At 37.9% G+C, this 45,458-nt stretch carries 44 protein-coding genes, 20 tRNA genes, 1 rRNA gene, 1 pseudogene and 2 riboswitches; of the genes and pseudogenes, 17 read left to right on the top strand and 49 right to left on the bottom strand.

Going from position 1 to position 45,458, the window contains the following annotated elements:
- Positions 1 to 46: 46 nt before the first annotated feature.
- Positions 47 to 823, bottom strand: coding sequence for an alpha/beta fold hydrolase (locus AC1UFB_RS08755; protein ID WP_482588982.1), 777 nt, complete (start codon positions 821 to 823; stop codon positions 47 to 49).
- A gap of 104 nt (positions 824 to 927) precedes the next feature.
- Here AC1UFB_RS08755 and AC1UFB_RS08750 point away from each other — a divergent pair, with 104 nt between their 5' ends.
- From AC1UFB_RS08750 to AC1UFB_RS08735, 4 genes and pseudogenes are all read left to right on the top strand, one after another.
- Positions 928 to 1,449, top strand: a complete 522-nt coding sequence (locus AC1UFB_RS08750) for a gamma carbonic anhydrase (protein ID WP_025909518.1) — start codon at positions 928 to 930, stop codon at positions 1,447 to 1,449.
- 237 nt (positions 1,450 to 1,686) lie between these two features.
- A complete protein-coding gene (locus AC1UFB_RS08745; RefSeq protein WP_100346696.1) occupies positions 1,687 to 2,217 on the top strand; it encodes a phosphatase PAP2 family protein in 531 nt (176 codons plus the stop codon).
- A gap of 20 nt (positions 2,218 to 2,237) precedes the next feature.
- Positions 2,238 to 2,876 (top strand): glycosyltransferase, encoded by a 639-nt coding sequence (locus AC1UFB_RS08740; RefSeq protein WP_326046529.1) that lies wholly within the window; start codon positions 2,238 to 2,240, stop codon positions 2,874 to 2,876.
- A 50-nt stretch (positions 2,877 to 2,926) separates the two neighbouring features.
- Positions 2,927 to 3,385, top strand: a pseudogene (locus tag AC1UFB_RS08735) (glycosyltransferase); the annotation flags it as partial.
- 324 nt (positions 3,386 to 3,709) lie between these two features.
- On the opposite strand, the gene metK reads toward AC1UFB_RS08735, so the two are convergent.
- Positions 3,710 to 4,912 (bottom strand): methionine adenosyltransferase, encoded by a 1,203-nt coding sequence (metK, locus tag AC1UFB_RS08730; protein WP_025909521.1) that lies wholly within the window; start codon positions 4,910 to 4,912, stop codon positions 3,710 to 3,712.
- 134 nt (positions 4,913 to 5,046) lie between these two features.
- Positions 5,047 to 5,164, bottom strand: a riboswitch (SAM riboswitch).
- Positions 5,165 to 5,437: 273 nt separating this feature from the next.
- Here metK and pckA point away from each other — a divergent pair.
- Positions 5,438 to 7,030 carry a phosphoenolpyruvate carboxykinase (ATP) gene (pckA, locus tag AC1UFB_RS08725; protein WP_025909522.1) on the top strand — a complete coding sequence of 531 codons (1,593 nt, stop codon included), beginning with the start codon at positions 5,438 to 5,440 and terminating at the stop codon, positions 7,028 to 7,030.
- A 31-nt stretch (positions 7,031 to 7,061) separates the two neighbouring features.
- On the opposite strand, the gene AC1UFB_RS08720 is transcribed toward pckA, so the two are convergent.
- Together AC1UFB_RS08720 and AC1UFB_RS08715 are read right to left on the bottom strand one after the other, a co-directional pair.
- Positions 7,062 to 7,304 carry a DUF2584 domain-containing protein gene (locus tag AC1UFB_RS08720; RefSeq protein WP_025911924.1) on the bottom strand — a complete coding sequence of 81 codons (243 nt, stop codon included), beginning with the start codon at positions 7,302 to 7,304 and terminating at the stop codon, positions 7,062 to 7,064.
- Between the two features lie 61 nt (positions 7,305 to 7,365).
- Positions 7,366 to 8,148 (bottom strand): alpha/beta hydrolase family protein, encoded by a 783-nt coding sequence (locus AC1UFB_RS08715; protein WP_025911923.1) that lies wholly within the window; start codon positions 8,146 to 8,148, stop codon positions 7,366 to 7,368.
- A 175-nt stretch (positions 8,149 to 8,323) separates the two neighbouring features.
- Here AC1UFB_RS08715 and AC1UFB_RS08710 point away from each other — a divergent pair, with 175 nt between their 5' ends.
- Genes AC1UFB_RS08710 through AC1UFB_RS08700 form a run of 3 tightly spaced genes read left to right on the top strand, consistent with a single transcriptional unit; the run spans position 8,324 to position 10,885 of the window.
- Complete coding sequence (locus AC1UFB_RS08710; protein WP_025911922.1) at positions 8,324 to 9,322, top strand: ABC transporter substrate-binding protein; 999 nt, start codon at positions 8,324 to 8,326, stop codon at positions 9,320 to 9,322.
- A 2-nt stretch (positions 9,323 to 9,324) separates the two neighbouring features.
- Positions 9,325 to 10,104 carry an ABC transporter ATP-binding protein gene (locus AC1UFB_RS08705; protein ID WP_025911921.1) on the top strand — a complete coding sequence of 260 codons (780 nt, stop codon included), beginning with the start codon at positions 9,325 to 9,327 and terminating at the stop codon, positions 10,102 to 10,104.
- Positions 10,082 to 10,885 carry an ABC transporter permease gene (locus AC1UFB_RS08700; RefSeq protein WP_025911920.1) on the top strand — a complete coding sequence of 268 codons (804 nt, stop codon included), beginning with the start codon at positions 10,082 to 10,084 and terminating at the stop codon, positions 10,883 to 10,885. Before AC1UFB_RS08705 ends, AC1UFB_RS08700 begins: the two co-directional genes overlap by 23 nt.
- A 47-nt stretch (positions 10,886 to 10,932) precedes the next feature.
- On the opposite strand, the gene ytkD is transcribed toward AC1UFB_RS08700, so the two are convergent.
- The 4 genes from ytkD to AC1UFB_RS08680 all read right to left on the bottom strand — a co-directional run bounded on the left by ytkD (position 10,933) and on the right by AC1UFB_RS08680 (position 12,915).
- A complete protein-coding gene (gene ytkD, locus AC1UFB_RS08695) occupies positions 10,933 to 11,406 on the bottom strand; it encodes an RNA deprotection pyrophosphohydrolase (protein ID WP_025911919.1) in 474 nt (157 codons plus the stop codon).
- 160 nt (positions 11,407 to 11,566) lie between these two features.
- On the bottom strand, positions 11,567 to 11,875 hold the full coding sequence (locus tag AC1UFB_RS08690; RefSeq protein ID WP_025911916.1) for a hypothetical protein: 309 nt from the start codon (positions 11,873 to 11,875) through the stop codon (positions 11,567 to 11,569).
- A gap of 69 nt (positions 11,876 to 11,944) precedes the next feature.
- Entirely contained in the window at positions 11,945 to 12,343 is a 399-nt protein-coding gene (locus AC1UFB_RS08685) for a phage holin family protein (protein WP_328101180.1), read from the bottom strand.
- A gap of 131 nt (positions 12,344 to 12,474) precedes the next feature.
- Positions 12,475 to 12,915, bottom strand: a complete 441-nt coding sequence (locus AC1UFB_RS08680; RefSeq protein ID WP_100346693.1) for a Dps family protein — start codon at positions 12,913 to 12,915, stop codon at positions 12,475 to 12,477.
- Between the two features lie 181 nt (positions 12,916 to 13,096).
- On the opposite strand from AC1UFB_RS08680, the gene AC1UFB_RS08675 reads away from it, so the two are divergent.
- Positions 13,097 to 13,354, top strand: a complete 258-nt coding sequence (locus AC1UFB_RS08675) for a hypothetical protein (RefSeq protein ID WP_198511860.1) — start codon at positions 13,097 to 13,099, stop codon at positions 13,352 to 13,354.
- A 93-nt stretch (positions 13,355 to 13,447) separates the two neighbouring features.
- Here the strand turns inward: AC1UFB_RS08675 and AC1UFB_RS08670 are convergent, their stop codons facing one another.
- Positions 13,448 to 13,921 (bottom strand): S-ribosylhomocysteine lyase, encoded by a 474-nt coding sequence (locus tag AC1UFB_RS08670; protein ID WP_025911910.1) that lies wholly within the window; start codon positions 13,919 to 13,921, stop codon positions 13,448 to 13,450.
- Between the two features lie 167 nt (positions 13,922 to 14,088).
- Between AC1UFB_RS08670 and yidD the strand changes: the two genes are divergently transcribed.
- On the top strand, positions 14,089 to 14,310 hold the full coding sequence (yidD, locus tag AC1UFB_RS08665) for a membrane protein insertion efficiency factor YidD (protein WP_035321473.1): 222 nt from the start codon (positions 14,089 to 14,091) through the stop codon (positions 14,308 to 14,310).
- Here yidD and AC1UFB_RS08660 read toward each other — a convergent pair.
- A complete protein-coding gene (locus AC1UFB_RS08660) occupies positions 14,307 to 14,891 on the bottom strand; it encodes a beta-class carbonic anhydrase (RefSeq protein ID WP_328101179.1) in 585 nt (194 codons plus the stop codon). The genes yidD and AC1UFB_RS08660 overlap by 4 nt on opposite strands.
- A gap of 124 nt (positions 14,892 to 15,015) precedes the next feature.
- Between AC1UFB_RS08660 and AC1UFB_RS08655 the strand changes: the two genes are divergently transcribed.
- Positions 15,016 to 16,203 (top strand): GTP-binding protein, encoded by a 1,188-nt coding sequence (locus AC1UFB_RS08655; RefSeq protein ID WP_100346691.1) that lies wholly within the window; start codon positions 15,016 to 15,018, stop codon positions 16,201 to 16,203.
- A gap of 85 nt (positions 16,204 to 16,288) precedes the next feature.
- The gene (locus AC1UFB_RS08650; RefSeq protein WP_482588975.1) at positions 16,289 to 17,227 is read left to right on the top strand and encodes a metal ABC transporter substrate-binding protein; all 939 of its coding nucleotides are present in this window, start codon (positions 16,289 to 16,291) and stop codon (positions 17,225 to 17,227) included.
- A gap of 32 nt (positions 17,228 to 17,259) precedes the next feature.
- On the opposite strand, the gene AC1UFB_RS08645 is transcribed toward AC1UFB_RS08650, so the two are convergent.
- A complete protein-coding gene (locus tag AC1UFB_RS08645; RefSeq protein ID WP_025911905.1) occupies positions 17,260 to 17,511 on the bottom strand; it encodes a type B 50S ribosomal protein L31 in 252 nt (83 codons plus the stop codon).
- 154 nt (positions 17,512 to 17,665) lie between these two features.
- Between AC1UFB_RS08645 and AC1UFB_RS08640 the strand changes: the two genes are divergently transcribed.
- Together AC1UFB_RS08640 and AC1UFB_RS08635 are read left to right on the top strand one after the other, a co-directional pair.
- Entirely contained in the window at positions 17,666 to 18,994 is a 1,329-nt protein-coding gene (locus AC1UFB_RS08640) for a cytochrome ubiquinol oxidase subunit I (protein ID WP_061784914.1), read from the top strand.
- A 17-nt stretch (positions 18,995 to 19,011) separates the two neighbouring features.
- Complete coding sequence (locus tag AC1UFB_RS08635) at positions 19,012 to 20,049, top strand: cytochrome d ubiquinol oxidase subunit II (protein WP_025911903.1); 1,038 nt, start codon at positions 19,012 to 19,014, stop codon at positions 20,047 to 20,049.
- A gap of 151 nt (positions 20,050 to 20,200) precedes the next feature.
- Here AC1UFB_RS08635 and AC1UFB_RS08630 read toward each other — a convergent pair whose 3' ends face one another.
- Positions 20,201 to 20,968, bottom strand: coding sequence for a hypothetical protein (locus tag AC1UFB_RS08630; protein WP_328101177.1), 768 nt, complete (start codon positions 20,966 to 20,968; stop codon positions 20,201 to 20,203).
- Positions 20,969 to 21,009: 41 nt separating this feature from the next.
- Entirely contained in the window at positions 21,010 to 21,291 is a 282-nt protein-coding gene (locus AC1UFB_RS08625; protein ID WP_025911901.1) for a DUF2325 domain-containing protein, read from the bottom strand.
- A gap of 212 nt (positions 21,292 to 21,503) precedes the next feature.
- Between AC1UFB_RS08625 and AC1UFB_RS08620 the strand changes: the two genes are divergently transcribed.
- Complete coding sequence (locus AC1UFB_RS08620) at positions 21,504 to 21,662, top strand: DUF1540 domain-containing protein (RefSeq protein WP_064484027.1); 159 nt, start codon at positions 21,504 to 21,506, stop codon at positions 21,660 to 21,662.
- Positions 21,663 to 21,762: 100 nt separating this feature from the next.
- On the top strand, positions 21,763 to 21,966 hold the full coding sequence (locus AC1UFB_RS08615; RefSeq protein ID WP_025911900.1) for a hypothetical protein: 204 nt from the start codon (positions 21,763 to 21,765) through the stop codon (positions 21,964 to 21,966).
- A 33-nt stretch (positions 21,967 to 21,999) separates the two neighbouring features.
- On the opposite strand, the gene AC1UFB_RS08610 is transcribed toward AC1UFB_RS08615, so the two are convergent.
- The 9 genes from AC1UFB_RS08610 to AC1UFB_RS08570 form a co-directional block, all read right to left on the bottom strand.
- Positions 22,000 to 23,046 (bottom strand): ribonucleotide-diphosphate reductase subunit beta, encoded by a 1,047-nt coding sequence (locus AC1UFB_RS08610; protein ID WP_025911899.1) that lies wholly within the window; start codon positions 23,044 to 23,046, stop codon positions 22,000 to 22,002.
- Positions 23,047 to 23,063: 17 nt separating this feature from the next.
- Entirely contained in the window at positions 23,064 to 25,259 is a 2,196-nt protein-coding gene (locus AC1UFB_RS08605) for a ribonucleoside-diphosphate reductase subunit alpha (protein ID WP_231882734.1), read from the bottom strand.
- 182 nt (positions 25,260 to 25,441) lie between these two features.
- Positions 25,442 to 25,627, bottom strand: a riboswitch (cobalamin riboswitch).
- A 377-nt stretch (positions 25,628 to 26,004) separates the two neighbouring features.
- Positions 26,005 to 26,220, bottom strand: a complete 216-nt coding sequence (locus AC1UFB_RS08600; RefSeq protein WP_482588971.1) for a hypothetical protein — start codon at positions 26,218 to 26,220, stop codon at positions 26,005 to 26,007.
- 114 nt (positions 26,221 to 26,334) lie between these two features.
- Entirely contained in the window at positions 26,335 to 27,441 is a 1,107-nt protein-coding gene (gene menC / locus AC1UFB_RS08595) for an o-succinylbenzoate synthase (protein ID WP_482588970.1), read from the bottom strand.
- On the bottom strand, positions 27,438 to 28,907 hold the full coding sequence (locus AC1UFB_RS08590) for an o-succinylbenzoate--CoA ligase (RefSeq protein ID WP_100346686.1): 1,470 nt from the start codon (positions 28,905 to 28,907) through the stop codon (positions 27,438 to 27,440). The genes menC and AC1UFB_RS08590 overlap by 4 nt, the downstream gene beginning before the upstream one ends.
- A gap of 62 nt (positions 28,908 to 28,969) precedes the next feature.
- On the bottom strand, positions 28,970 to 29,788 hold the full coding sequence (gene menB / locus AC1UFB_RS08585; protein WP_025911893.1) for a 1,4-dihydroxy-2-naphthoyl-CoA synthase: 819 nt from the start codon (positions 29,786 to 29,788) through the stop codon (positions 28,970 to 28,972).
- On the bottom strand, positions 29,785 to 30,609 hold the full coding sequence (menH, locus tag AC1UFB_RS08580) for a 2-succinyl-6-hydroxy-2,4-cyclohexadiene-1-carboxylate synthase (RefSeq protein ID WP_061784910.1): 825 nt from the start codon (positions 30,607 to 30,609) through the stop codon (positions 29,785 to 29,787). The genes menB and menH overlap by 4 nt, the downstream gene beginning before the upstream one ends.
- Positions 30,610 to 30,612: 3 nt before the next feature.
- A complete protein-coding gene (gene menD, locus AC1UFB_RS08575) occupies positions 30,613 to 32,361 on the bottom strand; it encodes a 2-succinyl-5-enolpyruvyl-6-hydroxy-3-cyclohexene-1-carboxylic-acid synthase (protein ID WP_328101398.1) in 1,749 nt (582 codons plus the stop codon).
- Positions 32,348 to 33,769: an isochorismate synthase gene (locus AC1UFB_RS08570; RefSeq protein ID WP_328101399.1), complete on the bottom strand. Its 1,422-nt coding sequence runs from the start codon at positions 33,767 to 33,769 to the stop codon at positions 32,348 to 32,350. The genes menD and AC1UFB_RS08570 overlap by 14 nt, the downstream gene beginning before the upstream one ends.
- A 368-nt stretch (positions 33,770 to 34,137) precedes the next feature.
- Here AC1UFB_RS08570 and AC1UFB_RS08565 point away from each other — a divergent pair, with 368 nt between their 5' ends.
- Positions 34,138 to 34,881, top strand: a complete 744-nt coding sequence (locus tag AC1UFB_RS08565; RefSeq protein ID WP_100346684.1) for a TraR/DksA C4-type zinc finger protein — start codon at positions 34,138 to 34,140, stop codon at positions 34,879 to 34,881.
- Between the two features lie 141 nt (positions 34,882 to 35,022).
- On the opposite strand, the gene AC1UFB_RS08560 is transcribed toward AC1UFB_RS08565, so the two are convergent.
- The 27 genes from AC1UFB_RS08560 to rrf form a co-directional block, all read right to left on the bottom strand.
- Positions 35,023 to 35,166, bottom strand: coding sequence for a hypothetical protein (locus tag AC1UFB_RS08560; RefSeq protein WP_156413441.1), 144 nt, complete (start codon positions 35,164 to 35,166; stop codon positions 35,023 to 35,025).
- Between the two features lie 114 nt (positions 35,167 to 35,280).
- Positions 35,281 to 37,692 (bottom strand): glycogen/starch/alpha-glucan phosphorylase, encoded by a 2,412-nt coding sequence (locus AC1UFB_RS08555; protein ID WP_061784906.1) that lies wholly within the window; start codon positions 37,690 to 37,692, stop codon positions 35,281 to 35,283.
- A gap of 13 nt (positions 37,693 to 37,705) precedes the next feature.
- Positions 37,706 to 39,136, bottom strand: a complete 1,431-nt coding sequence (glgA, locus tag AC1UFB_RS08550; RefSeq protein ID WP_100346683.1) for a glycogen synthase GlgA — start codon at positions 39,134 to 39,136, stop codon at positions 37,706 to 37,708.
- Positions 39,133 to 40,158: a GlgC family sugar phosphate nucleotidyltransferase gene (locus AC1UFB_RS08545; RefSeq protein ID WP_100346682.1), complete on the bottom strand. Its 1,026-nt coding sequence runs from the start codon at positions 40,156 to 40,158 to the stop codon at positions 39,133 to 39,135. The genes glgA and AC1UFB_RS08545 overlap by 4 nt, the downstream gene beginning before the upstream one ends.
- A gap of 31 nt (positions 40,159 to 40,189) precedes the next feature.
- Entirely contained in the window at positions 40,190 to 41,332 is a 1,143-nt protein-coding gene (locus AC1UFB_RS08540) for a glucose-1-phosphate adenylyltransferase (protein ID WP_100346681.1), read from the bottom strand.
- Complete coding sequence (gene glgB, locus AC1UFB_RS08535) at positions 41,283 to 43,217, bottom strand: 1,4-alpha-glucan branching enzyme (RefSeq protein ID WP_328101761.1); 1,935 nt, start codon at positions 43,215 to 43,217, stop codon at positions 41,283 to 41,285. Before glgB ends, AC1UFB_RS08540 begins: the two co-directional genes overlap by 50 nt.
- 196 nt (positions 43,218 to 43,413) lie before the next feature.
- Positions 43,414 to 43,485: transfer RNA gene (locus AC1UFB_RS08530), tRNA-Glu, on the bottom strand.
- A gap of 15 nt (positions 43,486 to 43,500) precedes the next feature.
- Positions 43,501 to 43,591, bottom strand: a tRNA-Ser gene (locus tag AC1UFB_RS08525).
- 7 nt (positions 43,592 to 43,598) lie between these two features.
- A tRNA-Asn gene (locus AC1UFB_RS08520) sits at positions 43,599 to 43,673 on the bottom strand.
- Between the two features lie 8 nt (positions 43,674 to 43,681).
- Positions 43,682 to 43,758, bottom strand: a tRNA-Ile gene (locus AC1UFB_RS08515).
- A gap of 4 nt (positions 43,759 to 43,762) precedes the next feature.
- Positions 43,763 to 43,836, bottom strand: a tRNA-Gly gene (locus AC1UFB_RS08510).
- Between the two features lie 9 nt (positions 43,837 to 43,845).
- Positions 43,846 to 43,921 (bottom strand) — tRNA-His (locus AC1UFB_RS08505).
- A gap of 11 nt (positions 43,922 to 43,932) precedes the next feature.
- A tRNA-Phe gene (locus tag AC1UFB_RS08500) sits at positions 43,933 to 44,005 on the bottom strand.
- Between the two features lie 9 nt (positions 44,006 to 44,014).
- Positions 44,015 to 44,090: transfer RNA gene (locus tag AC1UFB_RS08495), tRNA-Asp, on the bottom strand.
- 4 nt (positions 44,091 to 44,094) lie between these two features.
- A tRNA-Met gene (locus tag AC1UFB_RS08490) sits at positions 44,095 to 44,171 on the bottom strand.
- A gap of 20 nt (positions 44,172 to 44,191) precedes the next feature.
- A tRNA-Ser gene (locus AC1UFB_RS08485) sits at positions 44,192 to 44,284 on the bottom strand.
- Between the two features lie 12 nt (positions 44,285 to 44,296).
- Positions 44,297 to 44,373: transfer RNA gene (locus AC1UFB_RS08480), tRNA-Met, on the bottom strand.
- Between the two features lie 23 nt (positions 44,374 to 44,396).
- Positions 44,397 to 44,472, bottom strand: a tRNA-Ala gene (locus tag AC1UFB_RS08475).
- A gap of 5 nt (positions 44,473 to 44,477) precedes the next feature.
- A tRNA-Pro gene (locus AC1UFB_RS08470) sits at positions 44,478 to 44,554 on the bottom strand.
- A 4-nt stretch (positions 44,555 to 44,558) separates the two neighbouring features.
- Positions 44,559 to 44,635 (bottom strand) — tRNA-Arg (locus tag AC1UFB_RS08465).
- A gap of 9 nt (positions 44,636 to 44,644) precedes the next feature.
- A tRNA-Leu gene (locus tag AC1UFB_RS08460) sits at positions 44,645 to 44,733 on the bottom strand.
- 12 nt (positions 44,734 to 44,745) lie between these two features.
- Positions 44,746 to 44,820: transfer RNA gene (locus AC1UFB_RS08455), tRNA-Gly, on the bottom strand.
- Between the two features lie 16 nt (positions 44,821 to 44,836).
- Positions 44,837 to 44,922 (bottom strand) — tRNA-Leu (locus AC1UFB_RS08450).
- 16 nt (positions 44,923 to 44,938) lie between these two features.
- Positions 44,939 to 45,014 (bottom strand) — tRNA-Lys (locus AC1UFB_RS08445).
- Positions 45,015 to 45,019: 5 nt separating this feature from the next.
- Positions 45,020 to 45,095: transfer RNA gene (locus AC1UFB_RS08440), tRNA-Thr, on the bottom strand.
- A gap of 10 nt (positions 45,096 to 45,105) precedes the next feature.
- Positions 45,106 to 45,181: transfer RNA gene (locus AC1UFB_RS08435), tRNA-Val, on the bottom strand.
- A 12-nt stretch (positions 45,182 to 45,193) separates the two neighbouring features.
- Positions 45,194 to 45,309, bottom strand: a 5S ribosomal RNA gene (gene rrf / locus AC1UFB_RS08430).
- Between the last annotated feature and the right edge of the window lie 149 nt (positions 45,310 to 45,458).

The raw sequence follows: 45,458 nt of genomic DNA, 5'->3' as shown, positions 1-45,458 counted from the left end.
ACATTCTACAAGATAGGTGCCCTTTTTTGTATGCTTTTTTTGGATTTTATTGGTTAATCAACACGCATGTATTTGCATATGTGAAAACATAGTCTCGTTCAGGTTCATTAAAAATTTCATGGTAAAGCTGAGGCCACTCTTTATAGATTTTTTCGCTTAGATCTACTTCGTCAAACCATTGCTTTACAATTAATTTTTCAATAATTTTATCCTCTCCCGCTTGCATAACAAGAAGTGGAACATCAGGCATCTTTTCAATATCACGAAATGCCATATTGATCGCTTCTACAAGCTCGCGATACCACCTAACGGAAACTTTTGTCACATACAATGAATCATTTTGGTCTTCGTCTCTTACTTCTGGATTTCTCGTTGCTTTCTCTACAGTTAAGCCTAAGTCAAACAGTTTCGTTGGCATTACTTTATTTAACCCTTTAGATAAAACGTCTAAATAAGCCGGAACTTGTTCTTTAAGTCCTAGACATGGCGATGATAAAATCGCTCCCCATATTGGTAAGTTCTTCAACTGGAGCGTTCGAATAACGGCAAGCCCACCCATGCTATGACCTAATAAAAAAATAGGCAAATCATAAGTTTGTGCTTCTTTGACCCAGTTTTCAATTTCATGTACATATTCGTCAAATGATAAGATATGTCCTCTTCTTCTTGTTGTTAGACCTTGTCCAGGAAGATCCCCCATCACAACATTCATGCCGACTGAACGCCACATTTCAACTAGCCAGCGGTACCGTCCTTGATGCTCAGCTGCGCCGTGAACAATGACTACCACACCTTTTGGATTTTCTGTTTCCCACTTACGCATTTGAGTTACTCCCTTTCATTTGCTATTTACCTGTTTAAAAAAACTATGTACACTTACATTAGAAGATTATTACTCTTTTTTCAACTAATAAAGGAGATGAACGCATGATTTATCCTTATAAAGGAAAAACACCAGCTATTTCACCCACATGCTATATCGCTGATTACGTAACGATTACAGGTGATGTCACGATTGGCGATGAAAGTAGCATTTGGTTTAATACTGTTATTCGCGGAGATGTTTCACCGACTATTATTGGAAAGCGTGTCAATATTCAAGAACAATCTACACTTCATCAAAGCCCTAATTTGCCGCTTATCATTGAAGATGATGTAACAATCGGCCATCAAGTTATTTTACATAGCGCACTTATTCGCAAAAATGCGCTGGTTGGAATGGGCTCAATTATTTTAGATGGAGCAGAAATTGGAGAAGGTGCATTTATCGGAGCCGGTAGCTTGGTCCCACCCGGTAAAAAAATCCCACCTCATACACTTGCACTAGGTCGCCCTGCTAAAGTTGTCCGTGAATTAACAGATGAAGATGTAAAAGATATGAACCGAATTCGCACGCAGTATGTTGAAAAAGGACAATATTATAAATCAATTAACCCGATTAACAGCTAATGCAACAAGCAGTGGTCAATGCACTGCTTGTTTTTTTGTGTAGCAGCCTTACTTAGTATGCACTAAATAAATCCACACATTCTTTACACAATATTAGCACTAGCTCTACAAATATTTCTTACAATATAACATAGCGACTATACATTCGTTGAGAAACAAAAACATATAATTTTTTAACGTTTCATCGTCACCGATTACTTTAGCTATGAACATAATGGGCTTAAAGGAGGTTGCTATATGCGAACAAAACTAATTCGTCAAGTTTATGATTGGGAGTGCCACTTATTTCAAATTGTGAATAAACATTTCGACTTCAAGCCTCTCAACACTTTTTTTCGTACGATTACACATATCGGTGGTGCAACTTCAATGATTGGCCTAGCGCTACTCCTCATGCTATGTATTGATCGTGCATCTTTACCGCTTGCTTACGCATGCGCTTTATCTCTAGCAATCAGCCATATCCCTGTGGCGATTACCAAAAAAATTTATCCAAGAAAACGTCCTTACCTTCAATTAAAAGAAACAAAAGTATTGGATAATCCTTTACAAGATCATTCATTTCCATCTGGACATACAACAGCCATTTTTTCGTTTCTAGCACCTATCATGATTGCGGTACCTGTTTCAATTTTATTTTTATTTCCACTTGCTTTTTTAGTAGGAGTTTCGCGGATTTATTTAGGACTCCATTACCCTACTGACGTATTTGCAGGCATGTTGTTAGGTATACTCTCTGGAATTATCGGTCTACAGTTGTTCTACTAAATCAAAATGGAGGTGGTAGGATGAGGATTACATTGATATCAGATACGTTTTCTCCTGAGATCAACGGAGTCGCAAAAACATTAAAGCGCTTTACTTATTATTTATCTCGTCAACGAATTGACTATGAGGTTTTTGCACCTGAATCATCGTCCCGCACATTTAGTCCATTATCCATTAATCATTCATTAAGTATACCATTCTTTCTTTATCCACAATGTCGGTTTGCCTTACCGAATGTTATAAAGATGAAGAAAAAAATAAAGGAGTTCAATCCTACAATCATGCACGTTGCTACTCCTTTTTCAATGGGACTTAGTGGCATTCATGTGGCTAAAAAGCTTAGTATTCCTTTAGTTGGTTCTCATCATACTGACTTTGAACACTATCTTCCAAGCTACAAGTTAGGACACTTATCTCCTCTTCTGTGGAGATATATGAAATGGTTTTACGAACCGTTTGAAGAGATTTTTGTTCCCTCTCTTGAAACAAAAAAGCAGCTCTTAAATCAAGGCTTTAAATCTATATCTATCTGGTCTAGAGGAGTCGATCATCATTTATTTCATCCCTACTACGATAAATTTGATATCCGCATAAAATACAATATAAAAAAGCCTTATATCTTAACATATGTTGGACGTTTATCTCCTGAAAAAACGTAGCATTTTTATTAAAGCTATCTCGCTTACTTCCCGACCATTTACGCCACCAAGTACAGTGGCTTATTGTTGGAGGTGGGCCTAGCAAGGAGGCGCTGCAGCAAGAAGCGGGTGAATCCATTACATTCATCGACTTCTTAGAACATGAGCATTTAGCTAAACTATATGCAGCTTCCGACCTATTCATATTTCCTTCTGAAACGGAGACCTTTGGTAACGTTGTATTAGAAGCATTGTCCTGCGGTACGCCTGTCATTGCTGCTAATGCAGGGGGAGTAAAACATATTGTTAGCAATGAGAAGAATGGCTACCTCTGCACCCCGAATTCACTTGAAGAATTTATTGAATCCATTTGTACTTTGTTAGAGTCCTCCCAGCTTCGACTAAGGTTTGGAGACGCTGCTCGTCGCTATGCTCTTACGCAATCTTGGGATTCTATTTTTGACCAATTACTGCTTCGCTATGAAGCAGTCACTACTAAATCAAACAATGGGTTAGAATTTGTTCAATAAAAAAGAGTTTGGGACATAACAAAATGATTGCTTCTAAGAGACGAACAATAGCTGTTCCAATCTTTTTGGTTTGTCCCAACACGTTCGTTCTATTGCGCTACGGCCACTCGCTTTCCGCGGGGAGGAACCTGAGCTTCCTCGCTGCGCTGCGGGATCTCAGTTTTCCCTCTCTTTCCCGCAGGAGTCGAGTGTCCTACGCTCCATTCCACCCTGTTTCCAACATTGTTTTCACAATCAACAAAAAACCTGAACGATTAAAAGTGAGAAACTCTCAATCGTTCAGGTTTATCATTGGCTGAATTACTTATGTCCCAGCCTCTTTTTTTATTTAGCTAAAGCTTCAGTTTTTAAAGCTTCTGCTTTATCAGTGAACTCCCAAGGAAGCTCAACATCAGTACGACCAAAGTGACCGTATGCTGCTGTTTGCTTATAAATTGGGCGTCTTAAATCAAGCATTTTAATGATACCAGCTGGACGAAGATCAAAGTTGTTACGTACTACTTCAACTAATACTTCTTCAGTTACTTTACCTGTTCCAAATGTATCAATAGAGATTGAAACTGGCTGAGCTACACCAATGGCATATGCAAGCTGAACTTCACAACGATCAGCTAATCCTGCAGCTACAATATTTTTCGCAACGTAGCGTGCTGCATATGCTGCTGAGCGGTCAACTTTTGTTGCATCTTTACCAGAGAATGCGCCACCACCGTGACGAGCATATCCACCATAAGTATCAACGATAATTTTACGACCTGTTAATCCTGCATCACCTTGAGGACCACCAATTACAAAACGTCCTGTTGGGTTAATGAAGTACTTCGTGTTCTCATCGATTAATTCTTGTGGAACAACTGGATTGATTACATATTCTTTTAAGTTACGTTGAATTTGCTCTAACGTTACTTCTGGATGATGCTGAGTTGAGATAACGATTGTATCAACACGAACTGGTTGATTGTTTTCATCATATTCAACCGTTACTTGCGTTTTACCATCTGGACGAAGGTAAGGTAAAATTTCTTCTTTACGCACTTCTGTTAAGCGACGCGCTAACTTATGAGCTAAAGAAATTGGTAACGGCATTAATTCTTTTGTTTCATTACAAGCGTAGCCAAACATTAAACCTTGGTCACCAGCTCCGATTGCTTCAATTTCTTCATCAGACATTGAACCTTCACGAGCTTCTAACGCTTGGTCTACACCAGCAGCGATATCTGGAGATTGCTCACCGATTGCTGTGATTACTCCACAAGTATCCGCATCAAAACCATATTTTGCACGCGTATAACCAATTTCTTTGATTGTATCACGTACTGTTTTTTGAATATCTACATAAGTAGATGTTGTGATTTCACCACTTACTAATACTAAACCAGTTGTTACGCTTGTTTCACAAGCAACACGAGCATTTGGATCTTCAGCTAAAATAGCATCAAGAATTGAGTCAGAAATTTGGTCACAAATTTTATCTGGATGTCCCTCTGTAACAGATTCTGACGTAAACAGACGACGTTGTGTTGACATCGGTTTTCCTCCTTTAAATATGATACATTGTGATACGGTACTCATTCCCTTATTGTGGTTCATTTACATTTTTTCAATATAAAAAACCTTTCCTTGTATCGAGGAAAGGTATCAAGTTCTGCATAAGCCTTTCACTCTTATCGATCAAGGTTTATTCCCTTGCATCAGGTTAGCACCTTATCACCTCTATGGAAATGGGTGATGGTTGCTGGGTTTCATAGGGCCTGTCCCTCCACCAGCTCGGGATAAGAGAGTATCCGTTCAAGGACATATCATACAGGAAAATGCTCTGTTATGTCAATAACATTCCTATGAAAATCACTTAAAGGTTGTATTTTCCTCCCCTATTATTTACAGAAACCTTTCACTAGTAAGATCATCTCACAAAAACGTTTTATGCTCTCTAAAACAAAAAATTTTCGCAACATTTTAACATTTTCATTCGAATAGTATAGACTATTTAAAGTAATGTGTTATACTAATTGTACATTTAAACATCATTTTAAAAAAAGGAAGGTAGTGCACATGAGTACTGTTAATATGTCTATTGAATTAGCCAATCTCCTGGAATCTGAAAAAGTGAATCACCAACTATCTGTTTCTCAATTAGTCGAAAAGATTTTAGAGCGACAAGAAGGCGTATTGACTTCTACAGGTGCTATTCAAGTTGAAACAGGAAAATATACGGGGCGTTCCCCACACGATAAATTCATTGTAAGCGATTCCTTAACATCTCATACTGTTGAATGGGGAGATGTGAATCAACCGTTTTCATCTGAACGATTTGACGCGCTTTATAAAAAAGTATTAGAACATTTAAAAGAACAAAATGAGCTATTTGTGTTTAACGGCTATGCGGGCGCCGATGATAAATATCAGCTTCCAATCCAAGTCGTAAATGAATACGCATGGCATAATTTGTTTGCTCACCAACTATTTATTCGTCCAGAAGACACGAAGCTAAAAAGTGATGCTGAATCATTCTCAATTGTATCTGCTCCTACTTTTAAAGCTGTTCCAGACATTGATGGGACAAATTCAGAGACATTTATTATTATTTCATTTGAACGAAGAGTTGTATTAATTGGTGGAACGGAATATGCAGGCGAAATGAAAAAATCTATTTTCTCAGTAATGAATTTCCTACTTCCTCAAAATAACATACTTCCTATGCACTGCTCAGCTAATGTTGGCAAAGAAGGTGATGTTGCACTATTCTTTGGACTATCTGGCACCGGAAAAACAACATTATCAGCTGACGCTACCAGAAGACTAATTGGTGACGATGAGCACGGTTGGTCTAGTACAGGCGTATTTAACATTGAAGGCGGTTGTTATGCAAAATGCATTCAACTATCAAAAGAAAAAGAGCCTCAAATTTTTAATGCCATTCGATTTGGAACAGTTTTAGAAAATGTTGTGATTAACTCGAATACTAGAATTGCAGACTATAATGATAATAGCTTAACAGAAAACACTCGTGCTGCTTATCCAATTCAAGCAATTGATAACACAATCTTACCGAGCGTTGCAGGACATCCTACGGCAATTGTTTTCTTAACAGCAGACGCATTTGGAGTTTTACCTCCAATTAGCAAACTAACAAAAGAACAAGCAATGTATCATTTCTTAAGTGGGTATACAAGTAAACTTGCGGGAACAGAGCGCGGAATTACTGCGCCACAGGCGACGTTCTCTACTTGTTTTGGTGAACCATTCTTACCTCTTCCACCTACAGCCTATGCTAAAATGCTAGGTAAAAAAATTGATGAGCATAACGTAAATGTTTATCTTGTGAATACGGGATGGACTGGTGGAGAGTATGGTGTTGGAGAGCGAATGAAGCTAGTTTACACACGCGCAATGGTTCAAGCAGCGTTAGAAGGAGAACTCATTAGCGTAGATACAGTTCAAGATCCTATCTTTGGACTTGAGATTCCTGCACATGTTCCTGGTGTCCCTGATGAAGTACTTCAACCAGTAAAAGCATGGAAGAATGCAAATTTATATGAAGAAAAAGCTCATCAATTAGCACAAAAGTTCACAAAGAACTTTGAGCGCTTTGCAAATGTAGCTCCAGAAATTTCACAAATGGGCGGACCGATTATTTCAAAATAATGAAAAGCCGGAATTTTAATTCCGGCTTTTTTTAGTTTGTGGAGTGTAGCTTTATTAACTCGTATGTGACAACGGTTTTATTTTGCTCTAACTCAAGCTTTTTAATAATACCTGTCCCAACGCGTTCACCATTCTTCGTTTTATGAATACTAAGCGGAACCTCAAGAGGGTATAAGCGGTAGCCTTTTTTTTCAATTTGAAATACATTATCTACTACTCGCTTCTCATTTCCTTTTGTAACAATCATCGTATTTAATTCTAGTGGCATTCCCATCCTTCTTACCTCCCTTTCTTTTCCTCTATTGTACAATGCTTTTTCTATGCTGGCATATCTTTTATTTTGTTTTCATCCATTCAGTTAAATTTTTCACTGTCTCTCGGTTTTGCTTCGGAGGAAACGCATGAGGAAATCCATCAAAGTACCAGCTTTCCACGGGCTTCCCATGTTCACTCAGCATTTTCTCTAATTGATATGCATGCTCAATTGACACGTTTGCATCTTCTTTTCCATGTATTAACAATGTCGGTATACTTAGCTTATATGCCTGAGTTAGCGGTGAACGCCATTCATACCTGTCTGGATATTTCGAAGGTGTCCCACCAATGACCCTTTTCATCATACGCCTTAAATCTGTTCGCTCTTCATAGGTAAGAATCATATCCGTTACCCCTCCCCATAAAACAAGCGAACGTGCTGAACTTTTTTCAATGGCAGTAAACAAAGCCATTACGCCTCCTCGTGAAAAACCAAATACATGGATTCGGTCTTGATGAACTCGAGGGTAATTGACAAGTAAGTCATAAGCTGCAAAAGCATCGTAACGATCATCTCCCCCAAAATCTTCGTTTCCTTCTCCACCTTGATTCCCTCGATAAAATGGAGCCATTACAATGAATCCTTGAGATGCGAATTGAATTAGCCTCCCTGGTCTCACAGTACCTACATTTTTTATGCCACCTCTTAAATATAAAAATCCATCATATGTACCTTCTTCTTTTGGTTCCGCTAACATCCCCTTAATTTTTAAACCTTGACACATATACGTCACAATTGACAACGAAATGCGTGGATTGGGAGATGGAAAAGGATATTGACTAATAATAGTTCCGTCCTTCATAAAAAACCCTCCTTATCATTCAATCGTTTTTAACCAGACGTTCACACTATTTTATCCATTATCATATATTATTGTAGAAAAAGTCACGCTATCAATCCTACTCCACATATTGGCCTATTACTATGTTTCATCATAATTGATTTACAATCTTATTTTAACGTTAGGAGGAAATACCATGCGAAAAATAAAATGGCTGCTGTCCATCATCACTATTTGTATTTTAACCTTCACTTTAATGAGCTGTGGTAAACAAAGCTCAATTGAAACTGTTCGCGTAGGAGAAGTAACAAGATCCATCTTTTATGCTCCCCAATATGTAGCTATATCAAAAGGTTTTTTTGAGAAAGAAGGACTAAACGTAGAATTAAAAACTACTTGGGGCGGAGACAAAACGATGACTTCCCTTTTATCCGATGGCATAGATGTTGCATTAGTTGGTTCAGAAACTTCAATCTATGTCGCTGCACAAGGTTCTGATGATCCCATTATTAACTTTGCGCAACTAACGCAAACGGATGGCACATTTCTAGTAGCACGTGAAAAAGTTGATAACTTCTCATGGGACCAGTTAAAAGGAAAAACATTCTTAGGACAGCGTAAGGGTGGCATGCCACAAATGGTTGGAGAGTACGTCTTAAAAGAACATAATATTGACCCTAAAAACGATCTAACACTTATTCAAAATATTGATTTTGCTAACGTTTCAAGTGCTTTTGCATCTGGAACTGGCGACTATGTCCAACTATTTGAGCCAACGGCCAGTATTTTTGAAAAAGAAGGAAAAGGTTACATTGTTGCTTCTTTTGGTGAAGAGTCAGGAAAGGTTCCATATACAACATTCATGTCAAAAAACAGCTTTTTAAAAGAAAATCCTGAAACTGCTGAGAAATTTACAAGAGCTATCTATAATGCACAGCAGTGGGTTGATACGCACAGTGCAAAAGAAGTTGCTGAAGCAATCGCTCCTTATTTTGACGACACATCAATCGATACAATTGAAACCGTTGTTGAGAGATATAAAACCCAAGATTCATTTGCTACTAACCCAGTGTTAGATAAAGAAGAGTGGGAAAACCTTCAACGCATTATGGATGAAGCTGGTGAACTACCTAAGCGTATTGATCACAAAACATTAGTCAACACAAAAATTGCAACTGACGTCATGGAGCAGTAACCATGTCAGGCTTACAAATCACAAACGTCCACCACGTATATGTCACAATGAAATCAGCCACCACAGCTTTAGAAAATATCAACCTTTCAATTAAAGAAGGAGAATTTATTTCTTTTCTAGGACCTAGCGGATGTGGAAAGACGACGCTTCTTTCGATTTTGGCTGGGTTAATTAAACCAACTTCAGGTGAAGTAAACATTAAGAATAAACTTGTTCAAGAGCCTACAGCAGAAGTTGGTTATATGCTTCAACAAGACTACTTATTTCCCTGGAAGACGATAAAAGACAACATCCTTCTTGGACTAACAATCCAGCGTAACCTTACAAAGGAACATGAGCAGCGAGCATTAATGCTCTTAGAAGGAATGGGATTGAAAAGCGTTTCAGATTTTTTTCCACATCAATTATCTGGAGGTATGCGTCAACGTGTGGCGCTCGTTAGAACACTCGCTACGAATCCTAGTATTTTACTTTTAGATGAACCCTTTTCAGCTCTAGACTTTCAAACGAAATTAAAGTTAGAAGAGCTTGTATCAAAAACCTTAATGACTTATGAAAAAACGGCGGTACTCGTTACGCATGATATTGGAGAAGCAATTGCCATGAGCAATCGAATCGTTTTATTTTCAGCCAACCCAGGAAGAATTGCTCGAATTTTCACCGTACCACCTATCCTTCAGACTCTGTCTCCTTTTGAAGCTAGACAACACTCTGTATACAACGACCTGTTCATGGAGATTTGGAAGGAGTTGGATCACCTTGAATCAGCCTCACAATCCTGATGTTTTACATCAGCAATACAAATCCGCAGTAAATAGCGAAAAGCGAATCATTCGTTTGGTTCAATTATTTATCTTCTTATCTTTTTTTGGGATATGGCAACTGGCATCTTCGCTCAAGTGGATTGACCCTCTTATTTTCAGCTCTCCACTCCGAGTGTGGAATTTGTTTATTGAAAAAACAGGGGATGGTTCATTATTAGAACACATTGGCTTTACGTTGTTTGAAACAGTACTTGGATTTATTATTGGAACGCTGTGTGGTATCATTTTAGCAACTTTGCTATGGTATTCAAATCGTTTAGCAAAGGTTTTGGATCCCTATTTAGTTATCTTAAATGCTATGCCAAAGGTAGCTCTAGGCCCGATTTTGATTGTAGCCATTGGACCTGGTTTCTTTTCCATTTTAACAATGGGCGCAATCATTTCTGTCATCATCACTGCTATTGTTGTCTATACAGCTTTTAAAGAAGTCGATCCAAACTATGTGAAATTACTGCAAAGCTTTGGTGCTACTAAGCATGATTGTTTTAAACAAGCAATTTTGCCTTCTACAATGCCAGCGATTATTTCAACCTTTAAGGTGAATGTTGGCTTATCATGGGTTGGCGTAATTGTGGGAGAATTTTTGGTTTCGTCTAAAGGGCTTGGATATATGATTATCTATGGCTTCCAAGTATTTAACTTTACCCTTGTTATTTTAAGCTTGTTGCTCATTGCTGTATTTGCAACTGGGATGTACCAAGCAATTTCCTATCTAGAAAAACGACTAACGCGTCATTAATATTAATACTAAAAAGCCCTGCTATGATAACAGGGCTTCTTTGCTTCTTACAAAAATGTGCGCTTTACATGCTTCATCACGTACTGTAAAACATTATCTTTCATAATAAAACTGTATTTCGCATTTTTTTGAATTCCTTGTTCTGGAATTTCTCGAATAACAACCGGTCCTTTTGTTTCCATATAGTCATCTTTTGGGACTAACTTTGAGACATTCGCAAAATAAATGTTTTTTATAATTGTTTTTCCTTTACTAACTACTTTATATTGACCAATATACGAAAGATTTTCTACTTCTCCACCTGTTTCTTCAAATACTTCTCGAACTGCCGCTTCCTCCGGTGTTTCCTCTAGCTCCACTTTACCTCCCGGAAACTCCAACCCCCGCTTAGAATGATTAGTTAGCAACCATTGTCCTTCGTATCGACAAACAACCCAAACGTGACGAGGAGTTTTTGAAAACGGACTGCGCTCAAACGATAAAAAAACCTGATTGTGGTATGCGTCCTTAAATGTGTACATCGTCTACTCAAACTCCATTTGATTTTTTCCTTATTTTATCACACATTTAAGTACTATCTCTTAGCTTTTCGAATAGAAATAACGGATTTTCTACCAATATTCTCGATAAAAGCCCTTAATAATCATTAATAGTAGCACTACTTTTACATTTTTATTATTTTTATGAAGGTAGAATTCCTATTGTGCGAATATGAGCCTTTGCATTCTCATCTCCTAGCTCATACAACATTTGATATAGCTGAGTATTCATATCATCATAAGCATCATTTGGACGATCATGATGATATTCTAGATAAGGAATATGCGCTCGAAGGAAACCTTGCCAATCATCTGAATAACGTTGATCTAAACGCTCTCGCAGTTGCTCTACTTCCAAATCGGTCGCACTTATTTTAAAATTCCATTCCGATGCCGTACTCACTTGAGAAATCTCACCCGAACCGAGGGATACATAATACGTTTTTTTCATTGAAAGATATTCAGCTCCTTTATACTGACTTACCTTTCTTATTTGTATAATGGTTTCCTTTTATACTGATCATTTAATTTGATTTTTTAATTTCTCAATTGCCTGCTTAATAACGGCGGGCACAGGAAGACCTACTCGACCAGCGTTCTCCGTAATAGAAATCATCTCATTTAAAATATAGAATAATATCGTTATATCTCTGATAAAATGATTGTCCGGCCAAAATACTTGGTCCATGAAGTTAGCCATCGTAACAAGAGCAAAAATAAAAACCTTTTTGGCAATGCCCCGAAAGCCTACCTTACTAGATAAACTCTTATCAATAAACGCTGCAACTGTTCCAGTGACATAATCAACTGCTACCAGTGCTACTAAAGCCATCAATAAATAATTCCATTCCCCTACTAAGAAAAAGATAAATGAACCTAAACTAGATAAAGATAACAAGGATAGTTTGTACATATTCATTTTTCATCCTCTCAACTATTTACATAGTGGTACATACTATCATATGCAAAATAGTGAGAAGTGTTCTTCATACATGCTATCGTTTGTACACTTTTATGGAATAAAAAAACTTGCGAGAAGCTCGCAAGTTTTTATTTTCCTAAGAAAGAGTTTAACATCCACATATGCTTTTCCAGACTTTGATGAATAGCAAGAAGCGTGTCACCTGTTGTCTCATCATCCACTTCGCCAGCTACATCCATACCTTGTTTTAACTCTGTTGTTAGCATTGTGAAGTCTTTTACTAATTCAGATACCATGTCTTTTGCTGTTTCATTTCCATGTGCTTCTTCAATTGAACTCATTTCTAAAATTTCTTTCATTGTAGCAACTGGGCTACCACCTAGAGCTAATAAACGTTCTGCTAAGTCATCAATTACTGTTGCCGTTTCTGTATAAAGCTCTTCGAATTTTTCATGCAACGTAAAGAACTGTTCGCCTTTTACATACCAATGATAATTATGTAACTTGATATACATCACGCTAAAATTTGCTACTTGCTTATTTACGATTGTTGTTAACTCTTTAGACATAATACCCACTCCTTAATGATTTCTACTTCAATTATCTCTAGTATAGTAGTACCCCTTTTTCCTTGATTAAAACATTTTTTTAGAAGTTTTTCGTACTCTTCCGCTATTGACGATGAACCTTTTTTTATTATCATTTTCACAAAAAAAACGAAATGATTACGATTTAAAGAGGTGGATACATTTGATTTACGATTGGATACGTGTCTTCTTAGCAACTGGCTTTGTTCAAACATTACCTGAAAAGCAGTGGCTGACACCCTTGATTCATGAGCATAAGTTACATTGCAGTGAGTATGGCTGTCCTATTGTTTCTCACTCACTACAATGGGGACCTAATCTATATGTTACAGGGGCCTTAGCTGAACTAGAAGTAGGACCGATCGCTAGAAATATTTCTGGTGCTAGACAAGCTGCACAGCTCATTGTGAATAGTTTATAAAAATGGTCTAACACTAAACTTTTTAAAATACGTAGGTCGGCATTATGGTTAAACTAAAAAAACTCTAGCTGTCAAAGCTAGAGTTTTTTTAGTTTAACCGAATACCTTTGCTAAATCTTCTTTATCTTGATTCAACCAGAATTGCATTAAGCGCTTTGCTCCTTCTAAATCATGAAGCTTTGCTTGACCGCACTGCTTTTCGTTTGCAGCTGGAATTTCTGTGATTGTAATTGCATCTTTTAGTGTGTCTTCTAAAAGATCAATAATTTCTTCTACTTTTGGTTCTCCGCTGACAACAAGATAATATCCTGTCTGACAGCCCATAGGAGAAATATCAATAATATCAAAATGATCATATTTCTCTACGTGAGTACGGATGTTAAAAGCTAATAAATGCTCTAATGTATGAATAACATCAGGCTTCATCGCTTGCTTGTTGGGCTGGCAAAAACGAATATCAAATTTATTAACAACGCCGTCACTACCTACCTTGTGTACACCACAATGTCTTACATAAGGGGCTTTTACAGCGTTATGATCTAATTCAAAACTTTCTACTGATGGCATGCTATCACTCCTTTTTTATTCTTACTTTTTATCATACACTTAATTCCGATTTTTTTCATCAATTTAATATACTATATACCTGGTATTTGCATCCTGTGCTTTTTTTTCGATATATTTATAGAAAAGAATCTGTTTAGAAAGATGTGATATCAGTGCTTGCTAAAATCATGCTGAGTATTATAAAAGTATATCAAAAAGTTATTTCGCCACTCACACCCCCTACGTGTCGATTCTATCCAACATGTTCTCATTATGGGGTTGAAGCGATTAAGCGGTTTGGAGCTTTTAAAGGCGGGTGGTTAACGATAAAGCGAATTTCCAAGTGTCATCCTTTTTACCCAGGAGGTATGGATCCCGTGCCCGAAAAAGAAACTGCAAAAAAAGATTAGCTATTTTGCTTTTCTTTAACATACTCGTATCCATCTATAATAACGTCTAACTTTCCTGTGCCTGGATCAATAACAAGACCATGTACAGGAATATGCTTTGCAAATAAAGGATGGTTACGAATTGTAGACGTCGTATGTTGCACCGTTTCTTCAACCGAATCGAATCCTTTTAACCAGCTTTTTAAATCAATTCCTGACTTTTCAATTGTATCGATTACTTCTTCTGAAATCCCTTGCTCTTTTACAGCTTCTAAAAATGAAATCGGCTCTAATTTTCCTGCACCACAATCATGGTGGCCAATTACATATACTTCATCTGCTTGAAGTGCATATACAGCTACTAAAATGCTTCTCATGACACTTCCAAAAGGATGAGATACAAGTGCCCCTGCATTTTTCACAATTTTCACATCGCCGTTACGTAAGTTCATTGATTGAGGAAGTAATTCCACTAATCTTGTGTCCATACAAGATAAAATAACCATCTTTTTATCCGGCAGCTTGCTTGTCTCATATTTGCGATATTCATTATTTTCCACAAACTTCTCATTGTAAGTTAAAATCTCATTTAATAGACTCATGTTTCCTACTTCCTTTCCTATGTAAAAAATTTTTTAATCGTTCCCCTTGTATTATACTAAAAATTCTTATATGATGTAACAGCATAAATCGTAACTATTCTTATTTAAAGAAAGGAAGAACAAAATGAAACAAGTACCTGTTACAGTATTAAGTGGTTACCTAGGTTCAGGTAAAACAACTTTATTGAATTATATTTTAAAAAATAGAGACGGGCTTAAAGTAGCCGTCATCGTCAATGATATGAGCGAAGTAAATATTGACGCCGACTTAGTAAAACAAGGTGGCTTTTCTCGTACTGAAGAAACATTAGTTGAAATGCAAAACGGATGCATTTGCTGTACGCTACGAGACGATTTAATGAAAGAAGTTGAACGTCTCGTTGATAAAGGAAATATCGATTACATCGTCATCGAATCTTCAGGAATTAGTGAACCCATTCCAGTTGCCCAAACGTTTACGTATATCGATGAAGAGCTTGGCATTGATTTAACAAAAAAATGTTCTCTGGATACGATGGTCACAGTAGTAGATGGAAATCGTTTTTGGGAGGATTTCTCATCCGGTGAAAGCTTGTTAGATCGTAAAGAAGGTAACGATGAACATGATACGCGTGAAGTTGTTGACTTACTCATTGACCAAATTGAGTTTGCAAATGTCATTCTGCTGAACAAAGTCGACTTACTGACAGAAGAAGACGCAAAAGAGCTGGAGTTAGTCTTAAAGAAGCTGAACCCTGAAGTTAAGATTATCCAAACAATTAAAAGTGTGATTGACCTAAAAGAAATTCTAAATACTGGTCTATTCGACTTTGAAAAAGCGAGTCAAGGAGCAGGTTGGATCAAGGAGCTAAATACAGATCACCACACTCCAGAAACAGAAGAATTCAGCATTTCTTCTTTTGTTTATAGACGAAAGCGTCCATTTCATCCAGAACGGTTAATGACATGGCTTGAAAATTGGCCAGTTGATATTGTCCGAGCAAAAGGCTTTTTCTGGTTAGCTTCACGGAATGATATGGCAGGGCTGCTTTCACAAGCTGGAACATCGATTATGATCCAAGGTGCAGGCGAATGGGTAGCTGCATATTCAGAAGCTGAAAAGCAACAGACATTAAGAGAAGAGCCCGAGCTTCTCGAAAAATGGGACGATACATTTGGTGACCGCATGAACGAGCTAGTTTTTATTGGATTGGAAATGAATGAAGAAGAAGTCATTTCTACGCTTGATCACTGCTTGCTTACTGATGCAGAAATGCAGCAAGATTGGTCGACTTTCTGTGATCCTCTACCTAAATTCACGGTCCAGTCATAAATTTATAGTTTCCAAATCGTAACTATTACGATATAATAACATAGGTCATTGTTCGTAACTAGTAATCGAAAGGAGAATTATATATATGAAAGTTAAAGCTACATTTATGGCATTAGCATTAGGTACAGCAGCATTTTTAGCTGGATGCGGTGCTGACAATTCAGATGAACAAGCAAGCAGTAAAGACGATAAATTAACGGTTTATACAACTATTTTTCCACTGCAAGATTTCACTAAGAAAATTGGTGGAGATGAAGTAAATGTTGAGAGTGTACTTCCTCCTGGAGTAGATGCTCACTCTTACGAACCAACAACAAAGGATATGGTAGAAATCGCTAAAGGTGATGCTTTCATTTATTCCGGCATTGGATTAGAAGGCTTTGCTGATAAAGCGCAAGATACCTTAAAAAATGAAGATGTGGCTATGGTAGAAGCAGCTAAAGGTATTGAGTTAGCTGAAAGTACGCATTCTGATGAAGATGAACATGCTCATGGTCACGGAGATACGGACCCACACATCTGGTTAGACCCGGTCTTATCAATTCAATTAGCTGAAAACATTAAGAATGAATTAATAGAACTAAAACCAGAAGCAAAAGAAGAGTTTGAAAAAAATTATGAAAACTTAAAGGCTCAGCTAGAGGAACTTGATCAAAAGCTAGAAACAACTATTTCTGAAGGAAAGCACAAAGAAATTTTAGTTTCCCACGCTGCATATGGATACTGGGAAAAACGTTATGGCTTAACTCAAATTAGTGTGGCCGGCTTATCTCCAACAAATGAGCCGTCACAAAAGCAGCTACAGTCTATTATTAAAGAAGCAAATGAGCATAACATTAAATACTTTATTTTCGATCAAAACTTAGAGCCTAAAGTATCTAAGCTTGTTCAAAAAGAAGTAGGTGCAGAAGCGCTTACCCTTCATAACCTGGAGTCTGCAACAAAAGATGATGTAGCAAACAAGGAAGATTACTTCTCAATTATGGATAAAAACATTGAAACAATTCAAAAAGCGTTAAACTAAATACAAACAAAAATAACTAGCCCATTAGCTAGTTATTTTTGTTTCATATTGTATTTTTGCATGAAGCGCTCTGCACGTCCGCCTTTATCAGCAAACTTCTGTCTACCAGTATAAAATGGGTGTGTATCAGAACTTACCTCCACTTTAATTAATGGATATGTTTGACCATCTTCCCATTCCGTTGTCTCTGAAGAGTGCATTGTAGAACCTGATAGAAATTTAAATCCGCTATTTGTATCCATAAACACTACTTTTCGGTAGTCTGGATGAATATTTGGTTTCATCTTATAATCCTCTCCTTTAATAAGATATACATCTATTATATCGTAATGATTCTTATTTTCAATTATTCTGTTTCAAAAATTTATTGATGAATAAATTGTGGTAAAAAGTGGACAATAAGGCTTATCAATACTTGATTGGAAAGGTTGTATTTCAATGGAACATTTAGTAACTGCTCGTTCGATGTTTGGTATGACCATGGGAGTTCACATTATTTTTGCTACGTTAGGCGTGGGAATTCCTTTAATGATTTTATTAGCAGAACTTCTCTATCAGCGCACAAAAGACAAAGATTATGAGCTAATGGCAAAGCGTTGGACAAAAGGCGCAGCAATTTTACTAGGCGTTGCTATCCCAACAGGAACTATTGCTGGAGTACAGCTAGCCTTACTATGGCCAGGTTTCATGGAAGTTGTTGGGAAAGTTATGTCATTACCTTTTCAAATTGAAATCTATGCTTTTTTTATTGAAGCACTCTTTTTGTCTATCTACGTGTATGCAGCTGATCGAATTTCGCGAACAATGCGAATTGTAAGCCTTATACTTGTAGCTATTGGAGCTGTAGCTTCAGCTGTGTTGATTACAAACGTCCATGCGTTTGAAGGAACTCCGGCCGGCTTTCGAATTGTAAATGGCGAAATTACAGATGTCGATCCGTGGGGAGCTTTCTTTAACCCAAGTTTTATTACAACAGCTGGACACGTTGCTGTATCTGCTTATGCGACGGGTGCCTTCGTTATTGCATCCATCGCTGCATTTAAGATGCTTCGCTCTCGTAAAGAGCCTAGACTTTATCGTTTTCACCAAAAAGCACTAATGATGGGGCTAATCGTTGGAGGGATATTTTCATTTTTAACAGCTCTAAATGGGCATGAATCTGCGCAGCTTCTTTATGAATATCAGCCAGAAAAGCTTGCAGGAGCAGAAGGTTTATTTGAAACGACCGACTATGCACCGCTCACTATTGGGGGATTTACAGATCGTGAAACTCAAACCGTCAAATGGGGAATTGAAATTCCATGGGCACTAAGCTTTCTAGCAGATGATCGCTTTGATACGGTTGTTGCAGGACTCAATGATTTTCCAGAAGAATACTGGCCCCCTCTTTTCATCCATACTCTTTTTAACGGTATGGTAGGGATTGGATCACTGCTTATTCTACTATCTATCCTGGGAATTGCTTGGTATAAATTTATGAAAAAGCGTGGTTTTCCAAAGTGGTTAATGTGGGCATTTGTTATTTCTGGTCCTTTGGCCATCCTATCAGTAGAATTCGGCTGGATTTTCGCATGTACAGGTCGACAACCTTGGGTAATTTACCGAATTATGAAGACCTCTGAATCCGTTACAACCTCTGCTAATTTAGAATTTTTATTTGCTCTATTTTTAATTGTATACGCTATACTCGTTGTTGCTGTTTCACTTGTTCTTATTTATTACTTCAAGCGTAATCCATTGGAGAAAGAGCTTGCAGATATGAACTAAAAGGATGTGGAATTAATATGGGTGATTCACTACTTGCCATCACGGTCATTTGGGGATTTATTTTTATTTATGCTGTTATGGGAACAATGGATTTTGGAGCGGGATTTTGGTCAATGGTTTACATTAATCGTGAAAAAACCAATGCTACAAACATCGCTAACCGCTATCTCTCTCCAACTTGGGAAGTAACGAATGTATTTATCGTTGCAATTGTAGTTGGTTTATTTAGCTTCTTTCCTGGAGCTACGTTTACGCTTGGAACTGTTCTATTAATTCCAGGAAGTATTATTCTATTGCTTTTAGCACTTAGAAGTGGTTTCCTTGTATTTTCAAATTATACTAAGGGAGCTCGCCATCAAAAGGCTCTCGTTTATATTTCTGGTCTATCAGGCGTGTTGATTCCAGCGTTTTTAATTGCTGTTTTACCAATTAGCCAAGGCGGTTACATCGATACCATTGATGGAGTTGAAAAACTAAACTTACTCAAAGTATTTACCAGTCCAAACGTATATGCTTTTATAGGATTTGCTGTCAGCTCTTCGTTATTTCTATCCTCATTGCTTTTAGCTGATTACTCCAAGTCCTCAGATGAAATGGAAGCATATGAGGTATATAGAAGAGATGCGCTCATCACAGGTCCTATATCACTTGTCATGGCCATTCTCATTATGCTGACACTGCGTATGGAAGCCACTTGGCTTTATAATAACATGATGGAAGACAAACCCATCTTATTTATTTCCTTGTTTTTATTCCTAGTAGCAGGCGGAGCTCTTTTACTTCCATCATCAAAAGGAAAAGGAATGCCTAGACTAGCAGTTGTTGCGATTGTTCTTCAGTATTTTTTAGCGAGCTATGTATATGGAAAAGGTCATTTACCATATGTTATTTATCCGAATGTAACCATCGAAACAGGATTTACCCATCCTGATGCTTTTCGCTCATTATTCATCACGTACATTGTAGGATTTGCTATTTTATTCCCTGGATTCTACTATTTCTGGCGCTTGTTTATGAAAGACAACCGAAAGTATATTGGAAAGAAGCCGTATTAAACTAAAGAAGTAAAGAACGATTTATCTGTTCTTTACTTCTTTTATTATGTTTGCTGCAATATTAAGTGCATACGCTTTACACTTTTCTACATCTTCTCCATATGGAGCAAGCTCTACTTTTAAGCCTTCTGTCATTAAGGTGCCACCTTTTTCACATAAACATTGTTAGTTTCTCAGCTTGAATAGTTGAATCTGTGCTGCACTCAAATCGGAGTGGACAATTTTTGCACTCTTGTAATAAACTTATCTTTTGAAAAAACTTTGGCTCTTCTAGTACATCTTTCATCATTTTCAGTTTATTAACTGACTCTAAATAATTTTCAGATACAATTTCAACAGTCTCTCTCTTCCCTGTTAGAAGTGAATAGAAATGAATAGCTTTTGGCATTCTATTGAATGCATGCTTGGTAAAAACCATCATAAATGCTGTCAGCATTTCTTTTACTTCTGATTGATCATCAATTAGAAACTTTGTTACTTCATAAGAAGAATCCGACCAATACGCTGCATCAATTAACAGTGAAATATTTGTTTCTAATTCAGGAACGTATACTCCATATTTTTCATAAACAAATAGTGGCGTATCATCTTGCAATTCACTCATAAGAAACGTTAACAAATGATCACTCATCGATGCTAGGACTTCATAGTAATGAATTTTCGATTGGAAAAGTTCCGGTGAGAGCTTGGACCAATACCTTTCAATTAATTGTAAAATAAAATATGCAGATCTTTCATATGGCGCTTTTGCATAATATTCTTTGACAACCTTATGAATGGTTACGCTGACGAGACTTCGCCAATCAACCAGTTGGTGTTTACGAGCTTTAAGCTGCCTCTGATAAAATTTATAAGGGCATTGAATAAACTCTTCAATATGATGACTAGCCAAGGTTTTGATTTGAACTTTTAATTGCATCCTGTCACCACGCTTTATAAAATCACCTGTTGCTTTATCCTTTATGATACTTGTTCAATTACTTTGCGAATTGCGCTCCATGAATGCTTAACAAAATAAATTGGCTTTTGCTGCTTTTTCGCTTTTTCTTTAATGACCTTTGCCATGTTGTGGTTAATAAAATCTGTAATCACAAGTACAAAACCAATATGATCCGGAATTTCTCGCTTCACCATATTACTTTTTCTTCCATCAAGATGAATAACTTCGTTAAACCCCTCACCCGCTAACCGATCTGTAATATGCTTTAAACGATCTCCTCCAACAACCATAACTGATGACATGTATTTCTCCTCCTATACGATAAAATTAAGTTTATTTAAAATCTTAACGATGATTTAATCTTGTTTGCTATATACATAGAATAATTGAGAATGATTCTCTTTGTCAATTATTAATTGATAAAAATTCTCAATTAATTTTCTAATCTCTCGATTATAACAATAATGAAAATTGACCATACTACATATATCACGCGTATAAAGGAGGGGAATATATGTCACAAAACGTTCTTTGTGAAGTGAATAACTGTCATTATTGGAAGCAAGGCAACCGTTGTGGAGCAGACGAAATTTACGTAGTCAGCCATGCTGGTAAAAAGGCTTCTAATAGCCGCGAAACAGATTGTAAAACATTTAAACCTGAAGATCTTTAAATCGGTTATCCTAAAACAAACTTTGTTCTATTCCTAATTAATAAAAAAGGACAACCACGCGGGTTGTCCTTTTTCATATCAACGAAAGTGAAGGTAATATATGAATACCAATCAACTTGTTCATTTTTTCAAAGCAGAAGCTGTTAAAGCCAATAAACAAACGTTCCCCATTTATGTGCAATCATTTGCTCATTTATGGCAGTATGAATGTGGAACATTAGAAACCATTCCACCTGAAATTGACCTGCTTATCACTACTCGTGCTATTGAACTAGGCCTTATTTCAACACAGGTAGCTGACTAAAACTGTTGTAGCCATTTAGTCAGCTTCTTTATTTTACAAATCATCAAATCCATTTACATCTGATGCTTTTGTATATTGTCTTGACTTTTGCTCAAAGAAGTCTGTCTTACCAAGGTCAACCTCTTGATACGCAACAATCCAACGCAGCGGATTTTCAATTGGTGCATCAGGAAACGCTACGCGCCCAAATCCCATTTGATTACAGCGTTTATTTGCCATATATTCGATGTATTGACGAATATCTTTCATCGTAATTCCATCAAACTTCTCACCAATGACTGACTCAGCCCATTCAATTTCAAGCTGGGCAGCTTGTCGGAATGTTGAAGTAACAAACTCTTCAAGCTCAGCCGTACGCTGTTCTGGATTTTCATTTAGCACTTCTTTAAAGATTTTTTCAAATAACCCCACATGAAGCTGCTCATCACGATTAATATAGTTAATCATCGTGGATGTGGCAACCATTTTTTGATTGCGTGCTAAGTTGTAGAAAAACGCAAACCCACTATAGAAGAACAGACCTTCTAAAATAACATCATATACAATGGACTTTAAAAAGTTTTCAACTGTTGCCTCTTCAGCGAATGCTTTATAACCATTTGTCACAAAGTCATTGCGTGCACGAAGCTTTTCATCCGTACGCCAATATTCAAATACTTCATCTTGCTTAGCTTTTGGCACTAAGCTTGATAATACATATGAATAAGAGTGATTATGAACAACTTCCTGCTGAGCTAAAATAATCATCAGCGCATTGATTGAAGAATCCGTAACATAATCAGCAACTTTGCTCGCATAATCTGACTGGATGCTGTCCAATAAAGCCAACAAACCAATAATCTTTAAAAAGCTCTCCTGTTCATCCGCTGTAAGCTGTGGAAACTGTTTGATGTCCTGTCCCATATTAATTTCAAACGGTGTCCAGAAATTAGCTAGCATGCGCTTATACTTTGGAAACGCCCAAGAAAATCGTACATCATCCCAGTTTAAAATATTTGAGGTTTCACCATTAATAATTCCCGTTGAGCGGTTCGGGGCATTTTCATTCATAATCTCACGTTTCTTTAGACTGTTCGTCAACAAAATCGACTCCTTTCTTAGCTATGGCAGCTTTCACACTCATCAATTACTTCGCTAGACGTAGAGCGAACATAATACGTTGTTTTTAGCTTTTCTTTCCATGCAGTCATGTGTAAATCTAGTAAATCTTTTGCACGAATATCATTTTGAACATAAATGTTAAACGAGATAGATTGGTCAATATGACGCTGACGCTTTGCATTTTGCTTAATGCTCCAATGTTGGTCGATTAAATAAACAGACTTATAATACCAATTCGTTTCCGGTGACAAATCTGGAGCAGTAACTGGAATTTTATAGTTTTTCTTCTCTTCTGAATAGAACTTACGGAAAATCGGATCAATACTAGCCGTAGACCCAGCAATGATGGAAGTAGATGAATTCGGCGCAACGGCCATTAAATATCCGTTTCGAATTCCCTTTTCTTTCACAAGCGCCTGTAGCTCATTCCACTGATTACTTTCGTAACCGCGTGCTGCAAAATAAGCTCCTGTTTCCCAATCGGACCCCTCAAATAGAGGGTATGCTCCTTTTTCTTCTGCAAGCTCCATGCTTGATTGAATCGTTAGGTAAGCAATTTTTTCATATAACTCATCGCAATACTGAACAGCTTCTTCTGTTTCCCAAGCGATCTTTTGTAGAGCTAATAAATGGTTCCAACCAAACGTACCTAGACCGATAGCACGATAGCGTTGGTTTGTTAGTTTTGCCTGTAGAACTGGAAGGTTATTCAGTTCAATTACGTTATCTAGCATACGAACTTGAATGGGCACAAGGCGTTCAAGTACATCTTCCGTTACTGCACGTGCTAAGTTGATAGACGATAGATTGCAAACGACAAAGTCACCTGGTTGCTTTGTAATGACGATTTTTCCATCTTCTGTGATTTCTTCAACCACTGTTGTCATGCTTTGATTTTGCGTAATTTCTGTACATAAGTTACTGCAATAAATCATGCCCTCATGACGGTTTTGGTTAGCACGGTTCACTGTATCACGGTAGAACATATATGGTGTTCCTGTTTCTAATTGTGAAATCATAATTCGTTTAAAAATTTCAATCGCAGGCACTTTTTCTCTTGATAGGGATTCATTTTCAATACATTCACGATAACGATTTCTAAAGGAGCCGCTGCCTTCCTCTTCATCATAGAAATCTTCTAGCGAGTAACCCATTACCGTACGAACTTCATGAGGATCAAACAAGTACCAGTCTTCACGTTTTTCAACAGCTTCCATGAATAAATCCGGCAAGCAAACGCCAGTAAATAAGTCATGCGTACGCTGACGCTCGTCTCCATTGTTTAAACGTGCATCTAAGAAAGAAAAAATATCCTTATGCCATACGTCTAGATATACAGCAATTGCCCCTTGACGTTGACCCAGTTGATCAACACTAACTGCTGTGTTATTAAGCTGTTTCATCCAAGGAATTGTTCCTGATGATACGCCCTTAAACCCTTTTATATCGCTACCTCGGCTACGGATATGACCTAGATATACGCCAATTCCACCACCGTTTTTACTTAGCGTAGCTAAGTCCGTATTGCTATCATAGATACCTCGTAAACTATCATCAACCGTATCAATAAAGCAGCTTGATAGCTGTCCATAGCTTTTTCCTGCGTTCGCTAATGTCGGCGTTGCCACTGTCATGTAAAGGTTTGAAAGTGCCCAATATGACTCTTTTACCAGCGCTAAACGCTCTTCTTTCTTTTCATTTGCCATGAGTGTCATAGCAATAATTAAAAAGCGTTCCTGCGGTAGCTCGTATACACGCTTATCATGTGATGTTGCTAAATAGCGATCAGCTAATGTTAACAGGCCAATATACGTAAATAGGCTATCTTTTGTATAATCAATGGCTAAGCCTAGCTCATTAATCTCTTCCACAGAGTATGTATCCAAAAGCTGTGTACTATAAATCCCCATATCTGTAAGCTCTGTAATAAGCTTATAAAATGAGCCGTACCTTTCAGCTTGATTGTATTTTCTATTGGCGGCAGCTTTGCGATATAGCTCTTGTAAATAGATATGAGCTGCTACATATGTCCAATCTGGCTCATCCATTGAAATTCGCTCAAGTGCTGCTAAAATAAAAACATTTGCTATTTTTTCGTCCGTCATATTCTCTTTCGCAGCAACTGTTTCTACTACCTTTTCCTCATACCATGAAAAATCAAGTTGTGGAAATTTTTCACCAAGTAGTTTCATATCATAATTTACTTTTTCAAGTTTATTTAAATCTGTTGTATTAATCATAAAAATAAGTTCCTCCTTTTTCTCCAGCATAAAAAAATCACTCACCTGACGCAGTGAGCGAATAGAACGAAGATAAAAGAAGACAAAATGTCTTTTCTCAATCCTCGCTCTATCCTCTCACCTCCCGAAGAAGATAAAACGTCATAAAAAAGGCAGGTCTCCTGACTTATGCTTCGCTTTACTCTAAGGCCTTCCCATGATCGTTACTCACAGTGGCTATTCCTTATTTCATCAGCATTCACAGTTGCGGGGACAGTTTTGGATTTACACCAAATTCCCTTTTAAGTCTTTTTTCAGACACCTTTTCTACTGAAAAACACAAAATATAGTATATGAAGTTTTAATAAAAAACAAGATGTTGTGTTATAAACACATTATAAGGGACAACTTACAGAACTACAATATCTTTTTCAAAATAAATTCCCGCACATTTACCCCACCTTACTTAACATACTGATTTACGCCTTTGTTAAGTAAGGTTTCCTAAACATATGTAAAAAAAGAAATTTTTAAAAGTTTTGTTAGGTATTAGCAACTAGCCACTACAAACAGTCTTATTTTTCATCAAACTATTCCATCATAACATGTTTTCTCGGATTGGTTGTACTATTTGATTTATGAAATTTAATCAAACTTTTTTTCACATGACTAGACAGCTGCTATATAAATAAAAAGAAAATTTTTTTAAAAAACGAACTCACAATAAAAGAGTTTGGGACATAACAAAATGATTGCTTCTAAGAGACGAACAATAGCCGTTCCAATCTCTTTGGTTTGTCTGAACACGTTCGTTCCATTGCGCTACGGCCACTCGCTTTCCGCGGGGAGGAACCTGAGCTTCCTCGCTGCGCTGCGGGATCTCAGTTTTCCCTCTCTTTCCCGCAGGAGTCGAGTGTCCTACGCTCCATTCCACCCTGTTTCCAACATTGTTTTCACAATCAACAAAAAACCTGAACGATTAAAAGTTATGAACTCTCAATCGTTCAGGTATAGTAGAGACTGAACTACTTATGTCTCAGTCTCTACATTATGCATATGTTTTTTGATATGTGGAAACTTTATTTAAAAATATCCTATCCACCCGATAGCCAATGCCTGGTTCTTCTGGCACATGAATTAACCCATCATCCACTTCTACTTCTGGAAGAATGACATCTTTGTTCCAATAGCGTGAAGAAGCTGAAATGTCTCCAGGTATCGTGAAATTCTCTAATGAAGCTAATGCAATATTATGAGCTCTTGATATACCCGATTCCAGCATTCCCCCTACCCATAGTCGAACATTACTTTTCTGGCACAAGTCATGAATTCGTTTTGCTTCTGTTAAGCCGCCTACCCGTCCAACTTTTACATTAATAACTTGACAGCTCCCTAACTCAATTGCTTTTCTAGCATCATCATAAGACACAATGCTTTCATCTAAGCAAACGGGCGTGCGTAGCTGCTGTTGTAAATGACGGTGATCGATAATATCACTAGAATCTAATGGCTGTTCAATCATCATAAGGTCAAATTCATCTAGCTTTTGAAGCAAATTCAAATCATTTAAGGAGTAAGCAGAGTTTGCATCTACCATCAGCGGCAGTTTTGGATAATGATTTCTAATTTGCTTAATAAGGTCATAATCAGCTCCAGGCTTAATCTTTACTTTAAAACGTTTATATCCAGCTTTCAAGTGTTCATCTATTTTATGAACCATCTTATGAATATCATCGAGTCCAACTACTACACCAGCTTCTACAGCTTCTTTTGTGCCACCAAGAGCTTGAGATAGAGACTTGTTGTTCTTCTTAGCAAACAAATCCCACACTGCACAATCTATTGCTGCTTTACTCATATGGTTTCGCTTAATCGGATTAAATATTTCCTGTAGGTCTAAAGGCGTCGTTAATCGCTTTCCAATTAAAGCCGGAAGTAAAAAATCATTGAGCATATGAAAGCACGTTTGGATGGTTTCTTCTGTGTACCAAGGAGTTGAAAATGCTACCACTTCTCCCCAGCCTGCTTCACCGCTTATATCTTCTACTTCTAAAAGAAGCAGTTCTCGATTTGTCACAGTTCCATAACTAGTTGAAAACGGTGATAATAGGTTCAATTCAATAGCATGAATGGTTGCTTTATGAATTTCAATCATAGTTGACGCCCTTGTTCTATACGCTGAGGTAATTTTCGTCTAATAATTTTATTGGAAGCGGTTCTTGGTAGATCATCAACAATAAAATAATACTTTGGTACTTTATAATTGGCTAACATCGACTGACAATATGCCTGTAACTCTTCTTTTTTTATTGGCGATGTAACTACTAAAAAAGCTGCTGGAACTTGTCCCCACTGTTTATGAGGCAGCCCTGTAACCCCGGCTTCTGCAATAAGTGGGTGCTTTAATAGAGTGCTCTCAATTTCTGCTGGATAGATATTTTCTCCACCTGAAATAATTAAATCTGATCTTCTATCTAATACGTATAAAAATCCATCTTCATCAAGTTTGCCGATATCTCCTGTATAAAACCAACCATTTTTTATTGCTTTATCTGTTTCTTCTGGTTTATTAAGGTACCCAGACGTTACGTTAGGGCCTTTCACAGCAATTTCACCTTCTATACCATTCATTACTTCCTCACCGTTAGCATTTACAATCTTAAGCTGGCAAGGCATCAGGGGCTTTCCTGCAGATCCAAGTTTTTGAATACTATCTTCTGGAGCTAACGTTACAAACTGAGAAGAAGTCTCTGTCATGCCATACGTCTGGTAGACAGGGATTCCTTTCTCTATACAGTCGTCCAAGAGAACTCTTGGCACGGGACCTCCTCCTGCTAACATGCAGCGAAATGATTCAGGATATTTTCTGCCACCTAGTTCCTTTAACATTTGGGTCAGCATCGAAGTTACGACCGACATAATGGTCACACCTTTTGTTTCAATAGCAGCGTTTGCTTGTATAGCTTCAAACTTTGAGTGTAATACAATTCTCATCCCATAAATAACATTTCTCATTAAAATAGAAAAACCGCTAACATGAAACAAAGGCACAGCAACGAGCCAGCAGTCATTTGTCTGAAGTCCAAGGTTTAGCGATGACCCAGTAGCACTCCACCAGTGATTTCCATAAGACTGCATAACTCCTTTTGGGTTACCTGTAGTACCTGACGTATACATAATTGTATACGTATCATTTAAATCATACTGAGATTGAAGCACAATTTCTTTTTCGTGTCGATAGATAAGGTCTTGTAGCTGAATTAGTTCTGTTCCTGAAAGCAGTATGGTTTCTTCATAACTCTCATCCACAACAAGAAAGTTCGCTTTTGCATCGCTACATTGATACTGAATCTCTTGCTGCTTTAAACGCGTATTGAGTAATAGTGCTTTTGCTCCTATATAAGCTAAAGCATGAATTAATTCAATATATTCTATTCGGTTCTTCATATATATAGCAACTGTGTGACCTTTTTTTATCCCATAGCTCGCTAATTGAAAAGCTCGCTTCACCACTCGTTTATGCAGCTGTAAAAATGTAATCGATTCCGCTGCTAAGTCCACCGCAACTCGGTTAGGTGTTACTTTCGCTCGTTGACTTAACCAATTAGGTAACAAATTCATGCTTCTATTCTCCTTTCCATAGAAAAAACAGCTTGATGAATGTCATCAAGCTGTTTTGAGCATTATGGGAAACGTGGGAACTGTTTGAAGTCTGGGTTGCGCTTTTCTTTGAATGCGTCACGACCCTCTTTTGCTTCATCAGTTGTGTAATATAAAAGCGTAGCGTCTCCAGCAAATTGCTGTATACCAGCTAATCCATCCGTATCAGCATTAAATGCAGCTTTTAAGAAACGTAGAGCTGTTGGGCTCTTTTCTAACATTTCTTCACACCATTTAATTGTTTCTGCTTCTAGCTCTTCTAATGGTACAACAGTGTTAACAAGTCCCATTTCAAGTGCCTCTTGCGCATTGTATTGACGGCATAGATACCAAATTTCACGCGCTTTTTTATGACCAACAATACGCGCTAAATAGCCTGAACCATATCCAGCGTCAAAGCTTCCAACTTTTGGACCCGTTTGGCCAAAAATTGCATTATCTGCAGCAATTGTTAAGTCACATACGATATGTAAAACATGACCTCCACCGATTGCATAGCCTGAAACCATCGCAACAACTGGTTTTGGAATAACGCGAATTAATCGCTGTAAGTCTAATACGTTTAAGCGAGGAATTTCGTCTTCCCCTACATAACCACCATGCCCGCGTACTTTTTGGTCTCCACCAGAACAAAATGCTTTGTCTCCAGCACCAGCTAGCACAATTACACCAACGCTTGAATCATCACGCGCATATGCAAAAGCATTAATTAATTCCATTACCGTTTTTGGGCGGAAAGCATTTCGTACTTCTGGACGATTAATTGTAATTTTTGCAATTCCATTATATGTTTCATACAAAATATCTTCATAATTACGTTGAGATACCCATTCAACTGTCATCTTTCTTCCTCCTCATGTTGTGATAAAAACTCACTTACTATTTTACCAAAAATTCTTGGTTGTTCCACATGAATTGCGTGGCCAGTGTTTAAAACAACTTTATACCTACAAAATTTGAGCTGGTTAGACATGTCTTTTGCGATTTCACAAAATTTCTGATCAAGTTCACCTGTAATTAACAGGACAGGAAGCAACAAGGTATGTAACTTCTCCCAATAAGATTGTTGAGCTCCAGTTCCCATACCAATTAGACTATTTGCTAACCCGAGCTTACATTGAGCCAACCTCTCTTGACGAACTAGTGCTTGATCTTTTTCAGGCATGCGCTTTTGAGTTTTAAACATGGGGATGCTTTCCCAGTAGTCCACAAACTTCAACACACCTTGCTCCCTAATGAACGCAGCTAATTCTTCATCAGCAGCTTGCCTTGCCATTCGCTCCGGCTGTGTTTTTAAGCCCGGTGATCCACTCTCTAGAATGAGCGCTTTCACTCGTTCTGGATAATGAATGGAAAATGCCAACGCTAGACGCGCTCCCATTGAATAGCCAAGAACAAAGGCCTTTTCAATTCGGAGCCTATCTAGAAGACTTACAATAACGTTCATCATCTGAGTCATTTTATATGGAGCTACATCGCTAGGGGAATCTGTCTTTCCATGTCCAATAATATCAATTGTAATAACCTCATAATAACGTGCCCAAGACTTCGTAAATGTACTCCAAGTTTGAGAGGAACCTGTAAAGCCATGCAATAACAAAAGGGGAGTTCCTTTCCCTTGTACTTCAACATGGTACGAAACATCTTCATATCTATAATACATCTCTTATTCCTCAAATTCAGACAAATTTATTACCTGGGAAACGTCACTCCAGATTTCACGATGTATTTCGACATTTTCTTTGCGAGCTGTTGGCACTTCAATAATGTGCAAGCCACCCTCTTTAAACGAAGCTTTTAATGCGCAGTGAAGCTCATCTGCTGTATAGGCTCTACTAAATGTACCCTCATATAACTTTGCAGCATGTTCAAACTGTAGACCTGTTGGCGTACCGAATAAAAACTCAAAATGCTTCTCTTCTTTTGACTGAGGTAAAAATGAAAAGATTCCCCCGCCATCATTGTTAATGAGCACGACTGTTAAGTTAAGATTATGCATTTTAGCAGCGAGCAAGCCGTTTAAATCATGGTAAAAAGATAAGTCCCCAATTAAAAGTACAGTATGTTCATATTCCGTGCTAACACCTAAAGCTGATGAAACAACACCATCAATGCCATTAGCACCGCGATTTGCAAATAAGTGAATTGGTTTATCTGTCGCAAAGAAAAACGAATCTACATCTCTTATTGGCATTGAGTTGCCAATAAACAAAGCCGAATTAGCTGGTAAAAGCTTTGATAGTTCCTGTACAATGCTACCTTCAAACCACTTATCTTGTAAGTTGATTTTTAACGAATCCTTAACCTGCTTATTTAATTCAATCCACTTTTCACTCCATGAATTAGAAGATTTCTTACTTCCTATATACTTTGGTAATTCACGAGCGAATAGCCCTTCGTTGCACTGAATCATATGCGTTGAGCGAAGTGTAGGATCTCGCCATCCATTACTTTCATCTACTACAAAAACAGCTTTTGGCTCATACGCTTTTAAAAATAAAGTCAAACCCTTTGATACAGGCATGGCACCAAACCGAATGACAACTTCTGGCTTCAATAGCGGTTGAATTCCTTCTTTTTTCAAAAAAGAATCGTACGTATCGATAACGAGATTTTTAGCATGATCACCGTTTCTCATCTGCGAGAGTGGATCCGCAATAATTGGAAATTGAAGATAATTTGCTAACTCTACAATAGCCTGTTTATCTTCCCCCTTTAGCTGATCTCCACATATGATCAAACCTTTTGTTTCGTCTTTTATGAACTGACCAATATGCGCAAAAGCTTGACTAGAAAGCATTGGATTTCCCTTATTAAACGAAACGTACGAGTTATCACGCTCATGTAAGCTCCATAAATTTTCTAAAGAAAGATTTGGAACAATTGGTTCACGAAGCGGCATGTTAATATGAACAGGACCTTTTGGAGCACCAGCTGAAACGCTAACAGCTCTTCCAGCCACAGTTCGAATATAACGAATTGCCTCTTCCGCAGCTTCTGGTAAAGCTGTATCCACAAACCACTTTGCATAATGACTAAATAAGTATTGTTGATTAATTGCCTGTGGAGCTCCTACCTCACGCAGTTCATGCGGACGATCTGCCGTAATGACAAGTAGAGGAACCCTTGAGTGATGTGCTTCGACAACTGCTGGAAAATAATTTGCAGCAGCTGTTCCAGATGTACAAACAAGCGCAACAGGCTGATTTTTTGCTTTTGCCATACCTAAAGCAAAAAATCCAGCCGAGCGCTCATCAATATTTAAATGAACTTTTATCTTTTCATGCTCAGACATTAACATAGCAATCGGTGTTGAGCGAGAACCAGGGCTTACCACAACATGATTTACACCTAATTTAGCTAGTTCGTCTACAAAAGCTGCTACGTAAGCAGTTAACTGATCAGTATGGTCCACTTGCTATACCCCCTAAAGCTGATAGCATTGGATTAAATTTAATCGTTGTTTCTTCGTATTCACTCTCAGGTGTCGAATCTGCTACAATCCCACACCCTGCAAAAAGCATCGCTTGTTGTCGTTCAATTACACCTGAACGAATCCCAACAATAAACTCTCCGTTACCGTTAATATCAATCCACCCAATTGGAGCTGCATACCATCCACGATTGAACGGCTCTAACTTTCGAATAATGGACAAGGATTCTCTTTGCGGATATCCTCCTAGAGCAGGTGTGGGGTGGAGCTCTTTCAACAGAGAAAACAATGTCACACCTTTCTTGATTTTACCTCGTACAGGTGTATAGAGATGTTGGATATGCTTCGTTTTATACAATGTTGGCTGCATAGGTATTTCTACTTCCATACAATAGGCGTCCATTGCTTCTTTAATCATATGCACGACCACGTCATGCTCAATTAAATTTTTTTGGTCATTTAAAAGCTCATCACCTAGAAGCGCATCTTCTTTACGTGTTTTTCCTCGCTTAATGGAACCCGCTAAACAAGTTGAAAAAACATAGTCTCCTTCTTTCTGCACCAAACGCTCTGGAGATGCACCAACAAAATGTTGGTTTTCATTCTCAAAAATGAAGGTGTAGCTTGTAGGCTGCTCTCTCAGTAAACGCTGAATAACGTACTCTGTCGAAATTGCTTCAGTAAATGTTGCTTTTAACTGTCGAGCTAGCACGACTTTTTCAATTTTTTCTTGTTGAATTAAGGAAGTAGCATTTTGAACATTTTTTGTAAACCTTTGTACATCAATTTCTTCTTTTGTTAATAGTAAAGGTGATGAGTAGCTACTGCCATCATACTCTTGATTTATTAACAATCCTTCAAGCTCTTCAATGTGCTTAAGGTGATCTTGTATATTGTCTTCACCACTTACTTTAATGTTTATACTTAGATACCCATTTCCATCTGCCTCTGTATACAGAACAGAAGGAATTACAAATTTACTATTGGAAAAATCCGTCCAATAGCTGTCCTTTTTTTGATAAGGATCAAATGAGAATCCTCCAAAAAGCAGAGGACCTGTACCATTTGGAAATTCTACGTTATTTGTATATAAAATATCTTTTTTAAAGCGCTTCCATTGTTTTTCTGTATCAAAAAAACGCGCAGACCCTTCTTTGGAAGACAGCGTATAAGCTCTTCCTAACCCAACGAATGTGTACTGTTGGTTCGGATCTCTCCAAAAGAAACGTTCTTTACAAAACTGTCTATAGCCGTTTGCATAAAAAATAAGGGGGTCAATAGGTCTTACTTTTTTGACTACGCTGACAAGTTTTGTATTACTTTCATTTCTGGCACATTCAATTGCCTTTGATAAATGATCATGTATTAACTGTTCAGTTATTGCAATCACACTACGTCCCCCCGTTTATAATCTCGTAAGTCTTTAACCAATTTATTATAAACTTTCGTTGTAAAAAAATCTAGTTTGACAACTGAATTCCTTTGATAAGATTGTATCATATCTCATCAGAAGTTAACGAGTTTGTGCTCTTGGTTTCTGCGTTACGTGATATAACTACGGAAAGTATCAACTCTCCTTCATCATTGAAAGTATCTACCACCTAGTTTTTCCATAACTAATGGAAGAAGTCATTACACATTTCATCATAAATGCCAATCATTTCACATGTGAAACACGATAGAGCTTAATTTTTTTAAATCATTTAACACATAATAATGTGGAATTGAGTAATTCAAGGGAAAAGGGAGAGAATTTTTATGATTTCCAACAAGCAGCTAAACCAATTAAGGGACGTATTATTAACTGAGCAGGAAAACTTACTAAACCAGTTAAAAGATAATAATGATTTTGGATTAACATCCCAAAGTTTACATGATTCAACAGGGGAGTTATCAAGTTATGATAACCACCCTGGAGATATGGCGAGTGAAATTTATGAACGGGAAAAAGACATTGCATTATATGAACATACAAGGGAAGAGCTAGAGGAAATTAAGACTGCTTTAAATGCGATGGAGGCAACCACATATGGAAAATGTAAAACATGTGGGAAGGATATTAGCTTTGAACGACTAGAAGCAGTTCCTACCACGTTGTATTGTAAAGAGCATAGTCCATCTCAGGAAACATCACGCCAAAGACCTATCGAAGAATTAAATCTTCGTCATCCATTTGGACAATACGACCTGGACACTTCCGGAGCAACTGAATATGACGCAGAAGATTCTTGGCAAGACGTAGAGAGGTATGGAACGTCTGAGTCCCCATCTGATTTTGAAGGAGATATTTCTTCTTATAACGACACATATATTGAGCATGACGAAAACGTCGGTTATGTAGAAGACTATGAGAACTTTGTAGGTACTGATTTATATGGAAAAAAAATTGTTGTCTATCCGTCCAAGCAGCATGAAGAGTATGAGCAAAGCTTAGATGAAGAAGGCATCATGACCACTTTTGGTCACCTCCCTTCTCACGAGAAAGAACATTATACAGATTAACAGGAGTAGCGTAATACTCCTGTTTTTTTATGTTGAATATACCTTTAAGGGAATTTCTTAAGTGGTGACAATAGATAAAAGAGTTTGGGACATAACAAAATGATTGCTTCTAAAAGACGAACACTAACTGTTCCCATCTCTTTAGTTTGTCTCAACACGTTCGTTCCATTGCGCTACGGCCACTCGCTTTCCGCGGGGAGGAACCTGAGCTTCCTCGCTGCGCTGCGGGATCTCCGTTTTCCCTCTCTTTCCCGCAGGAGTCGAGTGACCTACGCTCCATTCCACCCTGTTTCCAACATTGTTTTCACAATCAACCAAAAAACCTGAACGATTAAAAGTTATGAACTCTCAATCGTTCAGGTATAGTAAGGACTGAACTACTTATGTCTCAGTCTCTTTTTAGTATGATAATATTTGTTTTGATGAATTAATCTCCCAAATTTCCTTTGCATATTCTGATATTGTGCGATCACTAGAGAAATAACCTGATTGAGCAATGTTTAACGCACTCATTTCAAACCACTTGTCTTTGTCACCATATGCTTGATTTACTTTTTCCTGTGCTTGAACGTAGGACGCAAAGTCTCTCAGTACATAGTATTCATCATTTTGCATTAACAAAGAATCATAAATTGGCTCAAATAAATCATAAGTATTCTTAAAAAAGCCGTTTATAAGCTGCTCTAACACTTTTTTGATTCGTTGATCATGATGGTAATAATCAAATGAACGATACCCACCGTTTTGTTGATAGTGTAGAACTTCCTCGGATGATAAGCCAAAGATAAACATATTATTTTCTCCAACAACTTCCGCAATTTCTACGTTTGCTCCATCCATTGTTCCAACGGTTAAAGCACCGTTCATCATGAATTTCATATTCCCTGTTCCTGATGCTTCTTTACTAGCAGTTGAGATTTGTTCACTAACATCCGCTGCTGTAAACACATCTTCAGCTAAAGAAACACGGTAGTTTTCGAGAAAAACAACTTTTAAAAACGGCGATGTGACGGGATCACTATTTACTACATCAGCCACTGAGTTAATTAACTTAATAACCTTCTTAGCATAATAATATCCTGGGGAAGCTTTTGCCCCAAAGATGAACGTTCTTGGTACAATTTTAAAGTTAGAATCCTCTTTTAAACGATTGTACAGGTACATAATATGAAGTACATTTAGCAACTGTCGCTTATAAGCATGCAGTCTCTTCACCTGCACATCAAAGATTGATTGTGGATTTATTTCAATACCAGTTTGCTTTTTGATAACTTCGCTTAAAATATCTTTTCGCTGTTGCTTTACTTTTTTTAATTGGTCTTTAAAATTTTTATCTTGAGCATAAGGTTCCAACTGTTTTAATGCGTAAGGGTTTTTCACCCATTCATCACCAATGGTTTCATTGAGAAGTATTGATAATTCTGGATTCGCCTTTAACAGCCATCGTCTATGAGTAATACCATTTGTTTTATTAATAAATTTCTGTGGATAGAAATCAAAGAAGTTTTTCATTTCTCGCTTTTTCAAAATATCGGTGTGTATTTTAGCTACACCGTTTACTTTATGGCTGCCTACAATAGCCAAATGAGCCATTTTCACCATATCATGTGCGATAATTGCCATATCCTCAATTCTTTTCCATTGATAAGGATATCGTTTCCACAACTCTTCACAAAAGCGCTGGTTAATTTCTTCCACAATCATATAAATGCGAGGAAGAAGTGGCTTAAATAAATGAATTGGCCATTTTTCTAAAGCTTCAGATAACGTTGTATGATTCGTATATGAGATTGTTTGTGTAGTAATATGCCAAGCATCATCCCAGCTAAGCTTTTCCTCATCTAATAGAATGCGCATAAGCTCTGGTATAGCTAATACAGGGTGAGTGTCATTAATATGAATAGCTACTTTTTCATGTAGATTGGCAAGCGTCCCGTATACGATACGATGTGAACGAACAATACTTTGCAAACTAGCTGATACAAGAAAATATTGCTGCTTTAACCTTAAAATCTTACCATCTTCATGGGTGTCATCTGGATATAAAAATTCAGAGACTGCTTCCGTTTCTCTTTTATACTGCATTACGTCTTTATGTACTGGAAATGAGGCAGGTTCTGCATTCCAAAGTCGAAGCGTATTCACTGTAGTCGTGTCATAACCTACTACAGGAATGTCGTACGGCACAGCTAAAATAGACTCTCCGTTAATATGTCGAAATGCTAGTTTGCCATTATCACTGTAATATTCAACATCTCCCCAGAAGTTCACTTCAATGGATTGATCAACTTTCCTCACTTCCCAAGAGTTACCGTGGCGAAGCCATTGTTCAGGTAACTCTACTTGAAAGCCATCCACAATCTTTTGATCGAATAACCCATGCTTATATCGAATTCCACATCCATGCCCTGGTAAATTTAAAGAGGCTAAAGAATCTAAAAAGCAAGCAGCTAACCGGCCCAATCCACCATTCCCTAACCCAGCATCTGCTTCAATTTCCTCAATCTCTTCTAGTGAAATATTTAAATCTTTTAACCCTTCTTCAACTACTTCTTTTATTCCAAGATTAAGTAAGTTTTGTCCTAATAGCCTGCCTAATAGAAATTCAATCGATAGATAATACACTTGTTTTGAGTGATTTGATCTCTGAGCCTCATTAGTAGCAATCCAATCACTACTAATATACTCTCTCACCATATTTCCTAACGTATGGTATTGATCTTGTACCGTCGATTCTTTGAAGCTTTTCCCATAAGTCATTTCTAACTTTTTTAAAAATACTTTTTGAAAGCTTTCTTTATTAGAGAACAAGCTTATCACCCTTTCAAGATGAAATAGATGTTAAGTTCGCATATAGTTGATTGTATTTAAATGCCGATTGCGCCCAGCTATAATCTTGACTCATAGCGTCTCGCATTAATTTCTCCCATACGTCCTTATCATTGTAAAAGGAAATTGCCCTTTCAATTGTGTAAAGCATATCGTGAGCGTTATAGTTTGCAAAAGTAAATCCGTTTCCTTCGTAGGTATACTCATTATACGAAAGGACCGTATCGTTTAGCCCACCTGTTTCTCTAACGATGGGTATTGCACCATAGCGTAACGCAATTAATTGACCTAATCCACATGGCTCAAACTTTGAAGGCATTAAAAATAAATCTGATCCTGCATACACTTTATGCGCTAGCGCTTCATTAAAACCAATAATTGCTTTTACCTGATTGGGATACTGAGATTCCATCTCTTTAAAAAATGATTCAAATTCTGCTTCACCTGTTCCCAGTATAACAACCTGCGCATCTAAACGAATTATTTCATGAAAAACATGCTTTACAAGATCTAACCCTTTTTGCTTTGTTAATCGCGTGACCATTGAAACAAGTGGAACATCATTTCTCACATCTAATCCAAGGTATGCTTGTAAATCTTCTTTATTCTTATACTTACCTGCTAAATCTTGAGCTGAGTAGTTAAATGCAATTAATTCATCATTTTCCGGATTATAGGCTTGGTCATCAATACCATTTACAATCCCTATCAAATCCTGGTCTCGTTGTCTTAGTAACCCATCTAACTTTTCACCATAATAAGGCATTTGGATTTCATTTCGATAAGTTGGGCTCACTGTCGTAATTTTATCCGCAGAGACAATGCCGCCTTTCATAAAATTTAAATTGCCATAAAACTCTAACTGGTTGGACGTAAAATGATACTCATTTAAGTTTAATAGCTCATATAAATTCTGCTTTGGAAAGATACCCTGAAATTGTAAGTTATGAATGGTGAATACTGTCTCAATATGGTCATACATACTATATTGTGCTCTTAATAGAAACGGAATCATGGCTGTATGCCAGTCATGACAATGAATAATATCCGGCTCATTTACTAGAGTTGGAATAGCCTCTAGTACCGCTTTGGAGAAAAAAGCAAAGCGCTCCGCATCATCATAATGACCGTACAGACTATCTCTTTTAAAATAGTATTCATTATCGATAAAAATGTACTGAGTATCATTCATTTCTAGCGTATAAATCCCACAATATTGTCTTCTCCAGCCAACTTGGACGTAGATCACTTTTTCTAGAGTCATCTGCTCACTGTACTTCTCAGAAATCAAGCTATACTTAGGCATAATCACGGACACGTTAGTACCCAACTGCTTCAATTCTTTAGGCAAAGCACCAGCTACGTCTGCTAATCCCCCTGTTTTAATAAAGGGTACACATTCTGACACTGCAAATAATACATTCACGAATTCATCAACGCTCCTTGAACTGTTCCTTTTGCTAATACTCTTGGTAGATTAGGTTCACCATTCAACTCTTCATGACTACCTATTTTTACATCTTTATCTAAAACAACATAGTTTAATACACTATTCTCAAGAATAGCTCCTTTTTGCATCACGATACTATTTTTAACAACTGCACCTTTTCCTATCTTTACTCCTCGGAAAATAATACTATTTTCCACATGCCCTTCAATAACGCAACCGTTAGCAATCATTGAATTTTTCACGACAGCTGTTTTTGCATAGCGTGTTGGAGGTTCATCTTTTGTTTTTGTATAGATTGGACGAGTTCTTAAAAATAGCTGCTTCCACGTTTCTGCAGATAAAATATCCATACTAGCTTTATAATAGGCTTCTAGCGAATCTACTTGAGAAAGGTACCCATTTTGCTCATACGTGATCACTTTCGAGGACGAAGAAAGATAGTGTACGAGCTCTGTAATCGTATCAAAGTCTTGGGTTTCATTTTGTAGGATATCAAGTAACGCTTTTTTATTAATAATGTATATATTTAGAGGTGTATTACCGTTCACTACTGACGTTACACCTGCACCTTGAGCTACATGACGCTTTAATACTTGGTTAAAATCAATGGTACAAATGGTATAGCTATTTGCAATAATAACGTAATCTTGTTTACTTCGAAGGAAATAATCAATATGATAGCGGAATTGAGCAATTAGCGATGGGTCTTCTAATTTTAAATCGTTTTTTACAGGTGGAAAAATGAATAGACCATCTCTTTTTCGGTCTAAATCCCACTCCTTGCCTGAACCAATATGGTCGGTAAGAGCACGATAGCGATCTTTCGGAAATATAGCTACGCTTTGCACACCAGAATTAACCATGTTTGATAGCATAAAATCAATTAATCGGTAGCGTCCTGCAAATGGAACAGCCGCAATTGAACGATAAAAAGTTAATGGTTGTAAGGAGCTCGTAGTTGTGCAAGCATCAATAATGCCTAGCATTTGATTATTCAATGTAGTTCATCCTCTCTGTTAATTAAATGCGTTATGAAATGGACTCTAACAGTTCATTCGTCACTAAAATAACTTCTTCTTTTCCCTTGGTTGGCTTAATAATTGTTCCATCTGGAATAATTACGTCTGACGGAATAATAGCATTTTCAATATATACGTTTACGCCAACCTTTGCTGATGGCATCACAACGCTTCGCTTTACTTCTGAACCACTACCAATTTGTACACCTGGAAATAACACGGAACGTTCAATACTACCTTCAACTACGCAGCCTTCATTGACTAATGATTCTACGACGCATGCTGTTGGAGCAATGTATTGAGGGGGTTGACTCGGATTTACGGAATAGACCTTCCACGAAGAGTCAAATAAATTGAGCTCATCACTTTCATCTAATAAATCCATATTTGCTTCCCATAGGCTCTTAACCGTTCCTACATCCTTCCAATATCCTTTAAATGGATATGCCATTAAACGCTTTTTCTCTTCTAACAATAGCGGAATGACATCTTTTCCGAAGTCATGACTAGAATAAGGGTTACGTGCATCCATTTCTAAATATTCTTTAAGAATATTCCATTTAAAAATATAAATACCCATAGATGCCAAGTTATTTTTTGGATACTGTGGCTTTTCATCAAATTCTTGAACTTCTAAGGCTTCATTTGTATTTAAAATTCCAAACCTACTTGCTTCATCCCAAGGAACTTCAATTACTGAGATAGATACATCTGCTTCTTTTTCAATATGATAATCTAGCATACTTTCATAATTCATTTTGTAAATATGGTCTCCTGATAAAATTAACACATACTCAGGCTCATACTGGCATAGGTAGTTTAGGTTTTCATAAATAGCGCTGGCAGTTCCTTTATACCACTTTACCCCTGATGACTCTGAATAAGGAGGTAATACAGTAACGCCTCCGTTTCTTCTATCTAAGTCCCAAGCGCTTCCAATACCAATGTAAGAGTGTAAGAGTAAAGGCTGGTACTGCGTTAAAATTCCAACTGTTTCAATCCCAGAGTTGGAGCAATTGCTTAGCGCAAAATCAATAATTCGATACTTCCCACCAAATGGAACAGCTGGCTTTGCTAAATTTTTTGTAAGCGAACTTAATCGACTACCTTTTCCTCCTGCCAACAACATCGCTACGCACTTCTTTTTTAACATTGTTTCTTCTCTCCCCCCGTTTTTTCTTTGTTCTCATGATGCTAATCCCAAAGGGTGGTACATCCATTTCAATATGAAATGGTAGACCATGAAATCCTTCTTCGATTACTTTTAAAGGTTTTGGGTTAACAACTCCAGAACCTCCAAAATCAACATGATCACTATTGATGACCTCAACATATTCTGTGTTTAGAGGAACACCTACTTTATATGCATGGTATGGAACATCTGAGAAGTTACATACTACAACAAGCTTATCTTGACTATTTGTTGATGTTCGAATAAATGAAAAGATTTTTTGTTCTCGATTATTCACATCAATCCAAGAGAAACCCTCTTCTTGATGATCTAATTCATAAAGTGGTTTACTTCGTTTATAAATCTTAAGAAGTTCTTTGAAATAGCTATTTAAACTTTGGTGCATATCAAAGTCATATAGCTGCCAATCTAAATCACTTGCGTCTTTCCACTCATCAAACTGACCAAATTCTCCGCCCATAAATAGCAATTTTTTGCCAGGATGAGCAATAAAATAACCGTATAATAACCGAAGCTGTGCAAATTTTCTCCAATAGTCTCCAGGCATTTTATTTAACAATGATTTCTTTCCATGAACTACTTCATCATGAGAGAATGGTAAAATAAAGTTTTCATTAAAGGCATACATTAAGGAGAAAGTCATTTTTTCATGAAGATTTGCTCTTTGATGAATGTCGGCTTCCATATAAGTTAAAACATCGTTCATCCAGCCCATGTTCCATTTATAATTAAAACCTAGCCCACCGTCATATGTAGGAGCCGTAACTAATGGCCAATCCGTTGAATCTTCAGCCATCATTAAGATAGTCGAATCATAAGCAAAAACCGCCTCATTCAGCTTTCTTAAGAATTGAACAGCATATTGATTCTCAACCAATTCATGAGAATTTGGCCAATATAACATATTAGCAACAGCATCGACTCTAAAACCATCAATGTGAAAGTATTCTAACCAAAAAAGTGCATTTGATATTAAGAAACTTTGTACTTCCGGTTTACCTAAGTCAAAATTAGCCGTGCCCCATGTATAGTTTTCGCGATCTAATTCGTTCTTATATTCATACGTGGGTGAACCATCAAACATATATAATCCATGCGCATCTTTACAAAAATGCCCCGGAACCCAATCTAAAAGAACACCTATGCTGCTTTGATGACACTGGTCAATAAAATACATTAAATCATGTGGTGAACCGTATCGACTGGTTGCAGAAAAATAACCAGTTCCTTGGTACCCCCAAGATTTATCGAGCGGATGCTCAACTAGAGGTAATAGTTCGATATGAGTAAACCCTTGTTCTATTACATAAGGAATTAACTCTTCAGCTAACTCACGATACGTATATAGTTCACCATCCTCATGAACTTTCCATGAACCAGCATGTAATTCGTAAATACACATAGGCTTTTCATAAATAGTTTGTTGTTTCTTCTTACGTTTCCAATACTGATCTCCCCACTTGTACCCTTCTAAATAATAAATTTTAGAAGCAGTATCGGGTCTTACTTCACTATGAAAAGCATAAGGATCAGCTTTTAGTAGTTTTGTTCCATCACGAGTTGTAATTTCATATTTATAAATCATATTCTCTTCAAGATACGGAATGAATATTGTCCATACCCCTTCAGAATTTAATCGCTCTAGCCGGTGATTCAAACCGTTCCATTCATTAAAATCACCCACAATACTTACTGCAGAAGCATTAGGAGCCCAGACAGAAAAACGTACTCCCTCTGTGCTGTTTATTGTTAACTTATGTGCCCCAAAAAGCTTATAACTATGAAATAAATTTCCTTCGTGATAAAGATGGATGTCAAAATCAGTAGGTTGAACAGTCGAATTCAAAAATACCCCTCCTTGATAACAATTAACCTAGTAAATAAACCTTTCTATCATTTCTATTATCTAATTTGCATTCCATAAAGCAGCTGTTTTTCCCTTCTTTTCTGAATATTTTTACGAAAATAAAAAAACCATCTATTTATTAGACGGTTTTCAAATAAATAAAAAAGGTTTGCATAAATGCAAACCTTTTTAGATATGACCCGTACGGGATTCGAACCCGTGTTACCGCCGTGAAAGGGCGGTGTCTTAACCACTTGACCAACGGGCCATTATTAAAATTGACTGGCGGAGAAGGAGGGATTTGAACCCTCGCGCCGCTTACGCGACCTACACCCTTAGCAGGGGCGCCTCTTCAGCCTCTTGAGTACTTCCCCAATATAATGGCTCCACAGGTAGGACTCGAACCTACGACCGATCGGTTAACAGCCGATTGCTCTACCACTGAGCTACTGTGGAATAATAAATGGTGGGCCTAAGTGGACTCGAACCACCGACCTCACGCTTATCAGGCGTGCGCTCTAACCAGCTGAGCTATAGGCCCATTATGGAGCGGGTGATGAGAATCGAACTCACGACATCAGCTTGGAAGGCTGAGGTTTTACCATTAAACTACACCCGCTTAATTATATGGGGCGACTGATGGGAATCGAACCCACGAATGTCGGAACCACAATCCGATGCGTTAACCACTTCGCCACAATCGCCATATAGATGATGGCTCGGGACGGAATCGAACCGCCGACACAAGGATTTTCAGTCCTTTGCTCTACCAACTGAGCTACCGAGCCTTTTTATAATGGCGGTCCCGACGGGAATCGAACCCGCGATCTCCTGCGTGACAGGCAGGCATGTTAACCGCTACACCACGGGACCACTTTGGTTGCGGGGACAGGATTTGAACCTGCGACCTTCGGGTTATGAGCCCGACGAGCTACCAGACTGCTCCACCCCGCGATAATTTGATAATAATATAATGGCGGAGGAAGAGGGATTCGAACCCCCGCGGGCTTTAACACCCCTGTCGGTTTTCAAGACCGATCCCTTCAGCCGGACTTGGGTATTCCTCCGTATATTATATATGGTAGCGGCGGAGGGGATCGAACCCCCGACCTCACGGGTATGAACCGTACGCTCTAGCCAGCTGAGCTACACCGCCATATTATCATAAATGTATTAAATTGGTGGAGCCTAGCGGGATCGAACCGCTGACCTCCTGCGTGCAAGGCAGGCGCTCTCCCAGCTGAGCTAAGGCCCCAGAAATGGTCGGGAAGACAGGATTCGAACCTGCGACCCCTTGGTCCCAAACCAAGTGCTCTACCAAGCTGAGCTACTTCCCGTTTATGGCGCGCCCGAGAGGAGTCGAACCCCTAACCTTTTGATCCGTAGTCAAACGCTCTATCCAATTGAGCTACGGGCGCTTATTAAAATGGTGCCGAGGGCCGGACTTGAACCGGCACGGTAGTCACCTACCGCAGGATTTTAAGTCCTGTGTGTCTGCCAATTCCACCACCCCGGCAGGACTTATTTGTGGAGCGGAAGACGAGGTTCGAACTCGCGACCCCCACCTTGGCAAGGTGGTGTTCTACCACTGAACTACTTCCGCGCATTATGAAATTAAATGGTGCGGGTGAAGGGACTTGAACCCCCACGTCGTAAAGACACTAGATCCTAAGTCTAGCGCGTCTGCCAATTCCGCCACACCCGCATGTGTGTATTTAAAATGGTGAGCCATGAAGGACTCGAACCTTCGACCCTCTGATTAAAAGTCAGATGCTCTACCAACTGAGCTAATGGCTCGAAAGTGGTGCCGGCAAGAGGACTTGAACCCCCAACCTACTGATTACAAGTCAGTTGCTCTACCAGTTGAGCTACACCGGCAACATATTCATGGTGGAGGATGACGGGATCGAACCGCCGACCCCCTGCTTGTAAGGCAGGTGCTCTCCCAGCTGAGCTAATCCTCCATTGATATAACAGCCTGGCAACGTCCTACTCTCACAGGGACAAAGTCCCAACTACCATCGGCGCTAGAGAACTTAACTTCCGTGTTCGGCATGGGAACGGGTGTGACCTCTCTGCTATCGCCACCAGACATATTACATTATACAATATTTTTGAAAGAAATCAAGACTCTTTTTAAGTTTTTATTCTCTCAAAACTAGATAACATTTTGCTGAGTACTAAGTTTACTGTCTAGCTATGGCTCCTAATTAGTCGCCTTCGCTTTTCTAATTTGGTTAA

Source organism: Priestia sp. KCTC 13724 (assembly GCF_056820425.1).
The sequence above is the reverse complement of the archived record's forward strand: the minus strand, read 5'-3'. Positions and strand labels throughout refer to the sequence as shown.

Excerpts from the sequence above, each read along its gene's own strand:
- AC1UFB_RS08755 (WP_482588982.1), bottom strand. The coding sequence starts at position 823 with ATGCGTAAGTGGGAAACAGAAAATCCAAAAGGTGTGGTAGTCATTGTT.
- AC1UFB_RS08750 (WP_025909518.1), top strand. The coding sequence starts at position 928 with ATGATTTATCCTTATAAAGGAAAAACACCAGCTATTTCACCCACATGC.
- AC1UFB_RS08745 (WP_100346696.1), top strand. The coding sequence starts at position 1,687 with ATGCGAACAAAACTAATTCGTCAAGTTTATGATTGGGAGTGCCACTTA.
- AC1UFB_RS08740 (WP_326046529.1), top strand. The coding sequence starts at position 2,238 with ATGAGGATTACATTGATATCAGATACGTTTTCTCCTGAGATCAACGGA.
- metK (WP_025909521.1), bottom strand. The coding sequence starts at position 4,912 with ATGTCAACACAACGTCGTCTGTTTACGTCAGAATCTGTTACAGAGGGA.
- pckA (WP_025909522.1), top strand. The coding sequence starts at position 5,438 with ATGAGTACTGTTAATATGTCTATTGAATTAGCCAATCTCCTGGAATCT.
- AC1UFB_RS08720 (WP_025911924.1), bottom strand. The coding sequence starts at position 7,304 with ATGGGAATGCCACTAGAATTAAATACGATGATTGTTACAAAAGGAAAT.
- AC1UFB_RS08715 (WP_025911923.1), bottom strand. The coding sequence starts at position 8,148 with ATGAAGGACGGAACTATTATTAGTCAATATCCTTTTCCATCTCCCAAT.
- AC1UFB_RS08710 (WP_025911922.1), top strand. The coding sequence starts at position 8,324 with ATGCGAAAAATAAAATGGCTGCTGTCCATCATCACTATTTGTATTTTA.
- AC1UFB_RS08705 (WP_025911921.1), top strand. The coding sequence starts at position 9,325 with ATGTCAGGCTTACAAATCACAAACGTCCACCACGTATATGTCACAATG.
- ytkD (WP_025911919.1), bottom strand. The coding sequence starts at position 11,406 with ATGTACACATTTAAGGACGCATACCACAATCAGGTTTTTTTATCGTTT.
- AC1UFB_RS08690 (WP_025911916.1), bottom strand. The coding sequence starts at position 11,875 with ATGAAAAAAACGTATTATGTATCCCTCGGTTCGGGTGAGATTTCTCAA.
- AC1UFB_RS08685 (WP_328101180.1), bottom strand. The coding sequence starts at position 12,343 with ATGAATATGTACAAACTATCCTTGTTATCTTTATCTAGTTTAGGTTCA.
- AC1UFB_RS08680 (WP_100346693.1), bottom strand. The coding sequence starts at position 12,915 with ATGTCTAAAGAGTTAACAACAATCGTAAATAAGCAAGTAGCAAATTTT.
- AC1UFB_RS08670 (WP_025911910.1), bottom strand. The coding sequence starts at position 13,921 with ATGCCATCAGTAGAAAGTTTTGAATTAGATCATAACGCTGTAAAAGCC.
- yidD (WP_035321473.1), top strand. The coding sequence starts at position 14,089 with ATGCTGAGTATTATAAAAGTATATCAAAAAGTTATTTCGCCACTCACA.
- AC1UFB_RS08660 (WP_328101179.1), bottom strand. The coding sequence starts at position 14,891 with ATGAGTCTATTAAATGAGATTTTAACTTACAATGAGAAGTTTGTGGAA.
- AC1UFB_RS08655 (WP_100346691.1), top strand. The coding sequence starts at position 15,016 with ATGAAACAAGTACCTGTTACAGTATTAAGTGGTTACCTAGGTTCAGGT.
- AC1UFB_RS08650 (WP_482588975.1), top strand. The coding sequence starts at position 16,289 with ATGAAAGTTAAAGCTACATTTATGGCATTAGCATTAGGTACAGCAGCA.
- AC1UFB_RS08645 (WP_025911905.1), bottom strand. The coding sequence starts at position 17,511 with ATGAAACCAAATATTCATCCAGACTACCGAAAAGTAGTGTTTATGGAT.
- AC1UFB_RS08640 (WP_061784914.1), top strand. The coding sequence starts at position 17,666 with ATGGAACATTTAGTAACTGCTCGTTCGATGTTTGGTATGACCATGGGA.
- AC1UFB_RS08635 (WP_025911903.1), top strand. The coding sequence starts at position 19,012 with ATGGGTGATTCACTACTTGCCATCACGGTCATTTGGGGATTTATTTTT.
- AC1UFB_RS08630 (WP_328101177.1), bottom strand. The coding sequence starts at position 20,968 with ATGCAATTAAAAGTTCAAATCAAAACCTTGGCTAGTCATCATATTGAA.
- AC1UFB_RS08625 (WP_025911901.1), bottom strand. The coding sequence starts at position 21,291 with ATGTCATCAGTTATGGTTGTTGGAGGAGATCGTTTAAAGCATATTACA.
- AC1UFB_RS08620 (WP_064484027.1), top strand. The coding sequence starts at position 21,504 with ATGTCACAAAACGTTCTTTGTGAAGTGAATAACTGTCATTATTGGAAG.
- AC1UFB_RS08615 (WP_025911900.1), top strand. The coding sequence starts at position 21,763 with ATGAATACCAATCAACTTGTTCATTTTTTCAAAGCAGAAGCTGTTAAA.
- AC1UFB_RS08605 (WP_231882734.1), bottom strand. The coding sequence starts at position 25,259 with ATGAAACTACTTGGTGAAAAATTTCCACAACTTGATTTTTCATGGTAT.
- menC (WP_482588970.1), bottom strand. The coding sequence starts at position 27,441 with ATGATTGAAATTCATAAAGCAACCATTCATGCTATTGAATTGAACCTA.
- AC1UFB_RS08590 (WP_100346686.1), bottom strand. The coding sequence starts at position 28,907 with ATGAATTTGTTACCTAATTGGTTAAGTCAACGAGCGAAAGTAACACCT.
- menB (WP_025911893.1), bottom strand. The coding sequence starts at position 29,788 with ATGACAGTTGAATGGGTATCTCAACGTAATTATGAAGATATTTTGTAT.
- menH (WP_061784910.1), bottom strand. The coding sequence starts at position 30,609 with ATGTATTATAGATATGAAGATGTTTCGTACCATGTTGAAGTACAAGGG.
- AC1UFB_RS08565 (WP_100346684.1), top strand. The coding sequence starts at position 34,138 with ATGATTTCCAACAAGCAGCTAAACCAATTAAGGGACGTATTATTAACT.
- AC1UFB_RS08540 (WP_100346681.1), bottom strand. The coding sequence starts at position 41,332 with ATGTTAAAAAAGAAGTGCGTAGCGATGTTGTTGGCAGGAGGAAAAGGT.